This window comes from Nonomuraea sp. NPDC049028, assembly GCF_043197735.1.
Lineage (GTDB): Bacteria > Actinomycetota > Actinomycetes > Streptosporangiales > Streptosporangiaceae > Nonomuraea.
This window is the reverse complement of sequence record NZ_JBICTR010000013.1, coordinates 398,380-450,233: the sequence shown is the minus strand read 5'-3', so window position 1 is coordinate 450,233 and position 51,854 is coordinate 398,380. Positions and strand designations below refer to the sequence as shown.

The 51,854-nt window shown below is 69.7% G+C and carries 52 protein-coding genes (1 of these 52 running past the window's edge); 29 read left to right on the top strand and 23 right to left on the bottom strand.

The annotated features are described in order from the left end of the window. Positions 1 to 124 precede the first annotated feature (124 nt). Together ACGFJ2_RS45490 and ACGFJ2_RS45485 are read right to left on the bottom strand one after the other, a co-directional pair. Positions 125 to 259, bottom strand: a complete 135-nt coding sequence (locus ACGFJ2_RS45490; protein ID WP_357960625.1) for a hypothetical protein — start codon at positions 257 to 259, stop codon at positions 125 to 127. A gap of 181 nt (positions 260 to 440) precedes the next feature. Then, positions 441 to 1,088, bottom strand: a complete 648-nt coding sequence (locus ACGFJ2_RS45485) for a TetR family transcriptional regulator (protein WP_358183893.1) — start codon at positions 1,086 to 1,088, stop codon at positions 441 to 443. A gap of 231 nt (positions 1,089 to 1,319) precedes the next feature. On the opposite strand from ACGFJ2_RS45485, the gene ACGFJ2_RS45480 reads away from it, so the two are divergent. The 4 genes from ACGFJ2_RS45480 to ACGFJ2_RS45465 all read left to right on the top strand — a co-directional run bounded on the left by ACGFJ2_RS45480 (position 1,320) and on the right by ACGFJ2_RS45465 (position 6,268). After that, entirely contained in the window at positions 1,320 to 2,546 is a 1,227-nt protein-coding gene (locus tag ACGFJ2_RS45480) for a cytochrome P450 (RefSeq protein WP_393479263.1), read from the top strand. Between the two features lie 8 nt (positions 2,547 to 2,554). After that, entirely contained in the window at positions 2,555 to 2,749 is a 195-nt protein-coding gene (locus tag ACGFJ2_RS45475) for a ferredoxin (RefSeq protein ID WP_393479260.1), read from the top strand. Between the two features lie 288 nt (positions 2,750 to 3,037). Then, positions 3,038 to 4,867, top strand: coding sequence for an RICIN domain-containing protein (locus ACGFJ2_RS45470; RefSeq protein WP_393479257.1), 1,830 nt, complete (start codon positions 3,038 to 3,040; stop codon positions 4,865 to 4,867). A gap of 384 nt (positions 4,868 to 5,251) precedes the next feature. Continuing rightward, positions 5,252 to 6,268, top strand: coding sequence for a LacI family DNA-binding transcriptional regulator (locus ACGFJ2_RS45465; protein ID WP_393479255.1), 1,017 nt, complete (start codon positions 5,252 to 5,254; stop codon positions 6,266 to 6,268). A 118-nt stretch (positions 6,269 to 6,386) separates the two neighbouring features. Here ACGFJ2_RS45465 and ACGFJ2_RS45460 read toward each other — a convergent pair whose 3' ends face one another. Next, complete coding sequence (locus ACGFJ2_RS45460; RefSeq protein WP_358183902.1) at positions 6,387 to 8,003, bottom strand: MFS transporter; 1,617 nt, start codon at positions 8,001 to 8,003, stop codon at positions 6,387 to 6,389. An 88-nt stretch (positions 8,004 to 8,091) separates the two neighbouring features. On the opposite strand from ACGFJ2_RS45460, the gene ACGFJ2_RS45455 reads away from it, so the two are divergent. Together ACGFJ2_RS45455 and ACGFJ2_RS45450 are read left to right on the top strand one after the other, a co-directional pair. Beyond that, the gene (locus ACGFJ2_RS45455) at positions 8,092 to 8,688 is read left to right on the top strand and encodes an XRE family transcriptional regulator (protein ID WP_357960605.1); all 597 of its coding nucleotides are present in this window, start codon (positions 8,092 to 8,094) and stop codon (positions 8,686 to 8,688) included. A 142-nt stretch (positions 8,689 to 8,830) separates the two neighbouring features. Next, positions 8,831 to 9,661, top strand: a complete 831-nt coding sequence (locus tag ACGFJ2_RS45450) for a glutamate ABC transporter substrate-binding protein (protein ID WP_393479251.1) — start codon at positions 8,831 to 8,833, stop codon at positions 9,659 to 9,661. Between the two features lie 4 nt (positions 9,662 to 9,665). Here the strand turns inward: ACGFJ2_RS45450 and ACGFJ2_RS45445 are convergent, their stop codons facing one another. Beyond that, positions 9,666 to 10,376, bottom strand: coding sequence for a helix-turn-helix domain-containing protein (locus tag ACGFJ2_RS45445; protein WP_357960600.1), 711 nt, complete (start codon positions 10,374 to 10,376; stop codon positions 9,666 to 9,668). A 98-nt stretch (positions 10,377 to 10,474) separates the two neighbouring features. Between ACGFJ2_RS45445 and ACGFJ2_RS45440 the strand changes: the two genes are divergently transcribed. The 3 genes from ACGFJ2_RS45440 (at position 10,475) to ACGFJ2_RS45430 (ending at position 12,677) form a co-directional block, all read left to right on the top strand. Next, a complete protein-coding gene (locus ACGFJ2_RS45440) occupies positions 10,475 to 11,413 on the top strand; it encodes an NADP-dependent oxidoreductase (protein WP_358183909.1) in 939 nt (312 codons plus the stop codon). A gap of 32 nt (positions 11,414 to 11,445) precedes the next feature. After that, positions 11,446 to 12,126 carry an SDR family NAD(P)-dependent oxidoreductase gene (locus tag ACGFJ2_RS45435; protein WP_357960594.1) on the top strand — a complete coding sequence of 227 codons (681 nt, stop codon included), beginning with the start codon at positions 11,446 to 11,448 and terminating at the stop codon, positions 12,124 to 12,126. A gap of 131 nt (positions 12,127 to 12,257) precedes the next feature. Next, positions 12,258 to 12,677, top strand: a complete 420-nt coding sequence (locus ACGFJ2_RS45430; protein WP_393479247.1) for a pyridoxamine 5'-phosphate oxidase family protein — start codon at positions 12,258 to 12,260, stop codon at positions 12,675 to 12,677. A gap of 9 nt (positions 12,678 to 12,686) precedes the next feature. Here the strand turns inward: ACGFJ2_RS45430 and ACGFJ2_RS45425 are convergent, their stop codons facing one another. Beyond that, a complete protein-coding gene (locus ACGFJ2_RS45425; RefSeq protein ID WP_393479244.1) occupies positions 12,687 to 14,315 on the bottom strand; it encodes a GAF domain-containing protein in 1,629 nt (542 codons plus the stop codon). Between the two features lie 99 nt (positions 14,316 to 14,414). Here ACGFJ2_RS45425 and ACGFJ2_RS45420 point away from each other — a divergent pair, with 99 nt between their 5' ends. Further along, entirely contained in the window at positions 14,415 to 15,095 is a 681-nt protein-coding gene (locus tag ACGFJ2_RS45420; protein WP_393479242.1) for a GntR family transcriptional regulator, read from the top strand. A gap of 37 nt (positions 15,096 to 15,132) precedes the next feature. Next, positions 15,133 to 17,058 (top strand): 1-deoxy-D-xylulose-5-phosphate synthase, encoded by a 1,926-nt coding sequence (dxs, locus tag ACGFJ2_RS45415; protein ID WP_393479239.1) that lies wholly within the window; start codon positions 15,133 to 15,135, stop codon positions 17,056 to 17,058. A gap of 22 nt (positions 17,059 to 17,080) precedes the next feature. Here dxs and ACGFJ2_RS45410 read toward each other — a convergent pair whose 3' ends face one another. The 3 genes from ACGFJ2_RS45410 to ACGFJ2_RS45400 form a co-directional block, all read right to left on the bottom strand. Continuing rightward, positions 17,081 to 18,112 carry an Acg family FMN-binding oxidoreductase gene (locus ACGFJ2_RS45410; RefSeq protein WP_393479237.1) on the bottom strand — a complete coding sequence of 344 codons (1,032 nt, stop codon included), beginning with the start codon at positions 18,110 to 18,112 and terminating at the stop codon, positions 17,081 to 17,083. A 171-nt stretch (positions 18,113 to 18,283) separates the two neighbouring features. After that, positions 18,284 to 19,084 (bottom strand): polyphosphate kinase 2, encoded by an 801-nt coding sequence (gene ppk2, locus ACGFJ2_RS45405; protein WP_393479234.1) that lies wholly within the window; start codon positions 19,082 to 19,084, stop codon positions 18,284 to 18,286. Beyond that, a complete protein-coding gene (locus ACGFJ2_RS45400) occupies positions 19,081 to 19,680 on the bottom strand; it encodes a hypothetical protein (RefSeq protein ID WP_393479232.1) in 600 nt (199 codons plus the stop codon). Before ACGFJ2_RS45400 ends, ppk2 begins: the two co-directional genes overlap by 4 nt. 204 nt (positions 19,681 to 19,884) lie before the next feature. Between ACGFJ2_RS45400 and ACGFJ2_RS45395 the strand changes: the two genes are divergently transcribed. After that, on the top strand, positions 19,885 to 20,526 hold the full coding sequence (locus ACGFJ2_RS45395) for a response regulator (RefSeq protein ID WP_393479229.1): 642 nt from the start codon (positions 19,885 to 19,887) through the stop codon (positions 20,524 to 20,526). Between the two features lie 24 nt (positions 20,527 to 20,550). On the opposite strand, the gene ACGFJ2_RS45390 is transcribed toward ACGFJ2_RS45395, so the two are convergent. Both ACGFJ2_RS45390 and ACGFJ2_RS45385 read right to left on the bottom strand, forming a co-directional pair. Continuing rightward, complete coding sequence (locus tag ACGFJ2_RS45390; RefSeq protein WP_393479290.1) at positions 20,551 to 20,934, bottom strand: universal stress protein; 384 nt, start codon at positions 20,932 to 20,934, stop codon at positions 20,551 to 20,553. Between the two features lie 64 nt (positions 20,935 to 20,998). Further along, positions 20,999 to 21,844 (bottom strand): universal stress protein, encoded by an 846-nt coding sequence (locus ACGFJ2_RS45385; protein ID WP_393479227.1) that lies wholly within the window; start codon positions 21,842 to 21,844, stop codon positions 20,999 to 21,001. Between the two features lie 226 nt (positions 21,845 to 22,070). Between ACGFJ2_RS45385 and ACGFJ2_RS45380 the strand changes: the two genes are divergently transcribed. The 6 genes from ACGFJ2_RS45380 to ACGFJ2_RS45355 all read left to right on the top strand — a co-directional run bounded on the left by ACGFJ2_RS45380 (position 22,071) and on the right by ACGFJ2_RS45355 (position 28,550). Next, positions 22,071 to 22,508, top strand: a complete 438-nt coding sequence (locus ACGFJ2_RS45380; RefSeq protein ID WP_357960564.1) for a S26 family signal peptidase — start codon at positions 22,071 to 22,073, stop codon at positions 22,506 to 22,508. Positions 22,509 to 22,520: 12 nt separating this feature from the next. Continuing rightward, a complete protein-coding gene (locus tag ACGFJ2_RS45375) occupies positions 22,521 to 25,460 on the top strand; it encodes a BTAD domain-containing putative transcriptional regulator (protein ID WP_393479224.1) in 2,940 nt (979 codons plus the stop codon). A gap of 74 nt (positions 25,461 to 25,534) precedes the next feature. Further along, entirely contained in the window at positions 25,535 to 25,729 is a 195-nt protein-coding gene (locus ACGFJ2_RS45370; RefSeq protein ID WP_357960560.1) for a hypothetical protein, read from the top strand. A gap of 75 nt (positions 25,730 to 25,804) precedes the next feature. Then, positions 25,805 to 26,293, top strand: a complete 489-nt coding sequence (locus ACGFJ2_RS45365) for a hypothetical protein (protein WP_357960558.1) — start codon at positions 25,805 to 25,807, stop codon at positions 26,291 to 26,293. Continuing rightward, positions 26,290 to 28,086: an ABC transporter ATP-binding protein gene (locus ACGFJ2_RS45360; protein WP_393479221.1), complete on the top strand. Its 1,797-nt coding sequence runs from the start codon at positions 26,290 to 26,292 to the stop codon at positions 28,084 to 28,086. The genes ACGFJ2_RS45365 and ACGFJ2_RS45360 overlap by 4 nt, the downstream gene beginning before the upstream one ends. Positions 28,087 to 28,259: 173 nt before the next feature. Then, positions 28,260 to 28,550, top strand: coding sequence for a hypothetical protein (locus ACGFJ2_RS45355; protein ID WP_357960553.1), 291 nt, complete (start codon positions 28,260 to 28,262; stop codon positions 28,548 to 28,550). Positions 28,551 to 28,563: 13 nt separating this feature from the next. Here ACGFJ2_RS45355 and ACGFJ2_RS45350 read toward each other — a convergent pair whose 3' ends face one another. Both ACGFJ2_RS45350 and ACGFJ2_RS45345 read right to left on the bottom strand, forming a co-directional pair. Then, positions 28,564 to 29,523 (bottom strand): alpha/beta hydrolase family protein, encoded by a 960-nt coding sequence (locus tag ACGFJ2_RS45350; RefSeq protein ID WP_393479216.1) that lies wholly within the window; start codon positions 29,521 to 29,523, stop codon positions 28,564 to 28,566. A gap of 15 nt (positions 29,524 to 29,538) precedes the next feature. After that, positions 29,539 to 30,381 (bottom strand): LLM class flavin-dependent oxidoreductase, encoded by an 843-nt coding sequence (locus ACGFJ2_RS45345; protein ID WP_393479214.1) that lies wholly within the window; start codon positions 30,379 to 30,381, stop codon positions 29,539 to 29,541. Between the two features lie 277 nt (positions 30,382 to 30,658). Between ACGFJ2_RS45345 and ACGFJ2_RS45340 the strand changes: the two genes are divergently transcribed. The 3 genes from ACGFJ2_RS45340 (at position 30,659) to ACGFJ2_RS45330 (ending at position 32,030) form a co-directional block, all read left to right on the top strand. Further along, positions 30,659 to 31,240 carry a TetR/AcrR family transcriptional regulator gene (locus ACGFJ2_RS45340; RefSeq protein ID WP_393479212.1) on the top strand — a complete coding sequence of 194 codons (582 nt, stop codon included), beginning with the start codon at positions 30,659 to 30,661 and terminating at the stop codon, positions 31,238 to 31,240. Between the two features lie 10 nt (positions 31,241 to 31,250). Then, positions 31,251 to 31,592, top strand: coding sequence for a hypothetical protein (locus tag ACGFJ2_RS45335; protein ID WP_357960541.1), 342 nt, complete (start codon positions 31,251 to 31,253; stop codon positions 31,590 to 31,592). Positions 31,593 to 31,874: 282 nt separating this feature from the next. Beyond that, the gene (locus ACGFJ2_RS45330) at positions 31,875 to 32,030 is read left to right on the top strand and encodes a hypothetical protein (RefSeq protein WP_357960538.1); all 156 of its coding nucleotides are present in this window, start codon (positions 31,875 to 31,877) and stop codon (positions 32,028 to 32,030) included. 72 nt (positions 32,031 to 32,102) lie between these two features. Here ACGFJ2_RS45330 and ACGFJ2_RS45325 read toward each other — a convergent pair whose 3' ends face one another. Beyond that, entirely contained in the window at positions 32,103 to 32,708 is a 606-nt protein-coding gene (locus tag ACGFJ2_RS45325) for an FAD-dependent monooxygenase (RefSeq protein WP_393479208.1), read from the bottom strand. Positions 32,709 to 32,873: 165 nt separating this feature from the next. On the opposite strand from ACGFJ2_RS45325, the gene ACGFJ2_RS45320 reads away from it, so the two are divergent. The 3 genes from ACGFJ2_RS45320 (at position 32,874) to ACGFJ2_RS45310 (ending at position 34,937) form a co-directional block, all read left to right on the top strand. Then, positions 32,874 to 33,527, top strand: coding sequence for an aquaporin (locus ACGFJ2_RS45320; protein ID WP_357960526.1), 654 nt, complete (start codon positions 32,874 to 32,876; stop codon positions 33,525 to 33,527). Between the two features lie 16 nt (positions 33,528 to 33,543). Continuing rightward, positions 33,544 to 34,113, top strand: coding sequence for a ferritin-like domain-containing protein (locus ACGFJ2_RS45315; protein WP_358183951.1), 570 nt, complete (start codon positions 33,544 to 33,546; stop codon positions 34,111 to 34,113). 347 nt (positions 34,114 to 34,460) lie between these two features. Then, complete coding sequence (locus ACGFJ2_RS45310; RefSeq protein ID WP_393479204.1) at positions 34,461 to 34,937, top strand: Tn3 family transposase; 477 nt, start codon at positions 34,461 to 34,463, stop codon at positions 34,935 to 34,937. Here ACGFJ2_RS45310 and ACGFJ2_RS45305 read toward each other — a convergent pair. The 4 genes from ACGFJ2_RS45305 to ACGFJ2_RS45290 form a co-directional block, all read right to left on the bottom strand. Further along, positions 34,823 to 35,890 (bottom strand): MBL fold metallo-hydrolase, encoded by a 1,068-nt coding sequence (locus tag ACGFJ2_RS45305; RefSeq protein WP_393479201.1) that lies wholly within the window; start codon positions 35,888 to 35,890, stop codon positions 34,823 to 34,825. The two genes, ACGFJ2_RS45310 and ACGFJ2_RS45305, sit on opposite strands and share 115 nt — an antisense overlap. A 216-nt stretch (positions 35,891 to 36,106) precedes the next feature. Next, positions 36,107 to 36,967, bottom strand: coding sequence for an alpha/beta fold hydrolase (locus tag ACGFJ2_RS45300; protein ID WP_393479199.1), 861 nt, complete (start codon positions 36,965 to 36,967; stop codon positions 36,107 to 36,109). A gap of 127 nt (positions 36,968 to 37,094) precedes the next feature. Further along, positions 37,095 to 37,568 (bottom strand): cupin domain-containing protein, encoded by a 474-nt coding sequence (locus ACGFJ2_RS45295; protein WP_357960513.1) that lies wholly within the window; start codon positions 37,566 to 37,568, stop codon positions 37,095 to 37,097. Between the two features lie 26 nt (positions 37,569 to 37,594). Continuing rightward, a complete protein-coding gene (locus ACGFJ2_RS45290; RefSeq protein ID WP_393479196.1) occupies positions 37,595 to 38,629 on the bottom strand; it encodes an alpha/beta fold hydrolase in 1,035 nt (344 codons plus the stop codon). 406 nt (positions 38,630 to 39,035) lie between these two features. Between ACGFJ2_RS45290 and ACGFJ2_RS45285 the strand changes: the two genes are divergently transcribed. The 5 genes from ACGFJ2_RS45285 (at position 39,036) to ACGFJ2_RS45265 (ending at position 46,706) form a co-directional block, all read left to right on the top strand. Further along, a complete protein-coding gene (locus tag ACGFJ2_RS45285) occupies positions 39,036 to 41,261 on the top strand; it encodes a helix-turn-helix domain-containing protein (protein ID WP_393479193.1) in 2,226 nt (741 codons plus the stop codon). Positions 41,262 to 41,375: 114 nt separating this feature from the next. Further along, positions 41,376 to 41,930, top strand: coding sequence for an alpha/beta fold hydrolase (locus ACGFJ2_RS45280; RefSeq protein WP_393479191.1), 555 nt, complete (start codon positions 41,376 to 41,378; stop codon positions 41,928 to 41,930). Between the two features lie 358 nt (positions 41,931 to 42,288). Then, entirely contained in the window at positions 42,289 to 45,036 is a 2,748-nt protein-coding gene (locus ACGFJ2_RS45275; RefSeq protein ID WP_393479188.1) for an AAA family ATPase, read from the top strand. Between the two features lie 84 nt (positions 45,037 to 45,120). Continuing rightward, positions 45,121 to 45,885, top strand: coding sequence for an alpha/beta fold hydrolase (locus ACGFJ2_RS45270; RefSeq protein ID WP_393479185.1), 765 nt, complete (start codon positions 45,121 to 45,123; stop codon positions 45,883 to 45,885). A gap of 11 nt (positions 45,886 to 45,896) precedes the next feature. Next, positions 45,897 to 46,706 (top strand): alpha/beta hydrolase, encoded by an 810-nt coding sequence (locus ACGFJ2_RS45265; RefSeq protein WP_357960494.1) that lies wholly within the window; start codon positions 45,897 to 45,899, stop codon positions 46,704 to 46,706. A gap of 223 nt (positions 46,707 to 46,929) precedes the next feature. Here ACGFJ2_RS45265 and ACGFJ2_RS45260 read toward each other — a convergent pair whose 3' ends face one another. The 6 genes from ACGFJ2_RS45260 to ACGFJ2_RS45235 all read right to left on the bottom strand — a co-directional run. Next, positions 46,930 to 47,742 carry a hypothetical protein gene (locus ACGFJ2_RS45260; RefSeq protein ID WP_393479182.1) on the bottom strand — a complete coding sequence of 271 codons (813 nt, stop codon included), beginning with the start codon at positions 47,740 to 47,742 and terminating at the stop codon, positions 46,930 to 46,932. Continuing rightward, on the bottom strand, positions 47,739 to 48,962 hold the full coding sequence (locus tag ACGFJ2_RS45255; RefSeq protein WP_393479179.1) for an NRAMP family divalent metal transporter: 1,224 nt from the start codon (positions 48,960 to 48,962) through the stop codon (positions 47,739 to 47,741). Before ACGFJ2_RS45255 ends, ACGFJ2_RS45260 begins: the two co-directional genes overlap by 4 nt. After that, positions 48,959 to 49,396, bottom strand: a complete 438-nt coding sequence (locus ACGFJ2_RS45250) for a hypothetical protein (protein WP_357960485.1) — start codon at positions 49,394 to 49,396, stop codon at positions 48,959 to 48,961. Before ACGFJ2_RS45250 ends, ACGFJ2_RS45255 begins: the two co-directional genes overlap by 4 nt. 192 nt (positions 49,397 to 49,588) lie before the next feature. Beyond that, positions 49,589 to 50,407 (bottom strand): NAD(P)H-binding protein, encoded by an 819-nt coding sequence (locus ACGFJ2_RS45245; protein ID WP_393479176.1) that lies wholly within the window; start codon positions 50,405 to 50,407, stop codon positions 49,589 to 49,591. A gap of 152 nt (positions 50,408 to 50,559) precedes the next feature. Continuing rightward, positions 50,560 to 50,988, bottom strand: coding sequence for an MmcQ/YjbR family DNA-binding protein (locus tag ACGFJ2_RS45240; RefSeq protein WP_393479174.1), 429 nt, complete (start codon positions 50,986 to 50,988; stop codon positions 50,560 to 50,562). Between the two features lie 40 nt (positions 50,989 to 51,028). Continuing rightward, on the bottom strand, positions 51,029 to 51,854 hold the 3' portion of the coding sequence (locus tag ACGFJ2_RS45235) for a LacI family DNA-binding transcriptional regulator (RefSeq protein ID WP_358183983.1). Its footprint extends 170 nt past the window's final position; 826 of the gene's 996 nt are visible here — the last part of the coding sequence; its start codon lies off the right edge, out of view — the gene reads right to left on this strand; its stop codon occupies positions 51,029 to 51,031.

Below are 51,854 nucleotides of genomic sequence, written 5' to 3'. Positions count from 1 at the left end.
CCACCCCGCCACCCCCCCCCGGGGGGGCGGCTTGGCGGGGGGGGCCCCCCCCCCCCCCCACCCCCCCCCCCCCCCCCCCCGGGGGGGGGGGGGGGGCCCCCCCCCCCCCCCCCACCTCCATGGGTCACCAGGTGACGGGCAGTTCGTGCACGCCGTAGACCGACCCGTTGAACTTGACCGGGACCTGGTGCAGGTCGGTGGCCAGTTTCAGCGTCGGAACGTGCCGGTAAAGGGTGCCGTGGACCACCTGCAGCTCCATGCGGGCCAGCGGCTTGACCCAGGCACTGGTGCGCGCCGAACCACAGGGCGTGCCATGGCACGCAAGTAAACCAGATGATTTAGCCAAGTCAAGCATGCGATTTAACAGGGCTCAAGTCGTCCACTTGGCGGGGCCGCCTGCCGCCTCGCCTGGTCGGCGGACTGGGCAGACGGAGTGCCGGTTACGAGCGGGGCGTCACCGGGGCCTGCCACAGGCCGACGATCGCGTCGATCAGGCTGGCGGCCAGGTCGTCCCAGGTCGGATGGAGGGTGGGGGCATCGTCCGCGAGGGCCCGTTCCCGCTCGACGCACATCTGCACGATGAGGTGGCGGGCCATGGTGACGCGTTCGCGGCGGATCTCGTCGGGCAGGTCAGGCAGGGACCGGGCCAGGCCGTCCCGGAACAACCGCAAGATCGGGGCGGCCGTCAGGGCTTCGTCGACCATGACCGCGTTGAGCGCGGGGTCGGCCATGACCTGCGCGGTGAACCGGGCGTACCAGGTGGGGCTGCCCAGGGTCTCCAGGTGTTCGGCGAAGGGGCGGACCAGGCACGACGCCCAGTCCCGCGGGTCGGCGGAGTCGCCGATGCCGGTCATCATGCGTTCGCGGATGCGCTCGATATGCCCGGTGTGCTTGCGGGCGATCGCGCGGATCAGGTCGGCCTTGGTGCCGAAGTGGTAGCTGACCGCGGCGTTGTTGCCCTGCCCGGCGGCCTCGCTGATCTGGCGGTTGCCGACGGCGTGCACCCCGCGTTCGGCGAACAGCCGCTCGGCCGCGGCGAGAAGGGCTTCCCGCGTCGCGCTGACCTGCTCGTCTCGTGTCATCTTCATGATCGTCGTCTTCTACCGCACCGGGACTTCGCGCAGCCCGCGACGGCCTCAGTCCCTCAGGTCGTCGCAGGTCCTCGGCCATGTACGGCGAGGCGTGATGGAAGGACAGCTTATGCAATAGGCCGATCAGCGGCTCTGCCCGCCGTTTGACAGGTGCCCGTCCACCGCTAGAGTTTAAGTCAATCGATTGATTTAATCCCCCCTATAGCCTTTCGATTCAAGGAGGAAACAGTGACGACAATCCCGGAGTACGACATCGCCAGGTCGGCGACGTGCCCGATGGACCCGGCGCCCGCGATGCGAGCCCGGCAGGAGGAGGGCCCGCTGACCCGGGTCCGGCTGTGGGACGGCAGCACCCCATGGCTGGTGACCGGCCACGCCGAGCACCGCGCCCTGCTCGGCGACCCGAGGGTCAGCGTCGAACCGGCGCGCGGCATCCCCCGGCTCTCCCCGGCGGAGGCCGCGTCGATGGAGAGCATGGCCGCCCAGGAGGGGGGCTCGGGCGGCATCGGCTTCATCATGATGGACGACCCCGAGCACGCCCGGCTGCGGCGCATGGTCACCTCGGCGTTCACCGTCAAGCGGGTGGAGGCGATGCGGCCGGCCACGCAGCAGATCGCGGACGACCTGATCGACCGGCTGCTGGCCGGGCCGAAGCCCGCCGACCTCGTCGAGGGGTTCGCCCTGCCGCTGCCCTCGCTGGTCATCTCCAACCTGCTCGGCGTGCCCTACGACGACCACGACTTCTTCCAGGCCAACAGCAGGACCATCATCAACCGCAACTCGACCCCCGAGCAGCGGGGAGGAGCCCAGCGGCGGCTGGCCGAGTACCTGGACGGGCTGATCGGCGAGAAGCTCGCCAAGCCCGCCGACGACTTGCTGTCCGGGCTGGTCGAGCGGGTCAAGGCCGGTGAGCTGACCCGGCCGGAGGCCGCCCAGATGGGGGTGCTGATGCTGTTCGCCGGGCACGAGACCACCGCGAACATGATCGCGCTGGGCACGCTGGCCCTGCTGCAGAACCCGGACCAGGCGGCTCTCGTACGGGAGAGCGACGACCCGAAGCTGGTCGCCTCGGCGGTCGAGGAGCTGCTGCGCTACCTGACGATCACCCACGGCGGGCTGCGCCGGGTGGCCCTGGCCGACATCGAGATCGCCGGCCAGGTCATCAAGGCGGGCGAGGGCATCATCGCGGTCAACGAGACCGCCAACCGCGACCCGTCCGTCTTCCCCGACCCGGACCGGCTCGACCTCCAGCGCAACGCCCGGCTCCACGTGACCTTCGGGTACGGGATTCACCAGTGCCTGGGACAGCCGCTGGCGCGGATGGAGCTGCAGGTCGCCTACACCGCCCTCCTGCGGAGGATCCCCACCCTGGCACTCGCCGCCGAGCTGGATGAGATCCCTTTCAAGCACGACGGCTTCATCTTCGGCGCCTACGAACTGCCCGTCACCTGGTAGAGGACATCATGAAGATCATTATTGACCAAGACAAGTGCGTCGCTTCCGGGCAGTGCGTGCTGGCCGCCGACGACGTGTTCGACCAGCGCGACGAGGACGGGATCGTGGTGCTGCTGAACGACGCCCCGTCGCCCGAGCGGCTGGCGGACGTCCAACAGGCCGCCATGGTCTGCCCGGCCCTGGCCATCACCGTCGAGGAATGACCCCCGCGCCCATGCGCGTCCAGGGCTCCGTCACAGCGTCCGCACCGTGATCGTGCGACCCGAACACCATGTCTCCACGGCGGTCAGCGATCCTGACCGCCGTGGTTCCCGCCCCGGAGCCCGCGCGAGGAACGCGGGACATGAAGGCCATTGACACACCTTCGACACCGGATCTACGCTCCGGTCGAATCGATTCGTCAGAGCCGCCACAAACGTGTCCGTGCGATGGGCGAAAGCCCGGCCATACGTACGGGCACAGCCGTCGAATTGATTCCGAAGGAGCCGCACATGTTCACGGCAACCCCACGACCGCCCGGTAGGCGGCTCGCTCGCGTCACCGGGCTCCTGGCCGGGATGCTCATCGCCTTCACCATCCCGGCGCCGGCGCACGCCGCGGACGAATCCATCAGTGTCGACTTCGGCTCGACCGGTGGCGCCCCTACCTACCGCGCGTCCGGGTGGATCTACGGCATGACGGAGAACGCGTCCGGACCGGCGGATCACTTCTACCGTGACGTCAAGTTCCGGTACATGCGGGCCGGTGGCGCGCAGCTCGGCTCACCCGGCGGCTGGGTGTCGGGCGCCTACGACCGCAGGTGGAACGCGACGCTGGCCCAGGCCCGGCGGACGATCGCGCTCGGCGGCCAGTTCATCATCCTTCCGCATGATCTATGGGGCGCGGACGGGTACCCGATCTCCCGCTTTCCGGGCGACAACGGCAACTGGGCCGATTACGATGCCTTCCTCACTCGCCTGATCAACGACGTACGAGCCGCCGGAATCACCGTGCAGTGGGACATCTGGAACGAGCCGAACATCTCCCTGTTCTGGAACCGCCCGCAGGCCCAGTACTTCGAGCTGTGGCGGCGCAGTTACCAGCGCATCCGTGCCGCCTTCCCGAACCATTTGATCGTGGGGCCGAGCTGCGCCTGCGTACCCTCCACGACGAACGCCTGGTGGAACGGCTACCTCGACTTCGTCCGCGCCAACAACGTCATCCCTGACATCGTCAGCTGGCACTCCCTGCCCGGCGACCCGGTGGCCAACGTGGCGGCCGCCAACGCCACGCTCGACCCGCGCGGCGTCCCGCACCCGCGGCCGTACCAGATCAACGAGTACGGCGCGTCCAACGAGCAGAACCCGGGAGATGGGTCGTGGTACATCGCCCGACTGGAGCGCGCGGGCGCCGACGGGTTACGCGCGAACTGGGCGAGCGCCGGCAACCTGCACAACGATCTGGGCAACCTGCTCGTCCGCGACAGCGCCGGCCGGCATCTGCCCAAGGGCGAATGGTGGGTCTACCGCTTCTACGCCTCCCAGACCGGCCAGATCGTCTCGACGACCCCGAGCGCCGCCTACGACGCCTTCGCCACCAAGGCGGCCGGCGTGGCCAAGGTCCTGGTGGGCGGGGGCGGGACGACCGGCAACATCGCCGTCGGTCTGCGCCGCCTCGACACCACCAGCGGCATCGTGCAGAACAACCAGGTCCGCGCGGTCGTGCAGCGCGTCCCGTACAACGGCGGCGGCGCGGTCCAGGGGCCGATCACCGTGCAGAACACGGTCCTGACGCTGTCGGGGAACGCGATCACGCTGAACCTGCCGCACACCAACGCCGACGACACGTTCACCGTCACGCTGCTGCCGCCATCGGACGGCGGCTTCCAGTCCGTGGCGGTCGCGCAGCACTCCCAGCAATGCCTGGACAACACCGATCTGAGCACCGCCGACGGCAACGTACAGCAGCAGTTCCCCTGCGAGGGCGGCGACCAGCAACTGTGGAACTTCCAGCCGGTGACCGGCGTGACCGGCACGTACACACTGGTCAACCAGCAGAGCGGAAAGTGCCTTGAGGTGAACGCGGCGGCCACAGCCGACGGCACGCCGGTGAGCCAGCGGACTTGCGCCGGCGGGGCGCAGAACCAGCAGTTCGCCCTGCGCAAGGTGACCTACGCGGGCAACGATCCCCGGGACTATCAGCTCGTCGCCCGCCACAGCGGCAAGTGCGTCGACGTCAGCACCATCTCGACCGCCCCCAGGGCGCCCATTCTTCAGTGGACCTGCAACCCGGTTGGCCAGGCCAGTCCGCTCAACCAGACCTGGCGGCTCTGGGGCCGGTGACGGGTACGGGCTTGGCACACCGCCGCTCGTGGGCCGCGGCGAGAATGAGGTACGCGCCGGCCGTCCTCGATCAGCGCGGTCGAGGGCGCCCAGATGGGTCGCGACAGCTCCTCCCCCAGCACGATCGGCATGAGGTCGAGCACTGATCCGGTAGCGGCGGCCGGTCTGGTAGACGGTGAAGACGTACGAGCCGTCGACGGGGTCCTGGTAGAAGTACGGGCCGCTGAACAGCGTCAAGACGGGGTCGGCGGCCGAGCGCCATAGATGTCGCAAGCGATGCGCGGCAGACGACCCGTCCGCGCCACGGAATGCGATGACGTGCCATCTCGTGAACCGGTTCGACTTACGATGGTCGCCGAGCGGTGGATTGGACGAGGAGTACGGGTGAACATCGGAGAGATCGCCAAGCGGGCGGGCGTGTCACGCAGCACCGTCTCGTACGCGCTCACCGGCAAGCGCCCGGTGTCGGAGGAGACCAAGCGCCGCATCCAGTCCGTCATCGACGAGCTGGGCTACCGGCCCAACGCCGCCGCCAGGGCGCTCAAGGAGGGCCGTACCCGCACCATCGGCCTGGTCATCCCGCCGGCCAGTCAGCGCCTGACCGACATGCAGCTCGGCTTCGTGGCCAGCATGGTCGACGCCGCCGCCCGCGCCGACCTCGACGTCCTGCTGTCACCCTCGGGCGGCGAGCACGACCGCTCCTTCGAGCGCGTGGTCACCGGCCGGCGCGTGGACGGCGTCATCCTGATGGAGATCCGGCTGGAGGACGACCGGGTGACCCGGCTGCTGGAGAGCGGCCCGCCGTTCGTCGGCATCGGCCGTACCCGCCGGCCGGAGGACATGTCCTGGGTGGACATCGACTACGAGACGCTCATCGCCAAGTGCGTCCACCACCTGGCCGATCTCGGCCACCGGCACCTGGCGCTGGTCAACCGCAACGCCGAGCTGGTCGCCGCCGGCTATGGGCCGGGCCACCGCGCGCAGGCCGGCTTCGATCGCGCCATCGCCGAACGCGGCCTGCACGGCGTGCGGGTCTGCTGCGCCGACGACGCCCAGGCCGGACAGAGCTGCCTGCGGCAGCTGCTCGCCGACCATCCGGAGCTGACCGCCATCGCCACCATCAACGAGGCGGCGGTGTCCGGCATGTACCGGGCGCTGGCCGAGGCGGGTTTGACCGTGCCCGGAGACTTCTCCATCGCCGGCGTCGCCGCCCAGCACTGGGCCGAGAACCTGCACCCGCCGCTCACCGCCGCCGACGTCCCCGCCGGCGAGATGGGCGCCCGCGCCGTCGAGCTGCTCATCCAGCGCATCGCCGACCCGGCCACCCCGCACCGTCACCTCCTGATCGCCCCGCCGATCTCGCTGCGCGCCACGACCGGGCCCGCCCGGCCCCGCTCCTGACGACTGACGACTGACGACGGCGCCTGAGACCCACTCCAGGTCCCATCCAGGTCCGGTCCGCGCGACGGCGGCATGTCGCGACCGTTTCCTGGCTCTTGATCACCGCGCCAAGAGACGCTCATGGCCCAGTCGAATCGATTCGACTTGCCTTTTGAGCACTCCCCCGGACAGGAATGGATTCCCGGTTGTCGCTATCGGAGCCCAGGGTACGTTGCCGCGGACCTCGCGCGAGAACGTAGACGAACAGGACCGCCATGACCGCCGCGCCTGCCCACATGGCCTGCTGCCAGCCGTCGACGAAGGACTCCTGGGCGGCTCGGATCAGCGCCCGCGCCTGGGGGCCGGCCCCGTCGGCGGCCGTGAGGGCGTTGACGACGCCTTCACGGGCGGTGTCGGCGCCTGGTACTCCGTCGAGGCGGGCATCGATGGCACCGCGGTAGCCGGCGGTCAGGACCGCTCCGAGCAGCGCGACACCGAGCGCGGTGCCGAATTCCCGGGTGACGTCGTTGAGCGCGGACGCGACACCTTGACGTGCGCGCGGCAAGGCGGCGGTGATGGCCTCGGTGGCGGGCGTCATCGTCAAACCCATGCCGAGTCCCATGGCGAGCATGCCGGGGAGGATCGACAGGTAGCCGCCGTCGACGGAGACGAAGGTGGCCATGAGGACCAGCCCCGCGCCGCCCAGGAAGATCCCCGAGGCCATCGTCGAGCGGCCGCCGACCCGCGCGGCCACCCTCGGGGCGAGACCGGAGGCGAACATCATCAGCAGCGCCATCGGCATGAGCGCCAGGGTGGAGCGCAGGCCGGACCAGCCGAGCACCGCCTGGAAGTACGGGAAGAGGACCACGAAGATCCCTGCCTGCACGCCGAAGACGGCCAGGAGCGACACGGAACCACTCGCGAGACCTCGCTCGCGGAACAGGCGGACGTCGAGAAGTGGCGCCGGCCGGCGTAGCTCCCATGCCACGAATCCGGCGGCGGCGATGACGCCGACGAGGAGGCTCAGTAGCGTCGCGGGCGCGGTCCAGCCCCGTTCGGGGCCCTCCTGGAGAAAGAAGACGAGACCGACCACCGCGACCACGGACGACAGCGAACCGACGGCGTCGAACCCGTGCCCGGACGCCTCGCGCGAGTTCGGGACGGATCGCAGCGTCATGGCGATGGCGACGACGACGAGCACGACCGGCAGGACGAAGAGCCACCGCCAGCTCGCCAGGTCGACCAGGATGGCCGACAGGTACATCCCCAAGATGCCGCCACCGCCGGCGACGCCGGTCCACACGCCGATCGCCTTGGCGCGTTCCTCGTCCGGGAAGGTCGAGGTGATGACCGCGAGGGTGGCCGGCATGATCATCGCCGCGCCTACGCCGCTCAGGAAACGCGCGGCGAGCATGAGCTCGGACGACGTGGCAACCCCGGCCGCCGCACTCGCCACGCCGAAGACGAGCAGGCCGGCGAGCAGCACCGGCCTGCGGCCCCACCGATCGCCCAGCGCGCCGAGCGGCAGGAGCAACGCGGCCAGAGTGAGGGTGTAGATGTTGATGAACCACAGGACCTCGGATTGCGAGGTGTCGAACGCGACGCTGAGCTCCGGCTGGGCGACGTTCAACCCGGACACCGAAGCGATGACCGCCATGAGCGCGACGCAGACCCCGGCCAAGATCGTACGTCGTTGTCGTGGGTCTTGGACGGTCGGGCCGGGGGCTTCCGTGTCTGAGGACGGGTTCGTACTCACGGGATTCCTTTCATGCAGGTGCGTTCCTCATGGTGCTGAGCGTCAAGGCGGATGTGCAAACGTTGTTGCCGAATGGCAAAATGGCGGGATGGATGAGGCCATTGACCGCACTCTCGACGCCGTCGGACCGAGGTTGAAACGCCTTCGGCTGCATCGGGACGTCACACTCGCCGACCTCGCGGCGGAGACCGGGATCTCCACCAGCACCTTGTCCCGGCTCGAGGCGGGCTTGCGACGTCCCACGCTCGAGCAGTTGCTACCGCTGGCTCGCGCCTACGGGGTCACCCTCGACGAGCTCGTGGACGCGCCGCCGACCGGCGACCCCCGCGTCAATCTGCGGCCCATCTCCCGTGGCGACGGCGCCGTCATCCTGCCGCTGACCCGGAGGCCCGGAGGGATCCAGGCCTACAAGTTCGTCCTCCCGGCCGGAAGCGACGACGCCGAACCCGACCTGCGCAGCCACGAGGGCTATGACTGGGCCTATGTCCTCAACGGAACGCTCCGCCTCGTACTCGGCGAACACGACCTCATCCTGAAGCCCGGGGAGGCGGCGGAGTTCGACACGCGCACCCCGCACTGGTTCGGGGCCACCAGCGCCGGTCCCGTCGAGTTCCTGAGTCTCATCGGGAGACAGGGCGAACGCACGCACATCCGCGCGGCACCGAGACCTGGCTCGGCCGAGTGAGAGAGCTCGGGGACCTCAGGTCCTAGAAACCGCGTCCACCGTCATCATCTCGACCGGGTGCCGCCACCGCTGGTTCACTCTTGCTTCATCGTCCTTCCCTACCGTGGGGCTCGCGTCGGCAGGCCCGCACCCCGGAGGAGCGATGAGCAAGTTAGTCGGCGGCCTCGCGCGAGTCGCCGTGGCAGCGGCCATCACCCTGACATCGGCCGGGTGCGGGATGAGCGTCCTCCGCCATACCCCGTCCATCCTGGACAAGGACGAGCTGATCGTCGCGGTGAAGCCGGACCAGCCCGGCCTGGGCCTGCGGACCAAGCAGGGCACCTTCGAGGGCTTCGACGTCGACGTGGCCACCTATGTGGCCGGCCACCTGGGCAAGAAGGTCTCCTTCGTCGCCACGACGTCGGAAGGCCGGGAGGCCAAACTGAACTCCGGCGAGGCGGACATGGTGGTGGCCACCTACTCCATCAGCCCACCGCGCAAGATGCAGGTGACGTTCGCGGGGCCGTACTACGTCTCGCAGCAGGACATCCTGGTCCGCAACGGCACGACGAACATCGGCAACGTACGAGATCTCGCGGGGCGCAAACTGTGCGAGGCCCAGGGCTCCATCTCCACGTCACGGATCATTGAAGGCCGCGGCGTGGCCGCCGTCCTGGTCCCGGCCCGCACCTACAGCGAGTGTGTGGACCTCCTCAGATCCGGCGCGGTGGACGCGGTCTCCACCGGCGACCTGATCCTCGCCGGGTTCGCCGCCCGGGACAAGGGCGCGTACACCATCGTTCACGCCCCGTTCACGGAGGAGCGGTACGGCGTGGCCCTCCGCCATGGCGACGTCGCGGGATGCGAGGCGGTCAACCGGGCCATCACCGCGATGTACCAGTCCGGAACGGCGCCCAAGCTCCTCCGCAAACACTTCGGCGCGACGGGTCTTTCGATATCCACCTCAGTGCCGCAGTTCGAAGGCTGCGCCTAAGAGGTCATCGGCGTTCTGCGGGGGCGCGGCTCAAGCGGATCATCGCCCGGTACAGGGCCGTCGGGGTGGGCGCGGGCGGCAGGGGCTCGGGGTTCGCGGGGTCCGGGACGGCGTACGACTGGATCATGCAGCCGACGAGCCGGCGCCACGCCTCCGGAGCCGCGCCGGCCGTGGCCGCGATGACACCGGCGTTGGCCATCAGCAGGATGACGAGGTCCTCGGTGGTGAAGTCGGGGCGCAGCCGGCCGGCTTCCTTGGCCCGTACGACCAGCTCGCTGAAGCCGCGGTAGGCCTCGTCCCGTTTGGCCTCCATGGCCCTGGCGCTGGGAAAGGTCATGGTCAGCACCTCGGAGAAACCGCGATCCGCGGCCTGCATGCCGCAGACGGTCTCGATGTACCAGGTGAATCCGTGCCACGGATCGGGGTCGGCCAGCGCGGTGGCGGCGGCATCGGCGTACGTCTGCATGGTGTCGGCGAAGACGGCCGCGACGAGGTCCTCGCGAGCGGAGAAATGCCGGAAGAGCGTCGCGATCCCGACACCCGCCTCGCGCGCCACGGAGGCCATCGACGCTTCGATGCCGTCGCGCGCGTAGACCCGCCGGGCCGCGGCCAGGATGCGATCGCGGTTGTGCCGGGCATCGATGCGCAGGCCCTGGGTCGAGGGGTCTGCCGAGGGGTCTGGGGAAGCGGGGACGCGGCGGGCGGCAGGGCTCATGAAGCCATCATACAGAATCGGAATGGTCTATCCGATTCTGGTGTTACGCTGCACAGAACAAACGGATAAGCCGTTCCGATTAATTGAGGAGAGTCGCCATGCGCGCAATCGCCCTGAGTTCCGTCCCCGCGAGCCCCGCCATCACCGAGGTGGCCGCGCCCCGGCCCGAAGCCGGTGAGCTGCTGGTGAAGGTCGCCGCTTCGTCGATCAACGGCTTCGACGCGGCGACCGCGGCCGGCTACCTGCAGCAGGTGATGGAGCACCGCTATCCGCTGATCCCGGGCAAGGACTTCGCGGGCACGGTCGAGGCCGTGGGCGAAGGCGCCGAGGGGTTCGCCGTCGGGGACCACGTCTTCGGCGTGGCGATGAAGCCGTTCCTGGGCACCGGCTCGCTCGCCGAGTACCTCGTCGTGCCCGCCGCCTACGGCGTGGCGCACATTCCCCAGGGGCTCTCGACCGCTACGGCCGGAGCGCTGGGACTGGCCGGAACGGCCGCCCTGGACAGCATCGACGCCGTGGACCCGCAGAAGGGCGAGACCGTCCTGATCTCCGGCGCCACCGGCGGCGTGGGCGCGCTCGCCGTACAGGTCGCGGTGGCTCGCGGCGCCCGAGTGCTCGCCACCGCGCGACCAGGCGCGGAGAGCGATTTCGTACGAGGGCTGACCGACGCCGAGATCCACCTGGTGGACTTCACCGCGGAGGTGGAGGCGCAGGTGCGCGCCCTGGCCCCGAACGGCGTGGACGCGGTGCTGCACCTGGCCGGCGACGGCGCTCAGCTGGCGGCGCTGCTGCGGCCGGGCGGCCGGCTCGCCTCCACTCTCGGCTTCGGCCCCGACGCGGTCGAGGGCCGGGAGGTCAGCGTCACCTCGGTGATGGCCGACCCGAACCAGGTCACCTTGGACAAGCTGGCCACCGATGCCGTCGCCGGCGCCCTGCGAGTGCCCATCACCGCCACCTACCCGCTGGACCAGGTCGCCCAGGCGTTCGCCGACTTCGGCGCCGGCGCGCAGGGCAAGCTCGCGGTCTCCATCGCTTGAGTCTGTTTCCCTTCACCTGACAGGAGTTGATCATGCCCACCCTCGCCATCGTCGGTGCCGGCCCCGGTATGGGCCTGTCCATCGCCAAGCTGTTCGGCGGACACGGCTTCGACGTCGCCCTGATCGCCCGCGGCAAGGACAAACTGGATGAGCTTGTCGCCGAGCTCGCCGGCTCGGGCGTCACCGCGGCGGCCTTCCCCGCCGACATCATGGACCGCCCCGCCCTGGCCGCCGCCCTGGAACAAGCGGCGGCGCACTTCGGCGGTATCGACGTACTGGAGTACTCCCCCGCCCCGCACACCCCGGTCCCGGGCATCACCATGGCCGGCCCGCTGGAGGTGACCGTGGACAACCTCCAGCCGCAGATCGACTACTACCTGTACGGCGCGGTCACCGCCGCCAACCAGGTGCTGCCCGCGATGCTCGAAGCCGGCGCCGGCACCCTCCTGTTCACCACGGGAGGCGGCTCCATCACGCCGAACCCGATGATGGGCAACATCAACGCGGCCGCCGCCGCCCTGCGCAACTGGGTGCTCAACCTCAACGGCGTCCTGGCCGACCGAGGCGTCTACGCCGCGCACGTGGCGATCAGCGTCTGGATCGGCTCGAACGCGCCGGCGGGCTTCCCCACGGCGGAGGCGGACGACATCGCGGCGGTCTACTGGGATCTGTACAGCGGCCGCGACCGGGCCGAGCTGGAGTTCACGGGCTGATATCCGGGGTTGCTCGTGGACGCTCCTGTCAGGGCGGGGATGCGGCCAGGACGGCGGTCCTGGCCGCATGGCCGGGAAGCAAGGACGAAAGACTCTAACGTCTCCTCCCCGATCCGCTGATGCTGGGAAGCATGCAACTAGACCCGTCCGGCCTGCAGGTGCTCTCTCGCCAGGAGTGCCTCGACCTGCTGGACACGGCGCGGATCGGCCGGATCGTCTTCACCGACCGGGCCCTGCCCGCCGTCCAGCCGGTCAACTTCTGCCTGTACGGCGAGCACATCGTGATCCGCACCTCCGTCGGCTCCAAGCTGGCCGCGGCCACCCAGCGGAGCGTGGTCGCCTTCGAGGCCGACGAGTTCGACCCCGACGCGCGTACCGGCTGGTCCGTGACCGCGGTCGGGCACGCGCGAGCCGTACACGAGCCCGAGGAGATGGCCCGCCTCGCACAGCTCCCCCTGGTGCCGTGGGCGCCCGGCAGCCGTGACCACTACATCGTGGTGGCGGCCGAACAGGTTTCCGGCCGCCGCATCACCGCGGCACCCACCACCTGAGCCGCCGCATCACAGCGGGACCGACCAGCTGAGCCGGGTTCCGCCGCCCCCGGGTGAATCGACGGTGAACGTGCCGCCCAGCCGGGTGGCACGTTCCTCCAGGTTGGCCAGCCCGCTGCGCCGGCCATCGGGCTCGATGCCCACCCCGTTGTCGGTGACGACCAGGGTCAGCCGGCCGGCCGCCGCCTCCAGCAGAATGTCGGCCTTGGCCGCCTTGGCGTGCCGTACCAGGTTGGACAGGGCCTCGCGCAGCACGGCCGCCACCTGCTCGGCCACCGATTGGCTGACCAATGTATCGAGCTGCCCCTCTAGCCGCAGTCCGGGACGGAAGCCCAGGTGCGCGGCGGCCCCGTCGACCAGCTCGGCGACCTGACCGCGCAGCCCGCTCGTCCCCGAGCCCTGCAGGGCGAAGATGCTGGCTCGGATCTGCCGGATCGTCTCGTCCAGCTCGTCGACCGCGTGCTGGACCCTGCTCGTGGCCTCAGGACGCTCGATCAGCCTGACGGCGCCCATCAGCGTCATGGCCACCGCGAACAGCCGCTGGATCACCACGTCGTGCAGGTCCCTGGCGATTCTGTCACGGTCTTCCAGCAGGCTGAGCCGCTCCGCGGCGCGACGCACCTCGGCCAGCTCCACCGCGATGGCCGCCTGGCCCGCGAAGGCCCCCAGCATGTGGCCGTCGGCCTCGCTGAACGGCAGCCGCCCCGAGCGCTTGCTCATGGCGACCACCCCGCGTACCGAAGGCGGCGCGCCCAAGGGCACCAGCAGCCGCATGTCGCCCTCGGTGAGCGACTCGCCGCGGGTGTAGACCTCCCCCGCCATCGTCGTGGCCACCGCGCACGAGGTGCCCAGCAGCTCGTCCGCCCGGTCACCCTCGGCGATCTCCACCACCAGCCGGGTGCCGCCGTCGGCGGGCACCATCAGCTCGACCAGGTCGGCATCCGTCATCTCCTTGGCCTTGCTGGTCAGTGTGACGAGGACGTCGCGCGGATCGGTGCCGGACAGCAGGCTGGTGGTGATCTCCGAGGAGGCCCGTAGCCACTTCTCCCGCCGCCGGGTCTGCTCGTACAGGCGCGCGTTCTCCACCGCCACGCCCGCCGCGGTGGCCAGGGCGATGACGACGGCCTCGTCCTCCTCGTCGAATTCGCCGCCACCGCGCTTCTCCGTCAGGTAGAGGTTGCCGAACACCTCCTCCCGCATCCGGATCGGCACGCCCAGGAAGGTGCCCATGGGCGGATGGCCGGGCGGGAAACCGTAGGATTCCGGGTGATCGGCGATCCGCGCCAGTCGCAGCGGCCGGGCGTCCTTGATCAACAATCCGAGCAGGCCGAGCCCGTGCGGCCAGTGTTCGATCTTGGCGATCTCTTCCTCGGTCAATCCAACGGGTATGAACTCGATCAGCGTGCTCTCATGGCCGATCACCCCCAGTGCGCCGTAACTGGCGTCCACCAGGTTGGTCGCGGTCTCCACGATCCGCCGCAGCACCGTTCCCAGATCGAGATCGCTGCCCACCGACACCACCGCGTCCAGCAGCGCGTGCACGCGGTCGCGCGTGGCGAGCACCGCGTTCAGCCGCACCTGCAGCTCAGCCAGCAGCTCGTCCAGCCGCATGGACGGCATCACCGATCCATCGCTCATACTCGCAGTTTCTGCCCGAACGATCGATCGGTAAAGCTCCCTCGAACAGCCCTGGTGGCCTATGAGGCGTGACGGCTAATCGGTGATATAGTACTGGCCATGGTTTTGACGGGAGGTTCCCTGCAGCGGACGAGTCTGCGCGATCAGGCGCTGTCGGTGCTGAGGGAGGCGCTGGTCACGGGCTCCCTGGAGCCGGGCGAGGTGTATTCGGCGGCGTCGCTGGCGACGGAGCTGGGGGTGTCCACGAGTCCGGTACGCGAGGCGATGCTCGCCCTGGTCGATGAGGGCCTGCTGGAGGCGCTGCCCAATCGGGGATTCCGTGTCGTGTCGTTCACCGAGCAGGACTTCACCGAGATCTTCGAGCTGCGCATGATGCTCGAGGTTCCCGGGGTGGGCCGGGCGGCCGAGTTGGGCTTGGGGGATCGTGTGGAGCGGCTGTCGCACCTTGTCGATGTCATCGAGCGGACGGCCGAGGAGCACGATCTGGCCGGCAACCTTCAGGCCGATCGCGACTTTCACCTCCTGCTGCTGGAGGCGACCGGGAACCGGCGACTGGTCGACTCGGTGGCGTGCCTGCGCGACCAGACCCGCCTGTACAACCTGCGCCGCCTCACCGCGGACGGTGACCTGGCCGGCTCCGCGGCGGAGCACCGTCCGTTGCTGGCGGCGGTCCTGAAGGGCGACCGTGCGCTCGCCGAAGAGCTGATGCGTCGGCATCTGTCGCACATTCCGGGTGACTGGTCGTCGGGCGGCGAGCCGCAGCGCGGGCCCACCACTTGAGGGTAAGAAGACTTCGCGAAGGAGCAGTGGTCGTCCCATGAGAGTTCTGTCGTCGATCAGCGGTCCGGCGGATCTCAACGGGTTAAGCCCCGCGGAGCTGGACCGGCTCGCCGCCGAGATCCGTGAGTTCCTGATCGACGCGGTCTCCCGCACGGGCGGCCATCTGGGGCCGAACCTCGGCGTCGTGGAGCTGACCATCGCCTTGCACCGGGTCTACGACTCCCCCACCGACCGCGTCATCTTCGACGTCGGCCACCAGGCGTACGTGCATAAATTGCTCACAGGGCGGCAGGACTTCTCGCGATTGCGGCAGGAAGGCGGGCTTTCCGGCTACCCGAGCCGGGTCGAGTCCCCGCACGATGTCGTGGAGAACCAGCACGCCTCGACCGCCCTCAGCTGGGCGTACGGGCTGGCCAAGGCCCACCGTCTCACCGGTCGGCGCGACCGCCACGTCGTCGCCGTGATCGGGGACGGCGCCCTGACCGGCGGGATGGCATGGGAGGCGCTGAACAACATCGCCGCCGACCCGTCGCTGCCGCTGGTGATCGTCGTCAACGACAACGAGCACTCCTATTCACCGACGATCGGCGGCCTGGCCACCCACCTGGCGGCGCTGCGCACCACCGACGGCTACGAACGGTTCCTGCGGCGTACCCGGGACATCCTCGACCGCACCCCGATGATCGGGCGTCCGTTGTTCGACGCTCTGCACGGTGCCAAGAAGGGGCTCAAGGACTTCGTCGCGCCGCAGGGCATGTTCGAAGACCTTGGCCTGAAGTACGTCGGCCCGATCGACGGTCACGACCGGGCGGCGGTGGAGCAGGCGCTGCACCTGGCCAAACAGTTCTCCGGCCCGGTGATCGTGCACTGCATCACGGAGAAGGGGCGGGGCTATCCGCCGGCCGAGCAGTCCGACGAGCGGTTCCACCAGGTCAAGGTGATCGATCCGGACACCGGGGTGCCGCTGCGCGTGGCCGGAGAGGACTGGACCTCGGTGTTCGCCGGGGAGCTGGTGCGGATCGGTGCCGAACGACCTGACGTGGTGGCGATCACGGCGGCGATGCTGCGCTCGACCGGGTTGGAACCCTTCGCCCAGCGCTTCCCCGACAGGGTCCTCGACGTGGGCATCGCCGAGCAACACGCGGCCACCGCCGCGGCGGGACTCGCCACGGGCGGGCTGCATCCGGTCGTCGCCGTGTACGCCACATTCGCCAACCGTTGTTTCGACCAGTTGCTGATGGATGTGGCATTGCACCGGTGCGGGGTGACGTTCGTCCTGGACCGGGCGGGGATCACCGGTGACGACGGCGCCTCTCACAACGGCGTATGGGACCTGGCCGTCCTTCAGGTCGTACCGGGGCTGCGGATCGCGGCACCCCGGGACGGCGAACGCCTGCGGGAACAGTTGCGCGAGGCGCTGGCGGTGGACGACGCGCCCACACTGGTCCGCTATCCGAAGGGAAGCGTCGGTGCCCCGATCCCGGCCGTCGGGCGGATCGGCGGCATGGACGTGCTCCGGGAAGCCACTGCTGATCGCCAGAGCACGGACACCGAACCGGTGGCAGATGTCCTGATCGTGGCCGTCGGCGCGCTGGCTCCGCTGTGCCTGCGGGTCGCCGAGCGCCTGGCCGATCACGGCATCACCGCGACGGTGGTCGACCCGCGCTGGGTCAAGCCGGTCGATGACCTGCTGCCCGGCCTCGCCGCCCGGCACCGCATGGTGCTGACGGTGGAAGACGGGGTACGGGCCGGCGGCGTCGGCTCCGCCGTCGCGCAGGCTCTGCGCGACGCGGGGGTCGACGTGCCGATGCGTGACTTCGGGGTACCGGTGGCGTTCCTCGACCACGCCGGCCGCGATCGCGTGCTCGCCCGCCTCGGCCTGACCGCGGCGGACATCGCCCGCCAGGTCGAGGAGACCTTCCTGCGGCTCACGCGCCAACCCCAGGACGCCTCCGCCTCCTGACCCCTATGGATAAGGCGGAGGATCATGGGTCGGTCAGATCGGTGAGCGGGCGGCGGACCCCATGGCTCTCGTCGGCGGCGATGCCGAGCCGCATGAGCATCTGCGGGTAGGCGCCCGCGCACATCCGCTGCCGGAGGAAGTCGCGTAGGTGCGGCTCCTCCAGCGCCTGGGTGTGGAAGGCGGCGCTCACTCCGTGGGCCGAGGCGTGCAGCAGCACGTGTTGCAGCGCCTGCCCGGCCGCCAGCCAGGCCTCGCGGGTGTCCTCACGGGTGGTCAGCAGTGCCACCACCCCGGTGGCGCGTGACATGCTCTGGTCGGTGTCGGTCCCCCAGGGGTGCTGGTGGGCGAAGTCGCGCTGGGCGAATTCATCGCTCGGCTGTTCGGGGTACGCGCCGGTCGGCTGCTCAAGGCCGGCGTCAGCCGGCCGCTTGGGGTAGGAGTCGGCGGGCACGCCGTCACCTCGGGTGCTTCCCGGTGGGCGCGCCCACCGCATGACCTCGAGGGTGAAGGGCCAGTCCTGCGACTGGACGGCCTGGGCCGCCTCGGTCAGCGCGGCCAGGGCCCGTACGGCGGCGGGCGCCCCGACGGGCGTGAAGGTCGCGCCCTCGGTGGCGGCCTCGCGCTGCCACTGTGCCACGAGCCGCTCGGGCACGGGCGTCTCGGTGAATCCCGCCCGGTGCGTACGCCGCACCTCGATCTGCCCGGCCAGCATGCTGGTGTGCTCGTCCGGCTCGACGGCCTCGCCCAGCCGTACCGTCGCCAGCAGCGAGGGCCGGTCGGGATCGGGCAGGATCCGCACGATCGGCTCGCGGCCGGCCTGATGCAGCGCGGTACGCAGGTTGAACACGGCCGCCCCGCAGCTGATCAGCATTTCCCTGCCGCCAGGGTCTTCCAGGGCCAGTTTGCGATCGGTGCTCGCGCGGACGGCGATCTCCTGGCCCGTGACGGCGAAGGTCCAGGGCTGGGTGTTGTGCACCGACGGCGCCCAGCGCGCCGCCTCGAGCGCGATGTCGATGGTCATGTCGTTCTCCCAGGTCAGGCCGCGGATCGCCATAGCCCCACGATCCGCCCGCGTGCCCGCCACCGGCAGAGGCCAAAGTCCCATCGATCACGGCCATACGGCACTCTTCGGGTCCGCCTCGGTCAGGCCGCCAGGGCGTACGGGATCCGGTCGGCCGGCGCCATTCGCACGACTCCTTCATCCGTCAGCGCTTCGATCGTCATGTCATGGCAAGCGCAGGTCCGCCGCGGCGTCCGGCACGAAGGTCTCCGGCCTGCGCGGCGGGCGCCGGTAGCCGGTGGCGGGCGGGCGGTGCGGGATCTTCAGCTCCGCCCGCCGCACCTCCTCATAGGGGATCGTGGACAGCAGGTGCGCGATCATGTTGATCCTGGCCCGCCGCTTGTCCTCGCTCTCCACCTCGTACCACGGCGCCTCTGGGATGTCGGTGTGCACCAGCATCTCGTCCTTGGCCCTGGAGTAGTCCTCCCAGCGATTGATCGACTCCAGGTCCATCGGCGACAGCTTCCACTGCCGCATCGGATCCTTCAGCCGGGCGTGGAAGCGCCGCTCCTGCTCCTCGTCGCTCACCGAGAACCAGTACTTGCGCAGCAGGATCCCGTCCTCCACCAGCAACCGTTCAAAGATCGGACACTGGTGCAGGAATCGCGCGTATTCCTCCTGGGTGCAGAATCCCATCACCCGTTCGACACCCGCGCGGTTGTACCAGCTGCGGTCGAACAGCACGATCTCCCCGGCGGCGGGCAGATGCTCGATGTAGCGCTGGAAGTACCATTGCGACCGCTCACGCTCGGTCGGTGCCGGGAGCGCCGCGATGCGCGCCACGCGCGGGTTGAGGTATTCGGAGACCCGCTTGATCGTGCTCCCCTTGCCCGCCGCGTCCCTCCCCTCGAAGATCACGACCACTCGCCGGCCTCGCACGCGCACCCACTCCTGCAGCTTGACCAGCTCTCCTTGCAGGCGGAAGAGCTCCTTCTCGTACACCTTGCGCGGCAGTCTCTTCGTCATCGGGCCTCCTCGGCGAACGGTCCGAACGGCACCGGTAGCGCGGCGGAGCGCCGCCTGGCCGTGGCACGCACCGCGGTCAAAGTCAGCACCAGCGTCAGCACCGACACTCCGGCCAGCAGGGCCAGGCCCACCCCGTAGGAGCCGAACAGACCGTAGACGAACCCCATCTCCACCGGCGGCACGAACCCGCCCAGCCCACCGGCGGCGCCGACCAGGCCCGTGACCGAGCCGACCTTGTCGACCGGGGCCGCCACCGCGACCAGGGCGAAGGTGGCCCCGCTGCCGGCGCCGAGCACCGCGGCCATGGTCAGGAACGCGACCGTGCCCAGCGGCATCAGCGGTGGGGTGAACGCCAGGACCGTGGCGCAGAGCGCGACGACGGCGAACACTGCGGCCAGGATCACGAACCCGCCCACCGGCAGCGCCTGCTGGGCCGCCGACAGTCCCAGCAGTTCCTTGAAGCGCGGGCCCAGTGGGCTGAGCAGCGCCCACGCCCAGAAGTTCACCGCGAATCCCACGGTCGCCACCGCCGGCATCAGCGCCGGCCGACGGGTACCGGCGCGTGGGACTGCTCGGTCGATCCTGTCGGTGCCCATCTAACCCGTTCCTGTCGTATTCACCGGCTGCCTCCTGCTGTTTTTGCCCTCTGTTTTTGCCCTGCCTCATCCCCTCGCATCCCACAGCGGCAGCTCCATGCCTCCTAGGGGCGAAAGTCCTGCCTATTGAGTGCTTTGGTCTTCACTCGCTTTTGGGACTTTGGCCTCTATTCCGCGGTTGACCTGGCCGGTTAACGTCGGAGCATGATTCGGGTGTTCCTCGTTGACGATCACGAAGTGGTACGGCGCGGCGTGGCCGCCCTGCTGGATGCCGAGGACGACATAGAGGTGATCGGCGAGGCCGGGACCGCGGAGTCGGCGATCGCCCGCATTCCGGCGCTCAAGCCGGACGTGGCGGTGCTGGACGTCCGGCTGCCCGACGGTAACGGCGTGGACGTGTGCCGCGAGGTCCGGTCCGGGCTGCCCGGGCTGGCGTGCCTGATGCTGACCTCCTACGCCGACGACGACGCGTTGTTCGAGGCGGTGATGGCGGGCGCGGCCGGGTACGTGCTCAAGCAGATCCACGGCTCCGACCTGGTCGGCGCGGTGCGTACGGTCGCCTCGGGGCAGTCGCTGCTCGATCCGCAGACCACCGCGGCGATGCTGCACCGGCTTCGGGAGCAGGCCGCCAGGAGGGACCCGCTGGCGGCGCTGTCGGAGCAGGAGCGCAACATCCTCGACCTGATCGGCGAGGGGCTGACCAACCGGCAGATCGGCGAGCGGATGTTCCTGGCCGAGAAGACGGTCAAGAACTACGTGTCCAATCTGCTGTCCAAGCTCGACATGCAGCGCCGTACGCAGGCGGCGGCACTCTCGGCACGACTGCGGATGGATCGGCGAGACTGACGGCCCGAGACCTCGGATGGTCTGTCACGTCGTGATCCGCGGAGCGCCCACCACGGCCACCGGACAGCGAGCCCGGTGCAGGACACCGTGGCTGACCGACCCGAGTGCCGCCGAGGCGAAGCCGCCCAGTCCGCGCGATCCGACCACCACGAGCGCCGCCCTCTCGGACGCCCTGGCCAGGGCGGGGACCGGGTGCCACGGGACGATCGACTCGATCATCTCGACGTCGACGTACTTCTCGCGCCACGGTGCCAGGCGCAGCCGGATCTCCGCCTCCTCATCGGCCGGCGTCCCGGTCAGGAGCGGGCCGTACCCCGTGGGCTGCGGGGCGAGCATCGGTGTCCGCCGGGCGTACACGGCACGAACCAGTGTGCGCCGCGCTCTGGCCTGTTCCAGGGCGTATTCCAGCGCCGACTCCGCGAACCACGATCGTTCCGCTCATCGTCGTCCTCCGTGGTCGGCGAGTCGCCGTTCATGGCCTCTCCGGGTGCGGCCGTACGACCGCGACCGGGCACGTGGCGTGGTGCAGCACGGCGCGGCTGACCGAGCCCAGCACCGCCGAGGCGAAGCCGCCCAGCCCACGCGACCCGACGACGACCAGGTCGGCCGTGGTCGAGGCCTTGATCAGGGCGCCGGCCGGGTGCTCGCACAGCTGCTCGTCGGTGATCTCGATGTCGGGGTACTTCTCGCGCCAGGGGCTCACCCGTTCGCCGGCCGTACGGACCTCGCGCTGGAAGGCGTTCTCCAGCAGGCTGTCGTAGGCGGCCGCGTACGGGGAGATCAGCGGCAGTTGCCAGGCGTACAGGAGGTGCAGCCGCGCGTGGCGGGCGCGGGCCTGCTCGATGGCGTACTGCATGGCGAATTCGGAGTCCTCGGACCCGTCATAGCCGACGACGATCCGGCCGTGCTCTTCCTGGCCGGGCCCGCGGACGATCACCACCGGGCCCCAGGAGTGGCCCGCGACGGCGGTGCCGACCGAGCCGAGCAGCATGCCGCTGAAACCGCCGAGCCCTCTGCTGCCCAGCACCAGGCTGTCAGCCGCGGCCGACTCGCCGATCAGCTCGTCGACCAGGTTCCCGGTGTGCAGTTCCGTCGTCACCTCCACGCCCTCCGCCAGCTCACGCGCCTGGTCGGCGGCGGCATCCAGCGTGCCCGCGCAGTACTCCGCGCTGAACGCGGCGAGCCCGTACGGCCACTGCTCGCAGACATGCACGATCCGCAGGGCCAGTCCCCTGCGCCGCGCGTCGGCGGCGGCCCACCGCACCGCCGCTGTCGCCGGCTCGGACCCGTCCACGCCGACCACGATCCGTCTGGTCATCACGCATTCCCCTTCCTGAACGGTCCCCTTCCCGCACTGGAACCTCAGCTCCAGCCTGGCGAAACAGGCGGCCGACCACAGGGGGCCGAAGTCCCGAATACGAGTGCCATTGGTCCCGCGATGGAGCAATCCGCGGAATCCGCGCCTTGACAGGGTCACGTCCCAACGTAGATCGTTTCGCGGGAAGAAGACTCATTCCTCGCAGGGCCGACCGTGGAAGAGCGCCATGAAGATGATCATCGGTGGGTTCGTACTGGCGGCGGTGGCGGGCGCCCTGTGGGCGCGAAGGCGCTACGTGGTGGTCACGGTCGAGGGGACGAGCATGGCCCCGACGCTCTCCGACGGAGATCTGGTTCTGGTACGCAGGCGCCGGATCGACCAGGTCGCCACGGGCGACGTGGTCGTGCTCGAACCGCCGCTCACCGCCGCGGGGCTCGGACCGCCGGGACGGGACGGCCGGCACTGGAACATCAAGCGCGCCGTCGCGTTACCCGGCGACCCCGTGCCCCCGGGGATCGGGGACGGCGTGGCCCGGGTGCCCGCCGGCGCGCTGGTCGTCCTGGGTGACAACATCGACAGCGTCGACTCCCGGCAGCGCGGGTTCTTCGACGCCGACCGCCTGCTCGGTGTCGCGCTGCGCCGGTTGGGCGGGTCACCGCTGTAAAGCGGGTACATCGTGCGGTTTCGACTTCTCGGGCCGATGCGGATCCAGGTCAACGGATCGCCGGTCAGGATCACGGCGCCCAAGCAACGTACCGTTCTCGCCATGCTGCTGGCCCGGGCGGGTCACGTCGTACCGATCAGGTCCTTGGTGGCGGAGGTGTGGGACGAGCGGCCGCCCCGCTCCGCGGTGGCGAACCTGCGTACGTACCTCATGCAGCTGCGCAAGCTGCTGCCGGACGAGGAGCGGCTGGTCACCTCCGACGTCGGCTACCTGCTGCGGGCCGGACCGGAGGAGCTCGACCTCCTGGAGTTCGAGGCGCTGTCCGCGCGCGGCCGCCAGGCGCTGGCCAAGCGCGACACGAGCGCCGCCGAGGAGGCCTTCACCCAGGCCCTGGCCCTGTGGGAGGGGACGGCGGCGGAGGACGTGCCGCTCGGGCCCACGCTGCGCGAGGTGGTCGCCCGTCTCACCAACCACTACCTGGGCGTGGTGGAGGAACACGCCGACATCCAGCTCGCCCTCGGCAGGAACGAGCTCGCGGCCGCGCGGTTGCGCGAGGTGATCCGCCAGTATCCGCTGCGCGAGCGGCTGCACGGTCAGCTCATGACGGCCCTCTACCGCTGCGGCGACGTGGTCGGCGCGCTGGACGCGTTCGGGGCCGCCCGCCGGGTGCTGGCCGACGAGCTGGGCATCGATCCCGGGCCGGATCTGCGTCTGCTGCAGCAGGCGATCCTGCGCAGGGACACCGCCCTGCTGGCGGCCGACCGTGACACCGCGGCCGTGCCCGTCGAGGACGGGCGTCCGCGCCCACGTCTGCTTCCCCGGGCGCCGCTGGTGTTCGTGGGCCGCTCGGCGGAGCGGGCTCACCTGCACAGCATCCTGTACGGGGAGCCGGGCGCGGCCGTGATCGGTTCCGGCGCGGGTCCGCCCGTGGAGACGCCGCATGGGCGCGACGCGGCGAGTCCGCCTGTGGTGGCGTTGCACGGGCCCGGTGGGGCGGGCAAGTCGGCGCTCGCCCTCACGGCGGCGCACGGCGTGGCCGACCGCTATCCCGACGGCCAGCTCTACGTGGATCTCCAGGGATCCACGCCGGGCCTGCCACCGTTGCGGCCGGCCGAGGTGCTCGGCCGTTTCCTGCGCGCGCTCGGAGTGCCGCCCGGCGACGTCCCGGCGGCACCGGCGGAGGCGGCCACTCACTACCAGTCGTTGCTGGCCGACCGCCGCGTCCTGGTCGTCCTCGACAACGCCGTCGGCGCCGCCCAGGTGGCGCCGTTGCTACCGGCGGGCGGCGGCTGCGCGGCGCTGGTCACCAGCCGCGCCGCGCTGACCACCATGGACGCCGTGCCCATCGCCGTCGGCATGCTCGACGAGGTGGAGTCGGTGCGCCTGCTGACGCTGCTGGCCGGTCCCGAGCGGGTGAGCGCCGAGGCGGAGGCGGCCGCGGAGATCGCCCGCTGGTGCGGCTTCCATCCGCTGGCCCTGCGCATCGCCGGTGCCCGGCTGGCGGGCCGGCCCGACTGGTCGCTGGCCCGCTTCGGCGAGCGGCTGGGCGACCAGCAACGGCGGCTGGACGAGCTCCAGGCCGCCGACCTGCGGGTGCGAACCTGCTTCGAGGTCGGGTACGGAACGCTGGCCAGTACCGCGAAGGCGGTCTTCCGGGCGTTCGGCGTGCTGGAAGTGCCCGAGGCCGGCGTCGAGCTCACCGCCGCGCTGGCCGACATCGACCAGACGACGGCGGAGGCCGCGCTCGACGAGCTGACCGAGGCCCGGCTGCTGGAGCCGGTGGGCGACGGCCGGTTTCGCATGCACGACCTGCTGCGGCTGTTCGCCGCGGAGCTGGCCGCCGCCCATGACGCGCCGCGGGAGCGTACGCGGGCGCTCGGACGGGCCCTGGGGTGGTACCTCGATCGTCTCCGCCGGCTGCAGGCCTTGCTGCAACCGCACTTGATGCATGCCGGCGGGGGCGAGCACGCCTCCGATGTGGGCCTGCCGGATCTCGCCGCGGCCGTACGGTGGCTGGAGACGGACCTGCCGTGCCTGGTGGCGGCGGCCGTACAGGCGGCGAAAGGTGAGCAGGGCGGCTTCGTCATCGAGCTGATGGCCCTGATCAAGTCCATCGCGATGAAGAGCGGCTACTGGCGGGAGGTCGAGACCATCGCGCGGCTCGCCATCGAGGTCGCGCGGCGTGACGGCGACCGCGTCGCGGAGGCGGCCACGCTGGCGACGCTGGGACTGCTGGAGTGGAAGTCCGGCCGTCCCGAGGCGGCCCGCGCCCTCCTGCAACGGGCGCTCGACCTCTGGCGGGCCGTGGGCGAACGCGGTGAGGAAGGGCTGGCGCTGCACAATCTCGGCTGGCTGTGCATGCAGACCGGGGATCTCGACGCGGCCCTCGACCACATCGGCGCGGGCCTGCTGCTGCTGAAGACGTACCGGCCGAACCGGGTCGGACTGGTCTCGCACAACCTGGGCGAGGTGCTGCTCCGGCTGGGCCGCCACAGCGACGCGGTGGACCGCTTCGAACGGTGCCTGGTCATCCGGCGGGCCGATCGCGACCTGTACGGCGAGAGCATCACCCTGGCCGCGCTCGGCCGCGCCCACTGCCTGCTCGACCAGCGGGACAAGGCACTGGCGGTACTGGCGGAGGCACTGGTCCGCTGCGAGGCGACCGGCAACCGGGAGGACCAGTGGGAGGTGCTGCTCAGCAGGTCCGAGATCCATCTTCGGCAGGGCGATCCGGCCGCGGCGGTGGCCGACCTGGCCCGCGTCCTGGAGCTGACCACCAAGATCGGCGACGCGTACGGCCAGGCCGCCTGCCTCCGGCAGCTCGCCAGAGCACGCGCGGCCCTCGGCGACCCGCGTGCCGCGGCGGACGCCGGCAAGGCCGCGGGGCTGTTCGCCGATCCCGCGACGCGCTGCGATCCGGTGCTGGAAAGGCTGCTCACCGCCCGGCTGTAGCGCGGCTGTATGGGGTGCTGTATGCCGCCCGAATAGGTTTCGGTTAACCGCATCGCTACGAAAGGAACGAGTCCATGACTGCTGTTCTTGGCCGGCTCGGCGACCGGATTCTCGGCAAGCTGGTGCCCAAGGCGTCCGCGAAGGCGGCCGCCGAGTGGTACGTCCACTGCTACTGCCGGGAGCGCTCCGACTTCCGCAAGATCTGCACCACCGCCGGCGGCACGACCCGATGCGGCGCCTGCTACGCGTTCAGAGTCTGCGGTGGCTAGGTAGGACACGCAGGTCTGGCGGCGGCGGCCACCCGCCGCCAGACCCCGGCTCGCTTGAAGTGAGGTTGTTTCCTGATGGCTTTCCTGGTTGCCGCTGTCGTGTTCCTCGCCCTCCTGTGTCTGTTCAACCTGGTGCTCAACCTGGGGGTGCTCCGCCGGCTCCGCGAGCACACCGCTGAGCTGGAACGCCTGGCCGGGCACGCGATGCTCATGCCGTACGATCCCGGCGTCCTGGTCGGTCGCACGCTGCCCGAGGCGGCGGCGGGCGCGCGGCTGGTCGGCTTCTTCGACGTCGGCTGTAGCACGTGTCACGAGCGCGCACCGCAGTTCGCCGAGGAGGCGGGCAAGCAGCCCGCCCTGGCGGTCATCACCGGCGATGGCGCGAAAGTGGCCGATCTCGTCACCGTGGTCGGCGGCGTGTCGAGCGTGATCACAGGCGATGAGGCCGGCAGTCTCGCGCACGCCCTCGGCGTGGAGGCCTTCCCCACCTTCCTCCGGGCCGACCAGGAGGGCAAAGTACTGGCCGCGGACACGGAACTCACCGCCATGGCGACCATCGGATGATGCCGGACCGGCTGCGGCGGGCCGCCACCCTGGGGTTGCTGTGCTGGCGGGCGGGACCTGTGCTGGCGGTGTCCCAGCTGGTGGTCACCGTCGTGGCCGGGCTGCTGCCCACGGGCGCCTTGTGGGCGACGAAGCTGCTCATCGACGGGCTGGCGACGGGCCTCGCGGAACGGGCGCTGGGGCCGGTCGCCGGGCTCGTCGCGCTGGGATTGGCCTCCGGGGTGCTGCCGCACGTCACGGGGTACCTGCGGGGCGAGTCGGACCGCCGGCTCGACCTGTTGCTGCAGGACCGCCTGTACACGAGGGTGAACGAGTTCCAAGGGCTGTCACGCTTCGAGGACCCGGTCTTCCTCGACGAGTTGCGGATGGCCACGCAGGCCACGGGCGGCGCGATGGGGCCGATCACCTCGGGCCTGTTCGACCTCTGCCGCAACGTCATCGCCCTGGCCGGGCTCCTCGGCGCTCTGGCCGTGCTGAGCCCGCTGATGGCCGGGCTGGTGGCGGTCGCGGCGCTGCCCACCCTCGCCGCCAGGATGTCCCTGGAGAAGCGGCGGGCCAAGATGCTCGCCGGGCAGTCGGCGGCGGCCCGGCGGCAGATCTTCTACTCCTCCTTGCTCACCGACGTGGAGGCCGCCAAGGAGGTACGCCTCTTCGGGCTCGGCGACTTCCTCAGGCGCCGGGTCATCGGCGAGCTCACCACGATGCAGACGGCCGAGCGGCGCCTCGACCGGCGCGAAGCGCTCACGCAGTCGTCACTGGCGGCTGTGTCCGCCCTGGTCAGCGGCATCGGCTTGATCTGGGCGGTGTACTCGGCCCTGTCCGGGCGGCTGACCCTGGGCGACGTCACGGCCTTCGCCGGCGCGGTGGCCGGCACCCAGGCCGCCCTCATCGCGACCGTGGAGAACGCGGCCAACGCCGGCCACTCACTGCTCCTGTTCGACCACCACGAGCGGGTGATGTCGCTCTCCGACGACCTCCCACCGCCGCACCGCCCCGCCGCGCTGCCCGCCCTGCGGCGCGGCATCGAACTGCGTGACGTGTGGTTCCGGTACGCCGACGGCCACCCCTGGGTGCTGCGCGGCGTCGACCTGACCATCCCCCACGGCGCGTCGGTCGCGTTGATCGGACTCAACGGAGCCGGCAAGAGCACGCTGATCAAACTGCTGTGCCGCTTCTACGATCCCTCCCGCGGGGCGATCTTCTGGGATGGCGTGGACATTCGCGACGTACCGCCGGCCGACCTCCGCGCCCGGATGGGCGTGCTCTTCCAGGACTACATGAGCTACGACCTCACCGCGGCGGAGAACATCGGCGTCGGCGAGATCGAGGCGATGTCCGACCGGAGCAGGATCCAGGCCGCCGCCGAGATGTCCGGAGCCGACCAGACCGTACGAGCCCTGCCCCACGGGTACGACACGATGCTGAGCCGGATCTTCTTCGGACCGGAGGACGAGGCCGGAGTGGTGCTGTCCGGAGGCCAGTGGCAACGGCTGGCCCTGGCCCGCGCACTCGTCCGCGAACAGCGCGACCTGCTCATCCTCGACGAACCCAGCTCGGGACTCGACGCGGAGGCCGAATACGAGGTGCACCGGCGGCTGCGTGAGCACCGGGCGGGCCGTACCACCCTGCTCGTCTCACACCGGCTCGGCGCCGTGCGGGACGCCGACCTCATCGTGGTGCTCGGCGACGGGCGGATCGTCGAGCGGGGCACCCACGACGACCTCATGGCCGCGGACAGCGGCTACGCCCGGCTGTTCGAGACCCAGGCCAGCGGCTACCGCGTCGAGGCGTAGCGGGCTACGGAGGCCGATGAGTGGCCGGAACCGGACAACACTCGGTGGCGACCTGGCTGGAATGCCCGGTGAATGCCCTGCTGGCGCCCTGGGACAGGGTTCTGTTCGTACATAGAGTCGAGCCGATCCCGCAGACGCCATAGGCGGGTCCCCTTTGTGCGAAAGGATGTGCCGTGCGCAGCAGACGTACCGTTATCGGGCTGGCGTTGATTCTCGGCAGCCTCGCCGGCTCAGCGCTTGTCCCCTCAGCAGCCATCGCGGCATCTTCCACGGCCGCGATTTCGGCCCGGCCTCAGATCTGCAACCCCTCCTGCACCTGGAATTCGCAAGTAACGACACAGCTGATCGCCACTCAGATCCTGCTGCAGAAATACCAGATCCTCGTCCAGGAGGGCTACACCATCCTTTCCGCGCAGGTGCAGGCGGCAACTGGCGGCTACCGGGCGCACCTGGTCTACCGGTAGGGCCGGGGCCGCCTCAGTCGCTCTCGACCCGTCCCAGCGGCTCAGGATCGTCCGCCAGCGCGGAGCGCGCCGCGAGCCAGCTCGGGTCTTCGGGGTAGAAGACGTGGCGAAGGTAGGCCCAGGTGAGCCGCTGGATCAGGGCGACACGTCCGGGGTGTTCGTCCGTCGTCTCCGCGACGTCGTACCCGGAGACTCCGCCGAGCGAGTGCTCCGCCCCGAACAGGGTGAGCAGGCTCTTGCCGCCCGGACTCAAGAAGTAGGAGTCGGTGAACCACTCCGGCCCTCGGGCGGTCAGGTGGGACTGGTCTCGGTCCCCCGCGACCACGAGGGCCGGCGTGGTCATGTCCGCGAAGCTCGGATTCATGAAGGGGAAGTGCTCGGCCGCGAACGGGCTCAGCTCGGCTCCGCCCCGGCCGGGCGTGGCGAGCAGCACCCCCGCCTTGATCCGGGAGTCGGACATGTCCTCTCCCGGTTCGCCCTCGGGATCGAGGACGCGCGCACCCAGCAGCATGCTCGCCGTCTGGCCGCCCCAGGAATGCCCGGCCGCGGCGATGCGGCCGCGGTCGAGCCGCCCGCCGAGACCGGGTACGGCGGCTTCGAGGAGATCGAGCTGGTCGAGGACGCGCTTCATGTCCTCGACCCGGTAACGCCAGATCTGTGGGGTACGGGGATCTTCTGGCGGCAGGCTCAGCGTCCTCGAGTCGAGATGGGTGGGTTGAATCACCACGAAGCCGTGAGCGGCCCAGAAGTCGGCCAGCGGGGCATAGCCGTCCGACGACCAGCCGAAGCCGTGCGAGAAGACGATGACCGGCAGTTCGCGCCCGGCCGTGGGCGCGGACACGCGCACCCGCAGGTCCTCACCACGGCCCGGGGCCGACAGCACCACCGGCCTCACCGAGACGACCGGAGCGGGCACGCTGACGGCCACGTCGCCATCGCCCGCAGCCGGGACCGCCATGTCTGTTTCGATCATGATTTTGATGCTCCTTCAGTGGTCTTTGGTAATGAACTGGTCGGCGACCCACCGTGCGACGTCGGCGGGATAGGGCGCCGACAACCCGAGGACGATGTGCCGGAAATCAGCGTCGATCGCTTCGCCGATCGCGTCCCGGGTGGTGCCGGGCTGGTCGTAGGAGACGGGCAGGTGGATCGAGCGGGTGATCGAGGCGGGGTCGCGGCCGATCTCGGCGCAGTAGCGGTCCAGCAGCGCGCTGCGGCTGACGACGTCGTCGATGTCGCCGCCGGGGACGTTCCACAGGTCGGCGTGCTCGGCGACCACGCGCAGCGTCGCGGACGAGCGTCCGCCGATGAGGATCGGCGGGTGGGGGCGCTGGACCGGCTTGGGGTTGCCGAACGCGTTGGTGACCTGGACGTACGTGCCGTGGAAGTCGAACGGTTCGGTCTCCGTCCACAATCGCCTGATCACCGTGCACGCTTCGGCGAGGCTGCCCACGGCGTGGGCGGTGTCGTGGAAGGGCAGGCCGTGCGCTTCATACTCGCGCCGAGCCCAGGGGACGCTGGGTCGTGAGCCGACGCCGATGCCGAAGTCGAGGCGTCCGCCGGAGACGATGTCGACGGTCGTGGCGATCTTGGCCAGCATCGCGGGCGGTCGGATGCGGTTGCTGGTCACGAGCACGCCCAGCCGCAGCCGTCGGGTCTGTGCGGCGAGGGCCGAGAGCAGCGTCCAGCCCTCGTAGATCGTTCCGTTCGGGTCGCCGAAGATGGGCAGGAGATGATCGAACAGCCACGCGTGTTCGATCTCGGGGATCGTGTCCGCCTCGCGCCAGACCCGCAGGACATCGTGGTAGTCGACCTGCGACGGGGCGGTCATGATCCCGAAGCGAGGCCGGGTGGTATGCGGCATTGAGGGCTTTGGTCCTTTCGACACTGGGCGCTACCAGAGATTAAACGGAACGGGTTTCCGATATGTACAACCGACGCCCATCGCATCGACTTACTGCGATCCCATGCCCAGGTGTGATGCGATGACGATGCTTGGGTTGGCCGTCGGTCGGCGCTCTGGCATCATGAGTAAACGGAATCCTGTTCCGACTACTATAAGGAACACGGTTCCGGTTCGCAACCCAGCAGTGGAGGGAACGGTAACGGTGAACGACGGCGACGGAGGCGCGGGCCCCCGCAAGCGGGCCGATGCCCGGCGCAACGAGAGGACGCTGCTCGACGCCGCCGCGGCCGTCTTCGTGACCTCGGGCGTCGAGGCACCGGTGCGCGACATCGCGGCCAGGGCGGGCGTCGGGGTGGCCACGATCTACCGCCACTTCCCGACTCGGGCGGATCTCATCATCGCCGTCTACCGGCACCAGGTCGAGGCCTGCGCCGAGGCCGGTCCAGCCCTGCTGGCGGCCGTCACGAGTCCTTACGCCGCGCTGGGGCGATGGATCAACCTGTTCGTCGACTTCCTGGTCACCAAGCACGGGCTCGCCGCCGTACTCCGCTCCGACGACGCCGGCTTCGACGCGCTGCACGCCTACTTCCTCGACCGGCTCGTACCCGTGTGCGGCCAGCTGCTCCAAGCCGCGGCCGCCGCCGGCGAGATCCGCGCCGACGTCGACGCCCTGGAGCTCATGCGCGGCGTCGGGAACCTGTGCATCGGCGCGGAGAACGATCCCCGCTACGACGCGCGGCGGCTGGTCGAATTCCTCATCGCGGGACTCCGCCTACCGCGCTAGCGACGCGCGCGTGTTCATACCGTCGGTATTTTACAAACGCGCGGTCGGCGAGGTCGGGCCTGGGTACGGAGACCGCTCGCGCGGCGTCGAGGGCGCCAGGCGATGGGCGGACGACGCGATCCTCGTCAACCCGATTCACCCCGGCGCCATCCTCGAGACCGGGCTGGTGCGGCATGTCGAGATGACCCCGGAGCTCCAGGCGCGGATCGACAGCACCGAGTGGAAGACCGTCGGGCAGGGGGCGGCGACATCGGTGTTCGTCGCCTCCTCAGGCGCTCGCTCTCTGCCCGGCTACCTTCACCGCGAACATCACCCACTACGAGCTCGTGCGTGCTCTCACGCTCATCGGTAAGGGCCACATTGAGGATGGGCTCGCACACGCGGTGACCACTGCCCATGCGTGGCCCATCAGTACGATCCGCCGCCGTACCCTCGGTCGCATCCTGGATGCCCTGCCAGGGAAGGCCCGCGCTCTGGATACCGCCCACGAATTGCGCAGCCTGGCTGCCAGTCCTGCAGGCGGAGAGTAGCCCGCGGGCCGGACAGCAGGAGCTCGGGGGCTGAGCTCGGTACCCCGCCTTGGAACGTCCGCATCTGGACATCCCCGAACGCTCCGGGATATCGAGTGGCTGGCGTGATCATCACGGACCTGCGCGTCCTCGCCGAGTTGGAGGCCGATGTGACCGTGCCGCCGCAGCACGTGGACCTCGCCGATCCAGTCGGCAACGAGGTCGCCCATGGACCCATCGGATCGCGGTTCGGCTCCGGCTCCGGCTGGAGCAGGGGGTGAATGTACGCCAACAACTCTGCGCTATCCCAGGTCGTCGTCGGCGAAGCAGCCGCGAACTGTCGTGTCGGCTGACTATGGTGCAGCCCTGACGATGACGGGCCAGTTCTCCGGGTTGTGGCTGGGCTCGTCGACGCGGAACCGGGAGAAAGGCCGGCCTCGAAAAAGCGCTTTCGATCCCGCAATAGATACGTGATGCTGCGCGATCTTCGCGCTCAGGTCGCGGTCGGCGAGATTGCAAGCCGCCACATGGTGGCGTAGATAGCGCACATAGCGATGCTCGGCCCCGAAGGCCAGCGCGCGTACGCGCGAGTGCGCGCCGTCCGCGCCGACCAGCAGATCCGCCGTGCGTTGCGTGCCGTCGGCGAGGGTGAGCGCGACCTCGTCGCCGTCCTGGTGGACGGCCTCGATGGTGGTGCCGTACTGGATGGGGGCCCTGACCTGGTCAGCGATGGTACGGGCGAGATCGCTGCGCAGCAGGCTGACTACTTCGCGGAACGTGGGCGGCAGGGTGAACCGGCTGGTCTGGCGGCCGTCATGGTTGACGTAGGTCAGCCCGGTGACGGGATAGCGCAGCTCTTGCAGCCGGGCGGCCAGGCCCATGCGCTCGGCCACCTGGTAACCGGCACCGTAGAAGTCGACCATGTAGCCGCCGTTCCGGAACTGCGAGGCCTGGACCATCTCCTGACAGTCCAGCCAGCGCGATCTTCGTCCCAAAATGCCGTCCGGCAGAGCCGTAAATGAGCCGTAAGGCCATCAGGTCCTCTTCCCGGCGGGGCACGATGCCAAGATCTGGATGGCCGCCAATTTCAGCACACCTAGAACCTCATTCCGCAGGAGGACGTCGTGCGCAGGTACATCACGGAGTTCATAGGCACCTTCTTTCTGGTCTTCACGGTCGGCGCCACGGTCCTGGCAATGGCGCCCCTCGCCCCGGTTGCCATCGGAGCGATTCTCATGGTCATGGTGTACGCGGGCGGCCACATCTCCGGTGCCCATTACAACCCTGCGGTGACCCTGGCCGTACTGTTGCGCGGTCGGATCAGTCTGACGGACGCCATTCCGTACTGGATCGCCCAGCTCGCCGCCGGCGTCCTCGCGGCCGTAGTCGCGGGCTTCGTGGTGAACCCCGCGAAAGTGACCCCGGTGTCGCCCGAGGGCCGCGAGTTGTGGGTGGCGCTCCTGGCCGAGGCGCTGTTCACCTTCGCGCTCGCCTACGTCGTCCTGAACGCGGCCACCAGCCGGGACCATCCGGGCAACAGCTTCTACGGCCTGGCGATCGGATTCACCGTGGCCGCGGGGGCGTTCGCCGTGGGCGGTATCTCGGGTGGCGCCTTCAACCCGGCGGTCGCCATCGGCGCCGCGACCATGGGGATCTTCGACTGGTCGAAGATCTGGATCTGGCTCCTGGCCGACCTTGTCGGCGGCGCCCTGGCCGGGGTGACGTTCCTCGCGCTCAACCCCAAGGAACGCGCGCCGCTGGAAGCCTCCGCCGCCTGAAATCCGGAGCCCTTCCATGACCACTCCACGCGAAGCCCTCCAACGAGCGGGTATCGACGTCAACGCCCTGATCGGCCATCTCACCTCGGCCGCGAAAGCAGAGCTGAGCGCCGTCTATCGCTACACGATCCTGGCGGCTCATTCGATCGGCTTCGCGGACGAAGGGCTGCGGGAGATCCTCAGGGACATTCGAGATGAGGACCGCAACCATTTCGACACGCTCGTCACGCGCATCTGCGAACTCGGCGGCAGGCTGCCGGAGGATATCCAGAGCTTTCTGCAACATGAAGACGAGCCGATAGGCAGCATCTTCGCCGACTGGGACAACCTGCCCGAAGCCCTCATCGGATCCGTGCAGCAGGCCGCACATTCCTATTCCGGTCTCCGCCACCTCACCGAAGCAAAAGACCCCCGGACCCATGCGATGGCCCAGGCCATCCACAACGAGAAGACCGAGCACGTCGCCTGGCTGCGCGAGTTCTTCGGTCTCGGCCCACCCGGACGCTTTCATCGTGGATTCCGGGGCGGATCCCCCTCGCTGGCCGGCCTGTACGACGCCGAGCAAGGGACGGGACCACCGTCCTGATCTCAGCCGTGGCGGCTCCCTGATTCTGAAGGCTGCGCAAAACCATTGGATTATGCGACCAATTCGGTCTGCCTCCCGCGCCACCCGGTTTTCCATGGTCACACTAACCGCCGCGGGGCCGCTCAGGTCAGGTAGCGCAGCCACAGGTACGGGGTGGCGATGGCGATGGCGGTGACGATCAGGCCGCCTGGTGAACTGCCAGAAGCTGATCGGCGTGCCGTTACGGGCGGCGATGCCCAGGACGACGACGTTGGCCGCCGCGCCCACCGCCGTGGCGTTGCCGCCCAGATCCGCGCCGAGGGCCAGCGCCCACCACAGCACCTTGCCAGGGCCGTTGCCGGGAGAAGATGTGGCCCGACCTCATGCCGGTGGCGATCTCCATCCGCGAGGGCCGGCTCAACTCCGTCACGCTGCTGCGCCGGCTTGGCTCGCACTCGCGCAAGAACGAGATCTACCGGGCGTTTCGGGAGGTCGGCCGCAGCGTGCGCACTGTGGCACTGCTGCGTTTCCTCGCCGATCCGGCGCTGCGGCGGCGCATCACCGCGGTCACCAAACAAGGTCGAGGGGTTAACGGATTCTTCGCTTGGCTGCGCTTCGGCGACGGCAACCAACGAAGCGGTATCCAACGCGGCCGTCCTCCTGATCGGTGTGGGGGTGGTGTTCGTGGGACCACGACTTCTGGCTCTTCGCTGGCAATCGGGCGTGTTGGTCAGGGACGGATGCCGAAGGGGCCGAGCAGGCCGGTGTCGATTCGCATGGATTCCAGCAGGCCGAAGGCGTTGTCCTTGGTGAACACGTCGGCGGCGGCCAGCGTGCCGAGGTAGCCGGCGATGACCGGGGCGGCGGCCTGCTGGGCGACAGCGTTCAGGTAACCGGCGAAGATCGCCCACGCGTTGCCTGCCGGACCGTACTTGCCGAAGAACGGCGCTGGATCGAGGCTGGAGACCGTGTCACGGACGCTGGTCTGCAGGTCAGCCAGGTATCGCTGTTGCAGGTGTCCGTCGGCGCGGATGCCGAGGCGGCCGAGGTGGCCGCCGACGAGGGTGCGCCACGGATATCTCATGGCGGTGTCGTGGGCCCGCAGCCAGCCGGGGATGTCCTGGGAGACGGCGAGGTTCTTGAACGGCACCCAGCCGGGATAGAGCACGTCGACCACCATCAGGGTCTCGTGTTTGGGGGCGTAGACGAAGATGTTGTCGGGTGAGTGGTTGGGGCCGTGGTAGGCGAGTTCGAGACGCTCACCGCCGACCCACAGGACGTGGTGGTCGTCGAAAGTGAGCGTGGGCGCCGGCCGAGTCGGGTCCGCGTCCCGGCGCAGAAATCTCGCGGTCTCGGTATGTCCGATGCGGATGACGTCCTTGCCGAGGATCGAGGCGGCTCCGATGTGGTCGGCGTGCGAGTGGGAGTAGATGAGGTGGGTCACCTTCCGGGGGCGGCCGTTGGCCCGGGTGACCTCCTCGATGGCGCGCAGCAGGTTGTAACCGATGGTGGGTGGCGCATCGACGAGCACGACGCCCTGGCGCGTGGTCAGGAACATGGCCTGATAGGAGGAGTCGGTGACCCAGTACAGGTCGCCGTCGATCCGGCCGACGAAGTAGCCCTTCTCATTGAGTTTCGGGCCCTTCGACGCCTCGGGGATGGGCGCGTAGTCGGGCAGGGCGCCGGATGCCGGCGCCTCGCCGGCCCCGAGCAGGCCGGCGGCCAGGGGCAGCGCCGATGCGACGGTCGCTCGGGTGAGGAAGGTTCGCCTGCTCGAGGGGGCGGTGGAGTGGACCATGGGGTTGTCTCCATTCGGAAGGTGTGGCTGCCGGGCGAACGTGGGACGGGCGGAGCGGCGCGACGGGTCCGGTGGTGGGGGGTGGTCAGCCGGTGTCCTGGGCAGTCACGATCCGGTCGAGTCCGCGGGGCGAACGCTTCGGCGGCCAGGGTGAGAACCGCGACAGGCGCGGGGTCTCGCCTGTCGCGGTGCCGGACGGACCGTCGTCGTGTGGGATCAGCTGGTGGTGCGGGCCGCCGCTGTGATGAGGGCGGTGGTGGCGTCAGGCCGGGAGATCATGACCACGTGTGAGGCTTCCCCGACTTCGCTGGTGTGCGCGCCGGCGCGCTGGGCCATGAACCGCTGGGCCGCGGATGGGATGGCCTGGTCGGCGCCAGCGACCAGGTACCAGGAGGGGATGGTCTTCCAGGCGGGCGGTCCGCTCGGGGAGCCGAGCGCGGCCAGGGCGGCCGGGCGCTGGGTGGCGGCCATCAGCTTGGTGTCGCGGGCGGGTAGGTCGGCGGCGAAGGCGGCGTGGAACTTGGCCGGATCTACGTAGGCGTCGGTGCCGGTGCCGCCGCCGGGCAGCGGGTACTGGCGGGTGATCAGGCTGGTGGGCAGTTGGCTGCCGGGGAACTTGCCGGTCAGGTCGAGAGCTGACTCGCCTTCCTCGGGTGCGAACGCGGCGATGAAGACCAGCGCCTTGACGTTGGGGTGGCCGGTGGCGGCGTTGGAGATGACCGCTCCGCCGTAGGAGTGGCCGACCAGGATGACCGGTCCGTCGATGGTGGAGACGACGCTCGACAGGTAGGCCGAATCACCTGCCAGGTCACGCAGGGGGTTGGCGGGGGCGATAACCGGGTAGCCGGCCCCTTGGAGCCGGGCGACGACCTTGTTCCAGCTCGAGGCGTCGGCGAACGCACCGTGGACCAGCACCACGGTGGGTTTGGCCGTACTGCGGCTCGCCGCGGTGACGGCGACGGCCGACGAGGAGAGAGCCGTGACCAGCACGGCCAGGACGGCCAGCATCACGGACAGCAGGATCCGAGTGCTCGGCCGGGAGAGCGGAGAGGTCTGTGGGGACGCGTACACCGACATGGCGGATCTCCTTGGTAGGGATGGGGGTTCTCAAGCGAGGCGATGAGGCAGCGGGGGGCTCCAGCCGTTGTCCGCCCGTCGAGCAGGGCCGGGGCACAGGGTGGCGCGGCGTGGTGGAACGGTGCGCCTAGGCCACCGGCGGAGGACCCGCCACGCGCAGGCGGTATGCCTCGGCCGAGGCGATAATGGCTTCGATGTCGAAGGAGGCCGGCGCGTCGTTCACGTCGGAGATGGGCGAGCCGTTGGCGGCGAACCACTTCTCGAGGCCGGCGGGGCCGAAGGCGGCGACCATGCGGGCGCTCGGTGAGCGGACCAGGTAGCTGTGCGGGACGCCGCAGGGACCGTGCGCGACGGCACCTGCGTCTAGGTCGTAGCGGTCGTCCCCGACGAAGAAGGTGATCTCACCGTCGAGCACGATCCAGATCTCGTCCTCTGCCTCGTGAACGTGCAGGGGTGGCGCGTGGCCCTTGGGGTCGGTGAACTCCATCACGCTCAAGGTGCCGCCGGTCGCCGTGCCCGGCACCAGGATCTGGACCCGGCCGCCGAGGAACCAGAAGGGGTTCTGCGTGTCGCCGGTCTGGGGTGGACGTTCCTTGTTCATGTGGGTGCTCCTGTTTTGGTGTCGGGTCAGTTCTTTTTGAGGAAGCGCAGGAGTGTGCGGGTGAGCTGTTCGGGCTGTTCCTCGAAGATCCAGTGACCGGAGTCCTCGATGACGATCCCGGTCACATGGCTGGCGTACTGGCGGACTTGGGTGGGGACGGAGTCACCGAGGCTGCCGCGGGCGCCGATGGCGAGCACGGGCATGGTGAGCTTCTTCGCGCTGTACGCGCTGTTGTCGGCGACGTCCTTGGGAAAGGCGCGGAACCATGCGAAACTCGCCCGCAGGTGAGCGTCATCGCGCAGGTAGCGGGCGTACTCGCGGACCTGTTTGTCGCTGACGCCGTTCTTCTTGACTTCGAGGGAGTCGACGAAACGCTCCACCCACTGCTCTTCCCTGCCGTTCACCATGCGCTCGGGCAGGCCGTTGGTGAGGCTGAAATAGCCGAAGTTCCAAAAGCCGGGCCCCTTCGCGGTGAGGGAGGGGAAGGTGTAGAGGGTCTTGTCGGGGATGGGGGCCTCGCTGAGGACCAGCTTGGTGACGTCACCAGGGTGGCCGGCGGCGTAGGCGTAGGCGACCATCGTGCCGATGTCGTGCCCCACGAGCCTGATGTCCCGCCTGAGGCCGAGCGTGGTCAGCAAGCCGTACAGGTCAGCGGCGAGGGTCTTCTTGTCGTAGCCACGGGCGGGTGCGTCGCTCTTGCCTGCTCCGCGTAGATCCGGCGCGATGACCGTGTAGTGCTTGGCGAGTTCGGGCAGGATTTCGCGCCAGGTGTACCAGGTTTGCGGGTATCCGTGCAGCAGGACCAGCGTCGGCCCGTGTCCACCCCGCACATAGTTGATCGCGACGTTGCCGACCTGAACTCTCTTCTCGCGGAAACCTGCCGGAATGCGCGGCTCATGGCCGGTCTTCGACGGCGTCTTGGAGGCAATGGCTGTGATGGGCGCCGGGGCGGCCTGGGCGGCGGCGGCAGGGGCGAAGGAGGCGAGCATGCCGATCACCGCGATCGGGACGACGACGCGGCCGCGGATCTTCGGGTCAAGGGTGAAATGGATTGTTTTCACAAGACGTTCCCCTTTTCGAGGCGAGCGAGGGTCGTAGGCTGCCGAATGCGCCGACTGTGCGGTCCGGCTCGCCGGTGTCTCCACGGTGGACCGGGGCGTCGCCGACGGTCCCCGGCATCGCTGCTCAAGGAGCGCTGGGTGCTCATGGGGCAAACCGTAGAAACCGGCTCGCTTGCCGCGCGAGCGTCACCTGACTGCGTCACCGAGCGCTACGTGACTGCAGGTCTTGTTCCAGGTTCAGAGCGGGCTTGACGCGGGTGTCTCGTGCCGCCGATCTGCGCGGGGTGAACGTGCCCGTGACCGATGGCCAAGGCCGCTGTCACCGGTCTTCCCGTAAGCTTTGGGTGATCTCCACTAGGGCGCGGAGAAGGAGCACTCGATCACTGCCCCACCCAGCTTCGCGGAGGTGCTGCGTCGCCATCGGCACGCGGCACGTCTGACGCTGGAGCAGCTCGCCGAGGCCTCGGGGGTCAGCGCCCGGACGCTGTCGGACATGGAACGCGGACGCAGCAAGGGCCCCCAGCATCGGACCGTCACCGCGCTGGCCGATGCCCTCGGTCTGGCCGAGGCCGACCGCAAACAGCTCGTCGAGCTGGCGCGCGAGGGCCGCCTGCGCGATCACTGGGCCCGCCCGACCGGTCTGTGCGAGCTGCCGCGCTCCGTCGACGACTTCACCGGCCGAGCCGCGGAACTGGCCTGGACCAGCGAGCTCTTACGCGCCGGGGACGCGCCGGGCACCGCTGGCGTTTGGCTCATCACCGGCTCTGCCGGGCTGGGCAAGACCACGCTGACCGTCCGCGCCGCCCACGCCCTGCGGCCGGACTTCCCCCACGGGGTGTTCTTCCTCGACCTGTTCGGTATGTCCGCGCAGCCACTGCCCGTCGACGAGGCCCTGGGCATGCTGCTTCGCGCACTCGGCATCGCGGATCAGCAGATCCCGGGCGACGTCGCCGGGCGCGCGTCCTTGTACCGGTCTCTGCTGCGTGACCGGCGCGCACTGATCGTGCTCGACAACGCCGCCTCCGAGGAGCAGGTCCGGCCGCTGCTGCCGGGCGGTGGCGCGGGCAAGGCCCTGGTGACCAGCCGCCGCCTGCTGGCCGGCCTGGAAGGGGTGCGCAGACTCGGCCTCGGGCCCTTGCCCCTGCTGGAGGCAACCGAACTGCTGACCGGAATCCTGAAGGACCGCGGTGCCTCGGACGAAGGCTCGGCCGTCTGGCAGCTCGCGCAGCTGTGCGGCGGTCTGCCCCTCGCGCTCCGGATCACCGGAAATCGGTTGGTCAGCCGGCCCGGCTGGAACGCCACCGACCTCGCCGCCCGGCTGACAAACGAGGAGCGCCGCCTGGACCAGCTCAGCGCCGGCGACCTCAAGATCGCCACCGCGTTCGGGTTGTCCTACGAGCAGCTGGCCCCCTCAACGCGGCGAGTCTTCCGCCGGCTCGCCCTGGTGCCGGGTCGCAGCTTCGACGCCGCTCTCGCCGCCGTGGTAGGCGGCACATCGATCGAGGGGGCATGGGACGCCCTCGACGAACTCGTCGACCTCGGTCTGCTGCAGGACAGCACATTGGGACGCTACCGCTTCCACGACCTGGTCCGGCTGTTCGCCCGCGACCGGCTTCGGGAGGAGGAACCCGCGGCCGAGCGCGACGCGCTCACCATGACGATGACGTCGTGGCTGGTGCGGATGGCCACCACCGCCGGGCGGTGGTTCGAGCCCCTGTACGGCCGTCCCGACCGGCCTGACCCCGACCTCGCCGACCTGGCCTCCCCCGAGGAGGCCGACCACTGGCTACGCGTGAATGCGGACAACTGGCTGGGCGCGTTACGTTACGCGGCGAGCATCGGCCGGTTCACCGCCGTCCTCGACTGCGCCGAGTCGATGGACTGGTTCTCCGATCAGTGGATGCACGCGCCGCACTGGTACGAGGTGTTCACCCTCGGTGCCGAGGCCGCCGCTGTTCTGGGGGATCCTGCCCGGCAGGCCGCGCAGCTGAACATGCTGGCCTGGGTCCATCTGGTGCCGCGAGAGGACCTGGAGACCACACTGCGCTACACAGCCCAGGCGATAGACCTGGCAACCCGCAGCGGTGCCACCACGCAGATCGCCCTGGCCCACCACCACGCGGCTGGCGCGCTTCGACGGCTCGGGCGGCTCGATGAGGCCATCGCGGCGGAAACCCAGGCGGCGCGGATCCACCTGGCCAACGGCGACATGGATCGGTACTGCCACTGTCTCGGCGCCCTCGGCACCTGCCTTCGCGATGCGGGACACCACGCCAAGGCACTGGAGCAGTACCTCGACCTGCTGGCCCTGCTGAACGACGACCGCTCGGGGGTAACGCCGAGCGTCGCGGCGTTCGCCCGGCCGATCGCGCTTGCCCGCGTCGGCGAATGTCTGGGACTGCTCGGCCACCGCGCCGAAGCGATCACCAAGCTCACCAAGGCGATCAGCCTCATGGAGCAGGCTCAGCTGCCCGTCCCGCAGGCACGCTCCCTGGAGACACTGGCGGCCTTGCTGGCCGACGAGGACCGGACCGGCGAGAGCCGCCATACCTACGCGCGGGCGGCCGAGGTGTATGAGGCCATCGGCGACGCCGAGGCGAGCAGCCGCTGCCGCGATCTGGCGAACGACTGACGGTTTCCGCGCTACTTCTGCGTCCTGTTCTGCGTGGCCGGGCCATGCGCGCGCGACTTGGATGGAGTGCACGGGGACCGGCGCCGGGCCTGTCCATCCAGCTCAGGAGCGACCATGACCACCATCGGGAACATCGTGCTCGTGCACGGTGGCTTCGTCGACGGATCCGGCTGGCAGGGCATCTGCGACGAGCTGACCAGGGACGGACTCCGCGTCCACATCGTACGGAACCCGGCGCTGTCGCTGGAGGATGACGCCGAGGAGACCCGACGGATCCTGGACCGCCTCGACGGCCCGGCCATCCTGGTCGGTCACTCCTACGGCGGGGCCGTCATCAGCGAGGCCGGCACCCACCCCAACGTCGCGTCGCTGGTGTACATCGCCGCGTTCGCCCCCGACAGGGGCGAATCGGTCAACACCCTCATCGCCTCTGACTCCCAGGTCCCATGGGGCGTGGACGCCGTCGGCGGGGCGGTCACCGAACCGGCCTGGCGGCACAAGCCCAGCTGGTACCTCGTCGCGACCGAGGACCGGATGATCCCGCCACCGGCTCAGCACACGATGGCCGCGCGCGCCGGAGCGAAGGTCGTCGAGGTCATCGGCAGCCATGCCGTCTACGTCTCCCAGCCCGCCGCCGTCGCCGACCTCATCCGCGAGGCCGCCGCCTGACCTCCGCCCCGGATATCGGTCACATCCGACCGGACAGTTCCACCAAGTGACAAGGCGCTGCTCAGAGGCGTTCGAACAGGGGATGAGGGACCCGCCCAGAACACGCGCACCCGCAGAACTGAACGCATCAGTGAAAGGCGGAATCCTCATGACCCACGTTCCCGACGCAGGCATGCTGTTCATCCCCGGCGGCACCCTCATCACCGCCACACCCGCAGATTCCACCACAGCGCACGACCGGCCTGGTCAGAAGCGATCTGTCAACGGATGGGACAGTGACTCCGGCTCAGCGGTCCGCTTCTACCCGGAGGCCGGGTTCGCTGGACGGGACTCCGAGAGCAAGCGACCATGGCTTTATATGCCGGCAAACCAGCCAGTAAGAGCACTTTTCGGGCGGGAGTCCGAACAGCGGCGTCTCGGCGATTTCGTGGACGGCGTCCGCATGAGCGGCGGGGCGATGCTGGTGCGCGGCGAGGCGGGGATCGGGAAGTCGGCCCTGTTGCTGGACACGGCGGGGATCGCGGCCGCGCGTGGCATGCGGATCTTGCGGACGGTGGGTGTGGAATCAGAGACGCACATGCCCTTCGCCGGTCTGCATCAGGTGCTGCTTCCGCTCCGTGCCGAGATCGGAGAACTGCCCGCCCCGCAGCGCGACGCGCTGGGAGCGGCCTTCGGGTTGACCGACGCCCGGGTACCCGATCCGTTCCTCATCGCCTTGGCGGCGCTGAACCTCCTGGGCGAAGCCGCCGCCCGCTCGCCTGTCCTGCTCCTGGTCGAAGACGCTCACTGGCTGGACCGCGCCAGCGCCGACGTGCTCGCGTTCGTCGCGCGACGGCTGGACTCCGAACCGATCGTGCTGCTGGCCGCGATACGCGACGGTTTCCGGAGTCCACTTGACGGGGCGGAGCTGCCGGAGTTGCTCCTCGATCGGCTCGATGACACGGCCGCGACCGCCTTGCTGGACGCCTGCAGCCCCACCCTTACGCCGACGGTGCGCACACGGTTGCTGAGGGAGGCCGCGGGAAACCCGTTGGCCCTGGTCGAGCTGCCGATCGCCGCAGAAACGCAGGACGGGAAGGGGCCCCTGCCGCCGGGGTGGCTCCCGCTGACCACCCGGCTGGAACAGACCTTCACCGCCCGCATGTCGGAGTTGCCGTCGATCCTCAGGACCATGCTGCTGGTCGCCGCGCTCAACGACAGCACCGCCCTTTCCGAGACCCTCGACGCCACTGCGCTGATCACCGGCGTACCGGTCACGGCAGACGATCTGGCGCCCGCTGTCACCGTACGGCTGGTCGACGTGCACGAAGCCGGAGTGTCGTTCCGGCACCCGCTCATGCGCTCGGCGATCTACCAGGGGGCGAGCATCTCCCAGCGGCACGCGGTGCACGCCGCCTTGGCCGACGTCCTCACCGGCCGGCCGGACCGCTGCCTCTGGCACCGCGCGGCATCCACCTCCAGGCCGGATGAGACCATCGCCGTCGAGCTGGAGACTACGGCCAAAAGCGTGCGACGTCGGGGCGACCTGTTGTCGGCCGTCGCGGCGCTGGAACACGCCGCCAGACTCAGCGAGAATCCCGCTCACCGGTGCGAACGGCTGGTGCGGGCCGCCGAGTACGCGGCTGAGATGGGACGGCGCGATATCGTCGTGCGACTGCTGGGCGAAGGCGAGCGGCTGCAGCTGTCGGCCCAGCAGCGGGCCCGTATCGTGTGGATCCGCGAGACCTTCGAAGACGGCATCCGCGACGACAGCGCGGCAGCGCACTCGCTGGCCGACCTCGCCGAGAGCATGGCGGCGCAGGGAGACGTCGATCTCGCGCTGAAACTCCTGTCCAGTGCGTCCTTGCGATGTTTCTGGGCTCATGCCGACGAGCGGTCGCGGCAACGCGTCGTCACCGTGGCCGAGGGCCTGCCCGTCGACGATCTGGACGGGCGGTTGCTGACGGTCTTGGCGTTCGCGGCTCCCATCGAGCGTGGCAAGGTCGTGATCGAGCGATTACGCCATCTGGCCGCCCACCCGGCCGGCGACCAGCTGGCGGCCCGCCTGCTCGGCAGTTCGGCGTTGATGGTGGGGGCGTTCGACCTGTCAGAGGAATTCTGCGCCGCCTCGCTGCCGGCGCTGCGCGCGCAGGGCCGGCTCAGCCTCCTGGCACGAGACCTCGGCGCCCAGGCGTGGAGCGCGGCCCGGCTGGCCGACCTGAGCGTGGCCATTCCCGCGGCCGAGGAGGCCGCCCGTCTGGCGCACGAGACATCCCAGCCGCTGATGCACGCCATCGCTCAGGCCTCGGGCGCGGTGCTCGCCGCGCTACGCGGCGAACAGGATCGCGTGGAGAGCCTCGCGGTGGCGGCCGAGCAGGTGGCCCTGCCCATCGGAGCCCGCCCCGTGCTGGCCACGGTGCAGCATGCGCGTGGGCTCGCCGCGCTGGGCGAGGGACGTTATGCCGACGCCTTCGACCATCTGCGACGGATGCACGACCCCGCCGATCCGGCCTTCCACCTGGCGCTACGCTGCTTTTCCATCGCCGAACTCGCAGACGCCGCGGTGCACAGCGGTCAAAGCCGCGCGGTCGCCGGCATCATCGAGGAACTGGAGACGGTGGCGCTCACCACACCGTCGCCGTCCTTGCACGCCGACCTGCGCTACGCCCGGGCCGTTCTGGCCGATGAGGCGGCGGCAGAGCCTTTCTTCGACGCCGCGCTCGGGGCCGACCTGCGGCGATGGCCCTTCGTGCGGGCCCGGGTGCAGCTGGCGTACGGTGAATGGCTCCGGCGCCAACGGCGTACGGCCGAGTCGCGGGCGCCCTTGCGCATGGCTCGTGAGACGTTCGACGCCTTGGGGGCCATCCCCTGGAGCGAGCGAGCGCGCCAGGAACTGCGGGCCTCCGGCGAAAGCAGCCGCAGCCGCAGCAGCGAAGCACGCGACGTGCTGACAGCGCAGGAACTCCAGATCGCCCAGATGGCGGCCGACGGCCTGACGAACCGGGAGATCGGCGAGAAACTCTACCTGTCCCATCGAACCGTCAGTTCCCACCTCTACAGGATCTTCCCCAAACTGGGGATCACCTCGCGATCGGCGTTGACCACAACCCTGCGCATATCAGCCTGACCCCACCGCTTCTCTCCGGTAACGCTCGGTGACGCAGTCATGTGACGTACGCGAGGCGCGCAGAGAGGTTCCTACGGTGAGGCCATGACCACAGCGAGATCCTTCAAGAACGGCAGCACGCCGACCGTCGTGCTGGTCCACGGTGCCTTTGCGGACGCCTCGAGCTGGGCGGGCGTGATCGCCGAGCTGCAGGATTCCGGGATTCCCGTGATCGCGGTTGCCAACCCGCTGCGCGGACCGGCCACCGACGCCGCCTACCTCGCCGGCGTCGTCGCCGCGATCGACGGCCCGGTCCTGCTGGTGGGTCACTCCTACGGCGGCGTGGTCATCACCGGGGCCGCGGACCAACTGGGCAACGTGGTCGGGCTGGTCTACGTGACCGCTTTCGCCCTGGAGGCAGGGGAGAGCGTGCTGAATATCACGGACCGCTTCCCCGACAGCCTGCTGGGGCCGGCGCTGCGGCCGGCCGTCTTCCGCACATGCGATGGGCAGGAGGCCGTGGAGCTGTACCTCAAGGACGACCAGTTTCCGGCTGTGTTCGCCGCCGACCTGCCTGAGCGTCTCACCTCGGTGGCGGCCGTCGCGCAGCGCCCCATCGCGGCTGTGGCGTTCGAGCAGAGCTCTCCCTCCGCGAGCTGGAAGAGCCTGCCGTCCTGGTACGTCGTGGCGACCGCCGACCAGGCGATCCATCCCGCCGCCCAGCGTTTCATGGCCAAGCGCGCCGGGGCCGACACCATCGAGGTCGATGCCTCACACGCGATCGCGCTGTCGCAACCGGCAGCCGTGGCCGACCACATCCGCACCGCCGCGACCGCGACCCAGGCGGTCAAGCACCCCCATCCGGCATAGAGGAGCAACCGATGACCGCACCGACCACTCCCGTCATCTTCATTCACGGCCTGTGGCTGCACGCCACCTCCTGGTCCTCCTGGATCGAGTTGTTCACGGCCGCCGGCTACGACGCGATGGCCCCCGGCTGGCCGGGCGACAGCGAAAGCGTCGAACAGTCCCGCAAGGACCCCGACGCTATCGCCGACCATGGCATCGACGACGTCGTCGCCCACTACACGGAGATCATCAACGCTCTGGAAGTCAAGCCGATCCTGATCGGCCACTCCTTCGGTGGCATGATCGCCGAGAAGCTGCTCGGGCAGGACCTGGCCAGAGCCGCGATCGCGATCGACGCCGCACAGATCAAGGGCGTGCTGCCGCTGCCGCTGTCGGCGCTGCGCTCGACCCTGCCGGTGTTCAAGAACCCGGCCAACAAGCACCGGGCCGTCTCCCTCACCCTCGACCAGTTCACCTACGCATTCGGCAACGCCATCCCGGCTCAGGAGGCCGCCGACCTGTACGAACGCTGGACCATCCCCGCGCCGGGCAAGCCGCTGTTCGAGGCCGCCGTCGCCAACGTCTCCCCCCACTCACCCGCCAAGGTCGACACCGGCAACAACGCCCGGGGACCGCTGCTCCTGATCGCCGGCGGCAAGGACCACACCGTCCCCGAGACCGTCACCAAGGCGACCCTCAAGCAGTACCGGGACTCCACCGCGATCACCGACTTCCAGGAGTTCCCCGACCGCGGCCACTCCCTGACCATCGACCATGGCTGGCGTGAGGTCGCCGACGCCTGCCTGACCTGGCTCACCAGGAACGACCTACACACGAGCTGAGAGCGATCCGTAGCCTTGATCGCCATCACCGGTCAACGCTGCGGCTGTGCCGCAGAAAGGGATGCCATGGACTTGAAACTTCAGGGCAAGGTCGCGGTGGTGACCGGCGCCAGCAATGCGTGGCACCCCGGTCAGACAGTAGATGTCGTCGATGAACCGGTCGAGTGGCGGGGCGGGCACCCGGCCGACGTATCGCATGTACTCAGTGTGGCCGACGAGGCATTCATGATGTCGGACCGCTGTCTTGCCCCTCGTCTGCTGAGATCGGCCGGTAGAGGTCGGAGAGCGGCAAGAGCGCGTCCATCTCGGCGTTGAGCCGCACGTCCTCGCCGAGGGTGTCCACCTGCTCCCAGGTGACGTAGCGGCTGTCGCGGTGCAGTCCTCTGACGAGGGCCCGGACGAGTGCTGGGCCGGGTCCGTGCGGGCCGCGTTCGTAGCCGAACAGTCGGCCGGTGTGACGAGGGACCACGATGAGGCCGGCGACGCGAAAAGCGTGCTGCACGTCGCCGAGCATCGGCCCGTCCTGGCGGAGCCGTACATCGGCCACCTGCCCGACCGGCCTGCCGTCGGCGTCGAGGACGCGGCGGCCGAGCAGGGCGCTCATCCGCAGCTCGCCCGTGACCTCGCCGATCCTGGCCGGGCGCCGGTCGCGGGCGACCGGCTCGGCGCCGCTGCCCGGCAGCGGGGCGATGAGGTTGACCCGGGCCCAGTGTTCGAGAGCCGCCTCCTGAGGCGTACCGCCCACCGTGACAGCGCTGTTGATGTCTGATACCAGGCGCATGGGGAGGCGCTGCGGGCCCGGATCCTCTTCGGGGCGGAACAGTTCGGTGACCGCCACCATCAGGCGGCCGGCGAGGCCGCCGAGGCGCGGGCCCAGCGCGAGCGGGCCGGTCAGGATCGACACGAGGTAAGGGCACCCCTCCTCGTCGAAGGTCAGCTCCAGGTCGTCGATCTTGCACACCGGGTGCCCGTCGTCAGCGCTGATCACCTGCCGGTCGAGCAGGTGCAGGTTCGCGTGCAGTTCCCTGGCCCTCATTGCCCCGCCTTCGTCGCGATCATCAGCGGGACGGCCGCCACGGCCACCACGAGCAGAAGGATCATGTACGCGGTCCCGAGTGCGTTGCTGAACCGGCCGTTGACCTGGCCGCCCATGTAGTCGGGATCGTTGGCGATCATGAGCACCGGCAGGTACGTCAGGGGAAGTGCCGCCGCCGAGAAGACCAGCGAGTACTCAGTGACCATGATCGGATCGATGGTCGTCAGGATCAGCGCGGTCGCGATGACGACCCCCGCCAGCACCACGGAGTGGAAGCGCGCGGCGTCGCGGGGGCGGACCAGCTTGCCCCACTGCCAGCCGAAGTACTGGCTGATGGTGTAGCCCGACGACAGCGCGGTCTCCAGCGTCGCGCCGAACGTCGCCGCGAACACCCCGAAGATCACCGCGGCCAGGCCGAGCTGCCCCAGCCCGATCCCGGCGGGCAGCAGCATCTGGCCGAGCGTGTCGACCTCCGCCTTCACCGGGAAGAACACCACCGCCGCGCAGCCCGCGATGGCCAGCGACAGGAATCCGCCCAGCGGGAAGCCGACGAACACGTTGGCCCGTGAGGTGATCAGGTCCTTGCGGGTCCACTTCTCCTCGACCCCGCCGGAGGAGAAGAAGAACACCTCATACGGCGTCATCGCACCGCCGAGCAGGGCGATCGCGTAGTAGCAGTACGTCGGCGCGCCCTCGTCGGCCGGCGGCCGGGTGAGCTGGCGGCCCAGCTCGTGCCAGTCGGGCCCGAGCTGCCACAGCGCCACCGCGAACGCCACCAGCGCCAGCCCGGCCAGCCCGAAGATCCGCTCCATCGTCTCGAACTTGACCCGCCACATCACTAGCCACGCCACCAGCGCGACGCCCGGCACCCACAGCAGGTAGTTGATCCCGGTGGCCAGCTCCAGAGCCAGTGACGCGCCGCCGATCTCGGCGGCCAGGGTGAGGACGTTGATGAAAAACGACGCCCCCAGGTTGACCAGGCCGGCCCGTGGCCCCATCCGCTCCCTGACCAGGTCGAACACCGGCCGCCCCGAGACGGCCGCGATCCGGCCCGACATCTCGGCGAACAGGCAGATCCCGATGACGCCGACCACGACCACCCAGGCGAGCGACATCCCGAACCTGGCGCCGACCAGTGAGTTCGCGACCAGGTCCCCGATGTCGACGAACCCCCCGAAGGCGGTGAGGATGCCCAGCGTCACCGCGAAGAGCTTCTTCACCGATGTGCCTCCTCGAAGGCCCGCAGCTTCACGGCGACCTCTTCAAGATCCTTTGCGGCCGCCGCCGGGTCCTTGATCCCGTCCCGCCTGACCTGGATGAGCAGCGACGCCACCTGGTCCTCGGCCTCGCCGGTGAGGTCGAGCAGCCGCCCGCGCACCTCGTCGGCGGCGGGGGACGGCGGCTGCACCCCGCCGAACTGGCTGTTGACGCTGCCCAGATCCTTGACCGTCTCGGTGAACAACGTCTTGAGGTAGGGCGTGGTCAGGCGGTCCTCATGGCGTACGGCCAGCCGTACGATCTCCAGGCTTGAGGCGGCCGACTGCGCCGACTGGGCGGCCTTCAGCCCGTAGTCGTGGTCATCCCAGGCCGGGCTCGCACACCCGCTCAGCAGCAGCACAGCCAGGATCGGCGCGACGCGCTTCGAGCCCGTCATGAACGGCGCCGCAGGAGGAAATAACCCAGCAGCACCAGCAGCACCAGGAATTGCCCCCAGGCCGCGAGTAACACCAACCCCTCATCTTGCACGAGCGTGCACCTGCCCAGCCGCCCAGCGATCATGCACCTTGCGACGGCGAAGGCTCCCGGTCCTGCGAGACCTGTCAGAGCAGGACCGGCCTGAAGGTGGTCAGCGGAAGTCGGCGGCGTGGTCCCGCGCCCATTCCGCGAAGGTCTGGGCGGGGCGTCCGGTGAGTTTCTCGACGATGACGGAGGTCTCCGGGACGGTCTCGGCGTCGGCCGCCCACGCCCCCATGATCGCCTCCACTCCCATCGCGGGCATCGTCCTGCCCAGGTCGGCCCGCGCCTGTTCGGGTGTGACCACCTCGATCGGGATCTCCCTGCCGATGGCCGCGCCGATGTGCCCGACCTGCTCGCGCAGGGTGAGCGCCTGCGGCCCGTACAACGTGTACGCCTGCCGCCCGTGCCCGCGCTCGGTCAGCGCCGTCACCGCGAGCGCGGCCATGTCCCGCTCGCTGACGGGAGCCGTCATCGCCTCCGGGTACGGCAGTCGCACCGCCTCCCCACCCTTGATCGCCCGCGTCCACCACCATCGGGCGTTGGTCGCGAACATCCCCGGCCGCAGGAAGGTCCAGGACAGCCCGGACTCCTCCAGGGCCGACTCCACGATGCGATGGTCCCGCGCGATCGGATTGCGGTCGGCGCCGGGCTGCACGACCGCCCCGGACGAGAGCAACACCACGTGCCGCACCCCCGCCGTTAGGGCAGCCGTCACGAAACCGGCGATGCCCGCGGGCTTGGCATAGAGGAAGACCTGCGAGGCGCCTTCCAGCGCGGCGGGCAACGTTTCCGGCGCGTCCAGATCCGCCGCTATGTGGGAGCTGTCCGGCGTCCTGCTCGTCAGCCGGACCGGCTTGCCCAAAGCGGTCAAACCCGCGGCGACATGGCGGCCGACACTCCCCCGGGCGCCGAAAACAACCGTGGCCATGATGTGGGGCCTCCCCTGATCCTCGGTGAGCATGCCGTTCCTTTGGCGGCATGCCGCACATACTACTCAATCAATTAATTGAATGAACCTTCGAGCCGGAGCATGGGACGGACACCCGGACCCGTGAGCAAGCTTTCCCAGGCGAAGTGTGATCACGCCGGAGGATGCGCGCTCAGCCACGCTGCCGTTCTGCGCGCTGACGCACGGGACAGCCACGCGTCCTGGACCACCTCGGCCAGCTCGTTCCGGGTGAGCTCACCGATCCGGCCGGCCCGCAGGAGTACCGACGGGTGACCGTCGAAGTGCGGGGTGGTGAAGAACTGCGACGCCTCGTCCTGCACCAGCGCCTGCTTGTCCGCCTCGGACTCGACCCAGAAGACGATCACATCCGGATAGCGCTCCCCGGTTTCGGGGTCGACCGCATCAGGCCGTGGGTTGCGGAAGAAGATGAACGACTTCCCGCCTACCTGGTAGACCGGATTGCCGCCGGTCCCGTGTACGACGGTGACGTGCGGCATGGCCAGGGCCAGTTCATGCACGTCCTCGACGCGGGCGGGCCGAGTTCCATCATCGTCGGGCACACGCCCAGCGTAAGAAATTTCAGCGTGTTGGACGAGATCATCAAGCCGCACAGCCGCAGCTGCGCCTGACGACCAAAGGGGCATGTGCGGCAAGCGCCCCGGAAATATCGCCGAACAGCAGCTCGACGGCCTGCTCCGCCATGGCCCGCAACGGCTGTTCGGTGACGGTCAGCGCCGGAGCGGTGTGGGCGCTCTCCGGCGTACCGTCGAGGCTGATCAGCGCCAGCCGGTCGGGGACCGCAAGCCCGCGGGCCCACGCCCCGGACAGGACCCCGATGGCGTGCTCGTCCGTGGCGGTGATCAAGGCGCGCGGCATGGTCCCTTCGGCGATGAGGTGGCGGGTCAAGGCGTCCGCGGCGCCGCGTGAGTAGTCGCAGCGCAGGAGTACGGCGTCCGGATCTCCGGTCACGGCCGCGGCCCATGCCTCGCGGCGCACTCCCACGGGCCCATCGTCGGTGGGGCCGGCCAGGAAGGCGAGGCTCCGGTGCCCGTGCCGGCGCAGGTGTCCGACGGCTTCGCGCACGGCGGCCTGGTTGTCGGCCGCCACCACCTGTCCGTGCCCGCCGGGGTGCCCGTGATGGACGTACACGGCCGGTACGCCTGCCGCTTCAGCCTGGGCCGCCACATCTCCCCCGCCGTCCGCGGCGACGATCACCAGCCCGTCGACCTGGGCGGCCAGGAACCGTTCGGTGAGATGCCGCTGGCGCTCCGCGGAGTATCCGGCGTTGCCGACCAGCGTGAGGCGGTCGCGCTTCTCAAGCGCTTGCTCGATGTGTCTGGCCAGGGCGCCGAAGTAGGGATTGGACGCGTCGGCCAGCACCAGGCCGACCACGCCCGTCGTACGCGAGCGCAGTGCCCGGGCGATG

Coding starts and splice junctions, on each gene's coding strand:
- ACGFJ2_RS45450 (WP_393479251.1), top strand. CDS start 8,831: ATGAGCAAGTTAGTCGGCGGCCTCGCGCGAGTCGCCGTGGCAGCGGCC.
- ACGFJ2_RS45370 (WP_357960560.1), top strand. CDS start 25,535: ATGACTGCTGTTCTTGGCCGGCTCGGCGACCGGATTCTCGGCAAGCTG.
- ACGFJ2_RS45440 (WP_358183909.1), top strand. CDS start 10,475: ATGCGCGCAATCGCCCTGAGTTCCGTCCCCGCGAGCCCCGCCATCACC.
- ACGFJ2_RS45270 (WP_393479185.1), top strand. CDS start 45,121: ATGACCACAGCGAGATCCTTCAAGAACGGCAGCACGCCGACCGTCGTG.
- ACGFJ2_RS45310 (WP_393479204.1), top strand. CDS start 34,461: ATGTGGCCCGACCTCATGCCGGTGGCGATCTCCATCCGCGAGGGCCGG.
- ACGFJ2_RS45245 (WP_393479176.1), bottom strand. CDS start 50,407: ATGGCCACGGTTGTTTTCGGCGCCCGGGGGAGTGTCGGCCGCCATGTC.
- ACGFJ2_RS45325 (WP_393479208.1), bottom strand. CDS start 32,708: ATGGTCCAGGCCTCGCAGTTCCGGAACGGCGGCTACATGGTCGACTTC.
- ACGFJ2_RS45470 (WP_393479257.1), top strand. CDS start 3,038: ATGTTCACGGCAACCCCACGACCGCCCGGTAGGCGGCTCGCTCGCGTC.
- ACGFJ2_RS45455 (WP_357960605.1), top strand. CDS start 8,092: ATGGATGAGGCCATTGACCGCACTCTCGACGCCGTCGGACCGAGGTTG.
- ACGFJ2_RS45430 (WP_393479247.1), top strand. CDS start 12,258: ATGCAACTAGACCCGTCCGGCCTGCAGGTGCTCTCTCGCCAGGAGTGC.
- ACGFJ2_RS45380 (WP_357960564.1), top strand. CDS start 22,071: ATGAAGATGATCATCGGTGGGTTCGTACTGGCGGCGGTGGCGGGCGCC.
- ACGFJ2_RS45250 (WP_357960485.1), bottom strand. CDS start 49,396: ATGACGGGCTCGAAGCGCGTCGCGCCGATCCTGGCTGTGCTGCTGCTG.
- ACGFJ2_RS45295 (WP_357960513.1), bottom strand. CDS start 37,568: ATGAACAAGGAACGTCCACCCCAGACCGGCGACACGCAGAACCCCTTC.
- ACGFJ2_RS45260 (WP_393479182.1), bottom strand. CDS start 47,742: ATGAGGGCCAGGGAACTGCACGCGAACCTGCACCTGCTCGACCGGCAG.
- ACGFJ2_RS45420 (WP_393479242.1), top strand. CDS start 14,415: ATGGTTTTGACGGGAGGTTCCCTGCAGCGGACGAGTCTGCGCGATCAG.
- ACGFJ2_RS45400 (WP_393479232.1), bottom strand. CDS start 19,680: ATGGGCACCGACAGGATCGACCGAGCAGTCCCACGCGCCGGTACCCGT.
- ACGFJ2_RS45275 (WP_393479188.1), top strand. CDS start 42,289: ATGCCGGCAAACCAGCCAGTAAGAGCACTTTTCGGGCGGGAGTCCGAA.
- ACGFJ2_RS45425 (WP_393479244.1), bottom strand. CDS start 14,315: ATGAGCGATGGATCGGTGATGCCGTCCATGCGGCTGGACGAGCTGCTG.
- ACGFJ2_RS45410 (WP_393479237.1), bottom strand. CDS start 18,112: ATGGCGATCCGCGGCCTGACCTGGGAGAACGACATGACCATCGACATC.
- ACGFJ2_RS45300 (WP_393479199.1), bottom strand. CDS start 36,967: ATGTCGGTGTACGCGTCCCCACAGACCTCTCCGCTCTCCCGGCCGAGC.
- ACGFJ2_RS45435 (WP_357960594.1), top strand. CDS start 11,446: ATGCCCACCCTCGCCATCGTCGGTGCCGGCCCCGGTATGGGCCTGTCC.
- ACGFJ2_RS45280 (WP_393479191.1), top strand. CDS start 41,376: ATGACCACCATCGGGAACATCGTGCTCGTGCACGGTGGCTTCGTCGAC.
- ACGFJ2_RS45305 (WP_393479201.1), bottom strand. CDS start 35,890: ATGGTCCACTCCACCGCCCCCTCGAGCAGGCGAACCTTCCTCACCCGA.
- ACGFJ2_RS45265 (WP_357960494.1), top strand. CDS start 45,897: ATGACCGCACCGACCACTCCCGTCATCTTCATTCACGGCCTGTGGCTG.
- ACGFJ2_RS45485 (WP_358183893.1), bottom strand. CDS start 1,088: ATGAAGATGACACGAGACGAGCAGGTCAGCGCGACGCGGGAAGCCCTT.
- ACGFJ2_RS45345 (WP_393479214.1), bottom strand. CDS start 30,381: ATGACCGCCCCGTCGCAGGTCGACTACCACGATGTCCTGCGGGTCTGG.
- ACGFJ2_RS45395 (WP_393479229.1), top strand. CDS start 19,885: ATGATTCGGGTGTTCCTCGTTGACGATCACGAAGTGGTACGGCGCGGC.
- ACGFJ2_RS45350 (WP_393479216.1), bottom strand. CDS start 29,523: ATGATCGAAACAGACATGGCGGTCCCGGCTGCGGGCGATGGCGACGTG.
- ACGFJ2_RS45490 (WP_357960625.1), bottom strand. CDS start 259: ATGGAGCTGCAGGTGGTCCACGGCACCCTTTACCGGCACGTTCCGACG.
- ACGFJ2_RS45360 (WP_393479221.1), top strand. CDS start 26,290: ATGATGCCGGACCGGCTGCGGCGGGCCGCCACCCTGGGGTTGCTGTGC.
- ACGFJ2_RS45475 (WP_393479260.1), top strand. CDS start 2,555: ATGAAGATCATTATTGACCAAGACAAGTGCGTCGCTTCCGGGCAGTGC.
- ACGFJ2_RS45315 (WP_358183951.1), top strand. CDS start 33,544: ATGACCACTCCACGCGAAGCCCTCCAACGAGCGGGTATCGACGTCAAC.
- ACGFJ2_RS45365 (WP_357960558.1), top strand. CDS start 25,805: ATGGCTTTCCTGGTTGCCGCTGTCGTGTTCCTCGCCCTCCTGTGTCTG.
- ACGFJ2_RS45385 (WP_393479227.1), bottom strand. CDS start 21,844: ATGACCAGACGGATCGTGGTCGGCGTGGACGGGTCCGAGCCGGCGACA.
- ACGFJ2_RS45445 (WP_357960600.1), bottom strand. CDS start 10,376: ATGAGCCCTGCCGCCCGCCGCGTCCCCGCTTCCCCAGACCCCTCGGCA.
- ppk2 (WP_393479234.1), bottom strand. CDS start 19,084: ATGACGAAGAGACTGCCGCGCAAGGTGTACGAGAAGGAGCTCTTCCGC.
- dxs (WP_393479239.1), top strand. CDS start 15,133: ATGAGAGTTCTGTCGTCGATCAGCGGTCCGGCGGATCTCAACGGGTTA.